56 protein-coding genes and 1 tRNA gene (2 of these 57 cut by a window edge) are annotated in these 56,924 nt (G+C 58.6%); 23 read left to right on the top strand and 34 right to left on the bottom strand.

The features are described from left to right. From AB5Y76_RS07230 to yqhD, 7 genes are all read right to left on the bottom strand, one after another. On the bottom strand, positions 1-390 hold the 5' end (the start) of the coding sequence (locus tag AB5Y76_RS07230) for an L-cystine transporter (RefSeq protein WP_263717795.1). The gene continues 1,011 nt to the left of window position 1, outside the view; 390 of the gene's 1,401 nt are visible here — the first part of the coding sequence; its start codon is at positions 388-390; its stop codon lies beyond the left edge, outside the window. A 133-nt stretch (positions 391-523) separates the two neighbouring features. Continuing rightward, positions 524-1,825 carry a serine dehydratase subunit alpha family protein gene (locus AB5Y76_RS07225; protein ID WP_263717797.1) on the bottom strand — a complete coding sequence of 434 codons (1,302 nt, stop codon included), beginning with the start codon at positions 1,823-1,825 and terminating at the stop codon, positions 524-526. 21 nt (positions 1,826-1,846) lie between these two features. Next, entirely contained in the window at positions 1,847-2,515 is a 669-nt protein-coding gene (locus AB5Y76_RS07220) for a transcriptional regulator (RefSeq protein ID WP_263717798.1), read from the bottom strand. Positions 2,516-2,662: 147 nt separating this feature from the next. Next, a complete protein-coding gene (locus tag AB5Y76_RS07215) occupies positions 2,663-3,442 on the bottom strand; it encodes an ABC transporter substrate-binding protein (protein ID WP_263717799.1) in 780 nt (259 codons plus the stop codon). 98 nt (positions 3,443-3,540) lie between these two features. Next, on the bottom strand, positions 3,541-5,025 hold the full coding sequence (gene pntB / locus AB5Y76_RS07210; RefSeq protein ID WP_005339759.1) for a Re/Si-specific NAD(P)(+) transhydrogenase subunit beta: 1,485 nt from the start codon (positions 5,023-5,025) through the stop codon (positions 3,541-3,543). Between the two features lie 11 nt (positions 5,026-5,036). After that, complete coding sequence (gene pntA, locus AB5Y76_RS07205; protein ID WP_019446577.1) at positions 5,037-6,563, bottom strand: Re/Si-specific NAD(P)(+) transhydrogenase subunit alpha; 1,527 nt, start codon at positions 6,561-6,563, stop codon at positions 5,037-5,039. Between the two features lie 507 nt (positions 6,564-7,070). Next, positions 7,071-8,234: an alcohol dehydrogenase gene (gene yqhD / locus AB5Y76_RS07200; RefSeq protein WP_005339752.1), complete on the bottom strand. Its 1,164-nt coding sequence runs from the start codon at positions 8,232-8,234 to the stop codon at positions 7,071-7,073. Between the two features lie 157 nt (positions 8,235-8,391). Here yqhD and AB5Y76_RS07195 point away from each other — a divergent pair, with 157 nt between their 5' ends. Both AB5Y76_RS07195 and AB5Y76_RS07190 read left to right on the top strand, forming a co-directional pair. Next, positions 8,392-9,294, top strand: coding sequence for an AraC family transcriptional regulator (locus AB5Y76_RS07195; protein WP_005339751.1), 903 nt, complete (start codon positions 8,392-8,394; stop codon positions 9,292-9,294). Between the two features lie 17 nt (positions 9,295-9,311). Next, positions 9,312-9,824, top strand: coding sequence for a lipocalin family protein (locus AB5Y76_RS07190; protein ID WP_263717829.1), 513 nt, complete (start codon positions 9,312-9,314; stop codon positions 9,822-9,824). Between the two features lie 65 nt (positions 9,825-9,889). Here AB5Y76_RS07190 and AB5Y76_RS07185 read toward each other — a convergent pair whose 3' ends face one another. Together AB5Y76_RS07185 and AB5Y76_RS07180 are read right to left on the bottom strand one after the other, a co-directional pair. Then, positions 9,890-11,782: a methyl-accepting chemotaxis protein gene (locus tag AB5Y76_RS07185; RefSeq protein WP_263717830.1), complete on the bottom strand. Its 1,893-nt coding sequence runs from the start codon at positions 11,780-11,782 to the stop codon at positions 9,890-9,892. 207 nt (positions 11,783-11,989) lie between these two features. Then, entirely contained in the window at positions 11,990-12,487 is a 498-nt protein-coding gene (locus AB5Y76_RS07180) for a lactoylglutathione lyase family protein (RefSeq protein ID WP_047440377.1), read from the bottom strand. A 100-nt stretch (positions 12,488-12,587) separates the two neighbouring features. Here AB5Y76_RS07180 and AB5Y76_RS07175 point away from each other — a divergent pair, with 100 nt between their 5' ends. Beyond that, positions 12,588-13,460 carry a LysR family transcriptional regulator gene (locus tag AB5Y76_RS07175; RefSeq protein WP_263717831.1) on the top strand — a complete coding sequence of 291 codons (873 nt, stop codon included), beginning with the start codon at positions 12,588-12,590 and terminating at the stop codon, positions 13,458-13,460. A gap of 157 nt (positions 13,461-13,617) precedes the next feature. On the opposite strand, the gene AB5Y76_RS07170 is transcribed toward AB5Y76_RS07175, so the two are convergent. Then, a tRNA-Trp gene (locus AB5Y76_RS07170) sits at positions 13,618-13,694 on the bottom strand. Between the two features lie 201 nt (positions 13,695-13,895). On the opposite strand from AB5Y76_RS07170, the gene AB5Y76_RS07165 reads away from it, so the two are divergent. The 5 genes from AB5Y76_RS07165 (at position 13,896) to AB5Y76_RS07145 (ending at position 16,805) form a co-directional block, all read left to right on the top strand. Next, positions 13,896-14,438, top strand: a complete 543-nt coding sequence (locus AB5Y76_RS07165) for a hypothetical protein (protein ID WP_263717832.1) — start codon at positions 13,896-13,898, stop codon at positions 14,436-14,438. A 99-nt stretch (positions 14,439-14,537) separates the two neighbouring features. After that, the gene (locus AB5Y76_RS07160; RefSeq protein ID WP_133249581.1) at positions 14,538-14,732 is read left to right on the top strand and encodes a hypothetical protein; all 195 of its coding nucleotides are present in this window, start codon (positions 14,538-14,540) and stop codon (positions 14,730-14,732) included. After that, entirely contained in the window at positions 14,713-15,633 is a 921-nt protein-coding gene (pyrB, locus tag AB5Y76_RS07155) for an aspartate carbamoyltransferase (protein WP_005339735.1), read from the top strand. Before AB5Y76_RS07160 ends, pyrB begins: the two co-directional genes overlap by 20 nt. Before the next feature lie 15 nt (positions 15,634-15,648). Next, a complete protein-coding gene (pyrI, locus tag AB5Y76_RS07150; RefSeq protein WP_005339730.1) occupies positions 15,649-16,113 on the top strand; it encodes an aspartate carbamoyltransferase regulatory subunit in 465 nt (154 codons plus the stop codon). 200 nt (positions 16,114-16,313) lie between these two features. Beyond that, positions 16,314-16,805, top strand: coding sequence for an arginine repressor (locus AB5Y76_RS07145; protein ID WP_263717834.1), 492 nt, complete (start codon positions 16,314-16,316; stop codon positions 16,803-16,805). A 131-nt stretch (positions 16,806-16,936) separates the two neighbouring features. Here the strand turns inward: AB5Y76_RS07145 and AB5Y76_RS07140 are convergent, their stop codons facing one another. The 4 genes from AB5Y76_RS07140 to arcA all read right to left on the bottom strand — a co-directional run bounded on the left by AB5Y76_RS07140 (position 16,937) and on the right by arcA (position 21,760). Next, positions 16,937-18,343, bottom strand: a complete 1,407-nt coding sequence (locus tag AB5Y76_RS07140) for a YfcC family protein (protein WP_005339725.1) — start codon at positions 18,341-18,343, stop codon at positions 16,937-16,939. A 123-nt stretch (positions 18,344-18,466) separates the two neighbouring features. After that, positions 18,467-19,471: an ornithine carbamoyltransferase gene (gene argF, locus AB5Y76_RS07135; RefSeq protein WP_005339721.1), complete on the bottom strand. Its 1,005-nt coding sequence runs from the start codon at positions 19,469-19,471 to the stop codon at positions 18,467-18,469. A 79-nt stretch (positions 19,472-19,550) separates the two neighbouring features. Next, on the bottom strand, positions 19,551-20,477 hold the full coding sequence (arcC, locus tag AB5Y76_RS07130; RefSeq protein WP_005339719.1) for a carbamate kinase: 927 nt from the start codon (positions 20,475-20,477) through the stop codon (positions 19,551-19,553). A gap of 62 nt (positions 20,478-20,539) precedes the next feature. After that, complete coding sequence (gene arcA / locus AB5Y76_RS07125) at positions 20,540-21,760, bottom strand: arginine deiminase (protein WP_005339718.1); 1,221 nt, start codon at positions 21,758-21,760, stop codon at positions 20,540-20,542. 747 nt (positions 21,761-22,507) lie between these two features. On the opposite strand from arcA, the gene AB5Y76_RS07120 reads away from it, so the two are divergent. The 3 genes from AB5Y76_RS07120 to AB5Y76_RS07110 all read left to right on the top strand — a co-directional run bounded on the left by AB5Y76_RS07120 (position 22,508) and on the right by AB5Y76_RS07110 (position 23,799). Continuing rightward, positions 22,508-22,684, top strand: a complete 177-nt coding sequence (locus tag AB5Y76_RS07120; RefSeq protein WP_263717835.1) for a hypothetical protein — start codon at positions 22,508-22,510, stop codon at positions 22,682-22,684. Between the two features lie 97 nt (positions 22,685-22,781). Continuing rightward, entirely contained in the window at positions 22,782-23,429 is a 648-nt protein-coding gene (locus AB5Y76_RS07115; RefSeq protein ID WP_005339716.1) for an AAA family ATPase, read from the top strand. A 1-nt stretch (position 23,430) separates the two neighbouring features. Further along, positions 23,431-23,799 (top strand): hypothetical protein, encoded by a 369-nt coding sequence (locus AB5Y76_RS07110; protein ID WP_005339715.1) that lies wholly within the window; start codon positions 23,431-23,433, stop codon positions 23,797-23,799. Between the two features lie 737 nt (positions 23,800-24,536). On the opposite strand, the gene hemN is transcribed toward AB5Y76_RS07110, so the two are convergent. The 4 genes from hemN to AB5Y76_RS07090 form a co-directional block, all read right to left on the bottom strand. Beyond that, the gene (gene hemN, locus AB5Y76_RS07105; protein WP_263717836.1) at positions 24,537-25,910 is read right to left on the bottom strand and encodes an oxygen-independent coproporphyrinogen III oxidase; all 1,374 of its coding nucleotides are present in this window, start codon (positions 25,908-25,910) and stop codon (positions 24,537-24,539) included. Positions 25,911-25,941: 31 nt separating this feature from the next. After that, positions 25,942-26,382: a DUF2489 domain-containing protein gene (locus tag AB5Y76_RS07100; protein ID WP_005339712.1), complete on the bottom strand. Its 441-nt coding sequence runs from the start codon at positions 26,380-26,382 to the stop codon at positions 25,942-25,944. A gap of 11 nt (positions 26,383-26,393) precedes the next feature. Continuing rightward, the gene (yihI, locus tag AB5Y76_RS07095; protein WP_263717838.1) at positions 26,394-26,981 is read right to left on the bottom strand and encodes a Der GTPase-activating protein YihI; all 588 of its coding nucleotides are present in this window, start codon (positions 26,979-26,981) and stop codon (positions 26,394-26,396) included. Positions 26,982-27,817: 836 nt separating this feature from the next. Next, a complete protein-coding gene (locus AB5Y76_RS07090) occupies positions 27,818-28,435 on the bottom strand; it encodes a cytochrome c (RefSeq protein ID WP_005339710.1) in 618 nt (205 codons plus the stop codon). Positions 28,436-28,577: 142 nt separating this feature from the next. On the opposite strand from AB5Y76_RS07090, the gene yihA reads away from it, so the two are divergent. Next, positions 28,578-29,234 (top strand): ribosome biogenesis GTP-binding protein YihA/YsxC, encoded by a 657-nt coding sequence (yihA, locus tag AB5Y76_RS07085; protein WP_042657324.1) that lies wholly within the window; start codon positions 28,578-28,580, stop codon positions 29,232-29,234. A gap of 776 nt (positions 29,235-30,010) precedes the next feature. On the opposite strand, the gene AB5Y76_RS07080 is transcribed toward yihA, so the two are convergent. The 9 genes from AB5Y76_RS07080 to AB5Y76_RS07040 all read right to left on the bottom strand — a co-directional run bounded on the left by AB5Y76_RS07080 (position 30,011) and on the right by AB5Y76_RS07040 (position 36,775). Then, positions 30,011-30,271, bottom strand: a complete 261-nt coding sequence (locus tag AB5Y76_RS07080) for a DUF1488 domain-containing protein (protein WP_019445781.1) — start codon at positions 30,269-30,271, stop codon at positions 30,011-30,013. Next, a complete protein-coding gene (gene aroE, locus AB5Y76_RS07075; protein WP_263717839.1) occupies positions 30,268-31,089 on the bottom strand; it encodes a shikimate dehydrogenase in 822 nt (273 codons plus the stop codon). The genes AB5Y76_RS07080 and aroE overlap by 4 nt, the downstream gene beginning before the upstream one ends. Positions 31,090-31,192: 103 nt before the next feature. After that, positions 31,193-32,101: an oxygen-dependent coproporphyrinogen oxidase gene (gene hemF, locus AB5Y76_RS07070; RefSeq protein WP_139444360.1), complete on the bottom strand. Its 909-nt coding sequence runs from the start codon at positions 32,099-32,101 to the stop codon at positions 31,193-31,195. A 112-nt stretch (positions 32,102-32,213) separates the two neighbouring features. Further along, positions 32,214-32,774 (bottom strand): Sua5/YciO/YrdC/YwlC family protein, encoded by a 561-nt coding sequence (locus AB5Y76_RS07065; RefSeq protein ID WP_263717840.1) that lies wholly within the window; start codon positions 32,772-32,774, stop codon positions 32,214-32,216. A 135-nt stretch (positions 32,775-32,909) separates the two neighbouring features. Further along, entirely contained in the window at positions 32,910-33,413 is a 504-nt protein-coding gene (gene purE / locus AB5Y76_RS07060; RefSeq protein WP_005339704.1) for a 5-(carboxyamino)imidazole ribonucleotide mutase, read from the bottom strand. 74 nt (positions 33,414-33,487) lie between these two features. Next, complete coding sequence (locus tag AB5Y76_RS07055; RefSeq protein ID WP_263717841.1) at positions 33,488-34,045, bottom strand: type I DNA topoisomerase; 558 nt, start codon at positions 34,043-34,045, stop codon at positions 33,488-33,490. A gap of 55 nt (positions 34,046-34,100) precedes the next feature. Beyond that, positions 34,101-34,574: a DUF494 family protein gene (locus tag AB5Y76_RS07050; protein WP_005339699.1), complete on the bottom strand. Its 474-nt coding sequence runs from the start codon at positions 34,572-34,574 to the stop codon at positions 34,101-34,103. Next, entirely contained in the window at positions 34,567-35,682 is a 1,116-nt protein-coding gene (dprA, locus tag AB5Y76_RS07045) for a DNA-processing protein DprA (protein WP_263717842.1), read from the bottom strand. The genes AB5Y76_RS07050 and dprA overlap by 8 nt, the downstream gene beginning before the upstream one ends. A gap of 1 nt (position 35,683) precedes the next feature. Next, a complete protein-coding gene (locus AB5Y76_RS07040) occupies positions 35,684-36,775 on the bottom strand; it encodes a LysM peptidoglycan-binding domain-containing protein (protein ID WP_263717843.1) in 1,092 nt (363 codons plus the stop codon). Between the two features lie 108 nt (positions 36,776-36,883). Between AB5Y76_RS07040 and def the strand changes: the two genes are divergently transcribed. From def to AB5Y76_RS07015, 5 genes are all read left to right on the top strand, one after another. Beyond that, positions 36,884-37,396, top strand: a complete 513-nt coding sequence (gene def, locus AB5Y76_RS07035) for a peptide deformylase (protein WP_005357510.1) — start codon at positions 36,884-36,886, stop codon at positions 37,394-37,396. A gap of 12 nt (positions 37,397-37,408) precedes the next feature. After that, positions 37,409-38,353, top strand: a complete 945-nt coding sequence (gene fmt / locus AB5Y76_RS07030) for a methionyl-tRNA formyltransferase (protein WP_263717844.1) — start codon at positions 37,409-37,411, stop codon at positions 38,351-38,353. Between the two features lie 60 nt (positions 38,354-38,413). Continuing rightward, complete coding sequence (gene rsmB / locus AB5Y76_RS07025) at positions 38,414-39,706, top strand: 16S rRNA (cytosine(967)-C(5))-methyltransferase RsmB (protein WP_263717846.1); 1,293 nt, start codon at positions 38,414-38,416, stop codon at positions 39,704-39,706. Positions 39,707-39,793: 87 nt separating this feature from the next. Beyond that, complete coding sequence (gene trkA / locus AB5Y76_RS07020) at positions 39,794-41,170, top strand: Trk system potassium transporter TrkA (protein ID WP_005339689.1); 1,377 nt, start codon at positions 39,794-39,796, stop codon at positions 41,168-41,170. Between the two features lie 96 nt (positions 41,171-41,266). Beyond that, positions 41,267-42,709, top strand: a complete 1,443-nt coding sequence (locus AB5Y76_RS07015; protein ID WP_005341967.1) for a TrkH family potassium uptake protein — start codon at positions 41,267-41,269, stop codon at positions 42,707-42,709. Positions 42,710-42,950: 241 nt separating this feature from the next. Here the strand turns inward: AB5Y76_RS07015 and typA are convergent, their stop codons facing one another. Beyond that, a complete protein-coding gene (gene typA / locus AB5Y76_RS07010) occupies positions 42,951-44,762 on the bottom strand; it encodes a translational GTPase TypA (RefSeq protein WP_005339679.1) in 1,812 nt (603 codons plus the stop codon). Between the two features lie 351 nt (positions 44,763-45,113). Between typA and glnA the strand changes: the two genes are divergently transcribed. The 5 genes from glnA to add all read left to right on the top strand — a co-directional run bounded on the left by glnA (position 45,114) and on the right by add (position 50,930). Beyond that, a complete protein-coding gene (glnA, locus tag AB5Y76_RS07005) occupies positions 45,114-46,523 on the top strand; it encodes a glutamate--ammonia ligase (protein WP_005339672.1) in 1,410 nt (469 codons plus the stop codon). 115 nt (positions 46,524-46,638) lie between these two features. Continuing rightward, positions 46,639-47,217, top strand: coding sequence for a DUF4124 domain-containing protein (locus AB5Y76_RS07000; RefSeq protein ID WP_069527009.1), 579 nt, complete (start codon positions 46,639-46,641; stop codon positions 47,215-47,217). An 86-nt stretch (positions 47,218-47,303) separates the two neighbouring features. Next, on the top strand, positions 47,304-48,359 hold the full coding sequence (gene glnL / locus AB5Y76_RS06995) for a nitrogen regulation protein NR(II) (RefSeq protein ID WP_005341973.1): 1,056 nt from the start codon (positions 47,304-47,306) through the stop codon (positions 48,357-48,359). Positions 48,360-48,368: 9 nt separating this feature from the next. Beyond that, the gene (glnG, locus tag AB5Y76_RS06990) at positions 48,369-49,787 is read left to right on the top strand and encodes a nitrogen regulation protein NR(I) (protein ID WP_005356200.1); all 1,419 of its coding nucleotides are present in this window, start codon (positions 48,369-48,371) and stop codon (positions 49,785-49,787) included. Positions 49,788-49,928: 141 nt separating this feature from the next. Beyond that, positions 49,929-50,930, top strand: coding sequence for an adenosine deaminase (add, locus tag AB5Y76_RS06985; RefSeq protein WP_263717847.1), 1,002 nt, complete (start codon positions 49,929-49,931; stop codon positions 50,928-50,930). Positions 50,931-51,069: 139 nt separating this feature from the next. On the opposite strand, the gene rmuC is transcribed toward add, so the two are convergent. Beyond that, positions 51,070-52,410 carry a DNA recombination protein RmuC gene (gene rmuC / locus AB5Y76_RS06980; protein ID WP_263717848.1) on the bottom strand — a complete coding sequence of 447 codons (1,341 nt, stop codon included), beginning with the start codon at positions 52,408-52,410 and terminating at the stop codon, positions 51,070-51,072. Continuing rightward, positions 52,407-52,622: a hypothetical protein gene (locus AB5Y76_RS06975; RefSeq protein WP_005339659.1), complete on the bottom strand. Its 216-nt coding sequence runs from the start codon at positions 52,620-52,622 to the stop codon at positions 52,407-52,409. The genes rmuC and AB5Y76_RS06975 overlap by 4 nt, the downstream gene beginning before the upstream one ends. 140 nt (positions 52,623-52,762) lie before the next feature. Between AB5Y76_RS06975 and AB5Y76_RS06970 the strand changes: the two genes are divergently transcribed. Further along, complete coding sequence (locus AB5Y76_RS06970) at positions 52,763-53,284, top strand: ferredoxin-type protein NapF (RefSeq protein ID WP_005339657.1); 522 nt, start codon at positions 52,763-52,765, stop codon at positions 53,282-53,284. 72 nt (positions 53,285-53,356) lie between these two features. On the opposite strand, the gene AB5Y76_RS06965 is transcribed toward AB5Y76_RS06970, so the two are convergent. The 4 genes from AB5Y76_RS06965 to AB5Y76_RS06950 all read right to left on the bottom strand — a co-directional run. Then, entirely contained in the window at positions 53,357-53,809 is a 453-nt protein-coding gene (locus AB5Y76_RS06965) for an Rrf2 family transcriptional regulator (protein ID WP_005339654.1), read from the bottom strand. A 345-nt stretch (positions 53,810-54,154) separates the two neighbouring features. After that, entirely contained in the window at positions 54,155-54,994 is an 840-nt protein-coding gene (locus AB5Y76_RS06960; protein ID WP_100647089.1) for a PfkB family carbohydrate kinase, read from the bottom strand. A gap of 106 nt (positions 54,995-55,100) precedes the next feature. Then, positions 55,101-56,072, bottom strand: coding sequence for a LysR substrate-binding domain-containing protein (locus tag AB5Y76_RS06955; protein WP_071913734.1), 972 nt, complete (start codon positions 56,070-56,072; stop codon positions 55,101-55,103). A 183-nt stretch (positions 56,073-56,255) separates the two neighbouring features. Next, positions 56,256-56,924 carry the 3' portion of a glutamine amidotransferase gene (locus tag AB5Y76_RS06950; RefSeq protein WP_005357481.1) on the bottom strand. 60 nt of this gene lie beyond the right edge of the window, so only the last 669 of its 729 coding nucleotides appear in the window; its start codon lies off the right edge, out of view — the gene reads right to left on this strand; its stop codon occupies positions 56,256-56,258.

The following is a 56,924-nucleotide window of genomic DNA, read 5'->3' as shown; positions in this document are numbered from 1 at the left end:
AAACAGGTTGGACATCAGGATGCCCGCCCCGGCGGCGATGGCGGTGGTGAAGATCAGCACGCCTATGGTCATGGCGCTGATCTTGCCCAGCGCAGTGCCGCCATTGAGCTTCAAGATAGCGCTGATGATGGAGACCATGATCAGCGGGATGATGATCATCTGCAGCAGCTTCACATAGCCGCTACCCACGATATCCAGATAGTCGATGGTCTGAACAATGACGGGCGAACCTGCACCGTAAAGCAGTTGCAACGCGGCGCCGAACAGAATACCGAGCCCCAGACCGGCAAATACCCGGCGGGTGAAGCTCACATGTTTTTCCTGTAACCGGTAGAGAAAGAACAGCAAGATGGCGGCGATGGCCAGATTGCCGATAACGCTAAATGTCATGGTATGACTCCCCAAAAAGCGGGCTTGCGCCCGAGAAACAAGAGCAAGCGCCATGCTTGCCCTGGCAACCGTGTCAGACGGTCTGCGCCGTCGTGACAAGAACAAGGGGGTCTATCGCCCCCTTGTCACAGATTCACTGCTTCTGCTGTTTCGCTCGCATGATATTGATGATTTCGATGTCGGTATCCAGCATCCCCTCTTTGGAGAGTCGTCCCAGATTGGCGATGGTCTGGTCCACATCATCGGAGACGATCCCCTCGCTCTGGGGGACATGCAGGTTGTTGATGGCCATCAGCGAAGACTTAACCGCCGCCGAGGTGGAGGTGGAGACCTTCATGGAGCAGGCACTGCCCGCGCCGTCGCAGATGATGCCGGAGACATCGCCAATCATGTTGTTGATGCAGTGGCTGATCTGCTGATACTGGCCGCCCAGCAGCCAGGTGATGGCGGCACCGGCCCCCATGGCGGCGGTACTGGCGGCGCAGAGGGCCGACAGCTTGTTCTGATAGGTCTTGATGTAGATGGCCACCAGATGGCTCATCACCAGTGCCCGGGTCAGCTGCTCGTCGTTCGCCTTGAGGAAGCGGGCAGCCGCGACCACCGGCATGGTGGCGGCAATGCCCTGATTGCCGGAACCGGAGTTGGACATGGCGGGCAGCATGGCACCATCCATCCGCGCATCGGAGGCAGCGGAGGAGAGGCGCATCGCCAGGGTCATCAGGTCATCGGAGAGCAGCTTGCGCTCCACCTGCTCGGTAAGGATCTTGCCGATCTTCAGGCCGTAACCCTGCAACCCTTCATCTGCCAGCGCCTGATTCATGGTGGCGGCCTCGCGGATAAAGTCGATCTCCGCCAGCGGCACTTCCAATGCAAAATCGACGATCTCCCGCAGGGTCATGGTCGGTTTGGCGGATTTGGCGGGCTGGATCTGCACGCCGGGGGCACTGGCCTGCTCCATCAGCACCTCGCCATCCTTCTCCATCAGGATGATGCGGGTGTGGTCGGTACAGATCACAACCCGGGCACTGTGCCCTTCAACTTCGGCCAGCACCTCGGCGTAGAGCACGTCCGGCACATCCTTCACGTCCACCTTGATGGCGGGCAGCAGCGCCTTGGCGGCTTCCACCTGTTCTGGTGTGAGGGTCTTGAGCACCTCCAGCCCGGCATTGGGATTGCCGCCGGTGATGCCGACCGCAGCAGCCACCGGCAGACCGATCATGCCGGTGCCCGGCACCCCGACGCCCATGCCGTTCTTGAACAGATTGCCACTGACCCAGACGCTGATGCGGGTCGGGGTCTCCCCCAGCAACTTGCGGCAGTTGGCCGCCGCCAGCGCCACCGACATCGGCTCGGTACAGCCCAGGGCCGGCACCACTTCACGCTTGAGCAGGGTAATAAAGTCGGTCCATTGTGCTTTCATCGCAGTGTTTCTCATGTTCAGGGTGCCCGCAGGCAGTTATTGCTTGTTCAGATCCGCCTTGTGGTTGCGGATATGCAGATAAACAGTATGACGGGAGATGCCGAGCATCCGGGCAACCAGCTGGGCCACCTCCTTGATCTCGAAGATCCCCATGTCGAAGAGCCGGGTCACTATCTCCTTGTTGCGCACCGTGCAGGAGAGCGAATCGTCCCGATCCACCTTCTCAATCACCTGAGTCACCAGATCATCCACCGAGCTGGCAAAGGTCTCGTTGTTGAGCGGCGCCGGTGCCGCTGGCAGCGCAAAGGTATCGAGCAGGCTGCCAAGGGAGGTATCCAGACTGAAGTTCACGCAGAGCATGCCGATGGGCTTGCCCTGCCGGTTGCTGATGGTGATGGAGGAGGACTTCATCAGCGTCCCGTCGCGGGTACGGCTGAAGTAGCTGCTCCACTGGCTGCCCGCCCCCCCCTGCAAGCGGTTGAGGGCAAAGTCGGTGACCGGCGCCCCCTCCCGGCGACCGGTGACATGGCCGTTGGCAATCTTGATGACCGATGCATCCAGCGTATCGAACGCATGCAACACCACTTCGCACCCTGCGCCAAACAGCGCGGCCAGCGCCTCGACCGCGGGCTCGAAACTGGCGATCAGATGACGTTCTTCATCCGTTAACGAATTGATCAGGTCAGTGGTGGCTGCTGTGGACATATATGAGTAACTTTGAGTAAACCGCAGTTGATTCTACTATCAACAAGATCAACTAATGTTGAGCGGCATCCCCTTTTTGTTCGCCATTATGCCCACCTTTTAACAAAGTGCGACAAATTGTGAAGCGGCGCACAGCAGGGCGGCAACTCAGAGGTGATAGCGGGCCAGCAGTTGCTTGTAGGCGGGAGTCTGTTTGAATGCCTTGAGGGCAGAGGAGAAGCGGATAGCCAGCTGGTCGTGGCCGGGCTTGTGGGTAAACGCGAGGAAGTTGCGGTTGTCGTCGGTCAGCAGGCGCGAGCCGTGGCTCACCTGATCCTGCAACCCCTGGGTATGCAGCAGATAACGACCGACCCGCTCATTGAGCACCACCCCGTCCAGCCGACCGGCCATCATCAAATGCAGCTGTTTGATGGCATTCCCCTCCCCCGTCATCGGCATCCGGATCACCCCGGGATCGGTCAGAAAATCGGGACTATAGGCATAATCTTCCTGAATACCTATCCGCAGACCCTTGAGGTCGGATAGCTGCCTGAAATCAACCGGACGAACCGTCGGATAGAAGAGCACTTCACCGCTGTAAGAGAGCGGCTCTTCGGGGTAGTGAAGCCAGTGCTGGCGAGAAGGTTCAAAGAAGACATCGAGCACCGCATCCCCCTGCCTGAGACGGGCCTGCTGCAGAACCCGCTTCCAGGGCAGCACCCTGATTTCGGTGCGATAACCCATCTGGCGCAACACGGTACAGGCCAGATCGAGATCGGCGCCAGCCAGCTCGCCATTGTCACCACGCATCACATAAGGGGGCCACAGCTCGGTCAGCAGCGTCAGAGTCGGCGGCTCGTCCGCCGCTACGGCCGAACCAGCACCAAACAGGGAGGCCAGCAGCCAGCCGTACAACCCGATCCTTCGCCAACCCTGACACCACATCATGGAGATCCCTCATGGTCCGTATGGATTGAGGATATACAAGGGATGAGCAATAAAAAAGGAGGCTGAAGCCTCCTTGATATTCACTCTCTGAATGGCACTTACAGTGCTTTCAGGATTGCCTCGACGCTGGCCTTGGCATCGCCAAACAGCATCTGGGTATTTTCCTTGAAGAACAGCGGGTTCTGGACACCGGCGTAGCCAGTGTTCATGGAACGCTTGAAGCCGATGACGTTCTGCGCTTTCCACACTTCCAGCACCGGCATACCGGCGATCGGGCTGCCCGGATCTTCCATCGCGGCCGGGTTTACGGTGTCGTTGGCACCGATCACCAGCACGGTATCGGTATCGGCGAAGTCGTCGTTGATCTCGTCCATTTCCAGCACGATGTCATACGGGACTTTCGCTTCCGCCAGCAGCACGTTCATGTGGCCAGGCAGACGACCGGCAACCGGGTGGATACCGAAGCGCACCTTGACGCCGCGGTCACGCAGCTTCTGGGTGATTTCAGCCACCGGATACTGGGCCTGCGCCACCGCCATGCCGTAGCCCGGGGTGATGATGACGGAGCTGGAGTTCTTCAGCAGGTCAGCCACTTCCTCGGCGCTGGTTTCGCGGTATTCGCCCATCTCCTGATCAGCCGTGGAGGCCACGCCATCGGAGCCGAAGCCACCGGCGATCACGGAGATGAAGGAGCGGTTCATCGCCTTACACATGATGTAAGAGAGGATCGCACCGGAGGAACCCACCAGGGCACCGGTGACGATCAGCAGGTCGTTGGAGAGCATAAAGCCCGCCGCCGCTGCCGCCCAACCGGAGTAGGAGTTCAGCATGGAGACTACCACCGGCATGTCTGCGCCACCGATGGAGGCAACCAGATGCCAGCCGAAGGCGAAGGCGATCAAGGTCATCACCAGCAGGGCGAAGGTAGAGCCGCCCGCGTTGACGAAGTAGACCATCAGCGCCAGAGAAGCGACCACGGCCAGCAGGTTCAGCTTGTGGCGGTGTGGCAGCATCAGCGGCTTGGAGGAGATGAGACCACGCAGTTTGCCGAAGGCAACCACGGAACCGGTAAAGGTTACGGCACCGATGAAGACGCCCAGGAAGATCTCGACCAGGTGGATGTTCAGCATGGCGCCGGTCAGGTGCTCGACCTGGGCGACGCTGTTGGCCTGCTCGAACGCCGCACGGGCGGCTGCCAGGGTGGCATCCAGGTTGGAACCGACGGAGACGACCACCTCAGCAGGGGCAGAGGGGTGCAGATCGATGAAGCTGTTGAAGCCCACCAGCACTGCCGCCATACCCACGAAGCTGTGCAGCACGGCCACCAGCTCGGGCATCTCGGTCATTTCGACCTTGAGCGCCAGACGCACGCCGATGGCACCGCCGATCACCATGGCCAGGATGATCCAGTGAACGCCACTGGTCTCCGGGTTGAATACGGTGGCGAGCAGGGCGATAGCCATACCCGCGATACCGAACAAGTTGCCATGCTTGGCCGTTTCTTGCTTCGACAGTCCCGCGAGACTGAGGATGAAGAGCACGGCGGCAACGATATAGGATGCTGTTACCAGTCCTTGAGACACGTTAAACCCCCTTAATCCTTACGGAACATCTTCAGCATGCGCTGAGTGACGGTGAAGCCGCCGAAGATGTTGATACTGGCAATCAGCACGGCGATGAAGGCCAATGCGGTAACCAGAGTCGACCCTTGCCCGATCTGCAGCAGGGCACCGACCACGATAATGCCGGAGATGGCATTGGTGACCGACATCAGCGGCGTGTGCAGGGCGTGCGATACGTTCCACACCACGTAGTAACCAACCACACAGGCCAGGATGAATACGGTGAAGTGGGAGAGGAAGGCTGCCGGGGCAACGGACGCAATCCAGCCGAAGGCGGCGATGCCGAGAGCACCGAACACGAACTTCTTGTTGGAGGGCTTGGCCTCTTCCTTCTTGGCTGCCGGTTTGGCGGCGGCCGGTTTCTGCGGGGCAGCAGAGACGGAGATGGCGGGCGGCGGGAAGGTCACTTCACCGGCCTGGATCACCGTCATGTTGCGCTGAACCACGTCTTCGAAGTCGATGGCAACGTTGCCGTCCTTCTCCTTGCACATCAGCTTCATCAGGTTGACCAGGTTGGTACCGTAGAGCTGGGAGGATTGGGCAGGCAGACGACCCGGCAGATCGGTGTAACCGATCACCTTGACGCCGTTGTCGGTGACATGCAGTTCGCCCGGCACTGTGTATTCACAGTTACCGCCAGCCTGAGCGGCCATGTCCACGATGACGGAGCCCGGCTTCATGCTGTCGACCATCTCTTTGGTGATCAGCTTGGGAGCCGGCTTGCCCGGGATCAGGGCGGTGGTGATGATGATGTCCACCTCTTTGGCCTGCTGGGCGAACAGCTCCATCTCGGCCTTGATGAACTCATCGGACATGACTTTGGCGTAACCATCGCTGGATGCACCGTCTTCGCCACCGAAGTCCAGCTTGAGGAATTCCCCACCCATGGATTCGATCTGCTCGGCCACTTCCAGACGGGTATCGAACGCACGCACGATGGCGCCAAGGGAACCGGCCGTACCGATGGCAGCCAGACCGGCTACGCCGGCACCGATCACCAGTACCTTGGCAGGCGGTACTTTACCGGCTGCGGTGATTTGACCGGTGAAGAAGCGACCGAACTGGTGCGCAGCTTCAACCACGGCGCGATAGCCACCGATGTTGGCCATGGAGGAGAGGGCATCGAGGGACTGGGCACGGGAGATCCGCGGCACCATATCCATCGCCATCACATTGATGTTGCGCTCGGACAGCTTCTTGACCAGCTCAGGGTTCTGGGCAGGCCAGATGAAGCTCACCAGAGTGGCGCCATCTTTAATTTGTGCGATCTCGGCATCGGTCGGCGCATTGACCTTGAAGATAAGGTCGGCTTGCCAGACATTCGGCACCACGCTGGCACCGGCAGCCTCGAAGGCGGCATCATCGAAGCTGGCCGACAGGCCTGCGCCGGTCTCGATGGCGACCTCGAAGCCGAGCTTTTTCAGCTGCTCGACGGTAGCCGGGGTCGCTGCGACCCGGGTCTCACCGGCGAGACTCTCTCTCGGTATTCCAATCTGCATGACTATTCCCTGATGGTTAATAAACAATCGCTGCCCAGTGTCTCACTTCTGACGAAACAAGACATGACCAAAGTGCAGGTCCAGGGCTCTTTGTTATGAAAATCAGTAGGCTTTACCTCAACCTCCTGTCATGGTCAGGCCCCCGCTTTTCAGGCGCGAAGGTGATTAGTATCAAATTTTGGAGTTTTATTACAACCGCAGTCCCGACGGCACTCGTACAGAATTCAGCCCATCCCTGGCTAAGATTAAAAAAAACAAACCAAATTAGAGGCTTATACCAGTAAAAACGGCTGAAAAAAGTGATCCAACCAGTCAAAAAAAATGTTTTACCGGCCCTCTATCTTAGCGTTTTTTGTTCTTACGAAATCCGCTTTCGTCTCACTTCTCGCAGCGAAACGCCGAAAAGTAACATTTTCCCAACAAAAGCGGGGCCGCTCAGCCGCCAGATGGCGGGAGAGGGCCCCGACAATTCAATCGTTTCGCCCGTTTGGCACCGATTGGCGGCCCTTACCAGGCCGCTTCATAAATATGCTGGCTCTGCACCAGATCGATATCGCCGTGCTCGCCGATGGCAGTCATACCGTGCTCCCCCAGCTTGCCGATCAGGGTGTCGATACCCAGATCTTTCAGACCGTAGTCGCGCAGTCGGGTCTTGACCCCCATCCGCTCGAAGAAGTCGCGGGTCGCGGCGATGGCATCATCGATGCGCTCCGCTTCGCTGCCGCTGTTCAGACCCCACACCCGCTCTGCGTATTGCAGCAGCTTGGCATGTTTCTGTTTGCGCTTGGCCTGCAGCAGGGCAGGCAGCACCACCGCCAGAGTCTGGGCGTGGTCGAGGCCGTGCAGGGCAGTCAGCTCGTGACCAAGCATGTGGGTGGCCCAATCCTGCGGCACACCGGCGCCGATCAGGCCGTTCAACGCCATGGTGGCGCTCCACATGATGTTGGCGCGCACCTCATAGTTGTGCGGTTCGGCCAGCGCCTTGGGGCCCTCTTCGATCAAGGTCAGCAGCAAGCCTTCAGCGAAGCGATCCTGCACCTTGGCATTGACCGGATAGGTGAGGTACTGCTCCACGATGTGGACGAAAGCATCCACTACCCCGTTCGCCACCTGACGCTCGGGCAGGGTGTAGGTGAGCACCGGATCGAGCACGGCGAAGCGCGGCATCACGAACGGCGAGAAGAAGTGCACCTTGTCGCCACTGCTGCGACGGGTGATGACGGCACCCATGTTCATTTCGGAACCGGTCGCCGGCAGGGTCAGCACGGAACCAAGCGGGATGGCGGAACGCACTTCGCTGCCGACGGTCTCGAGAATGTGCCAGGGATCCTTGGCCAGATCGTAGTGCGCGGCAGCGGCGATAAACTTGGTGCCATCGAGCACGGAACCACCGCCAACGGCGAGCAGGAAGTCGACCCGCTCGGCACGGGCCAGCTCCACGGCGCCCATCAGGGTCTCGTAGGCCGGGTTCGGTTCGATGCCGCCAAATTCAAACAGGGTCATGCCGGCCAGCTCGTTGCGGATCTGCTCCAGCAAGCCGCTGCGTACCACGCTGCCGCCGCCATAGGTGATCATGACGCGGGCATCGCTCGGGAGCTGCTCGCGCAACTGGGCGATCTGCCCTTGGCCGAACAGGATTTTGGTCGGGGTATGGAGAGTAAAGTTGTTCATCGACATTGCCTTCTTCTGATAGTCAGGGCGGCCTGGCCGCGAAATCGTGATTGCATTTTTCTCCAGAACCACCCTACCATCAAGACAACATCCTGCTTGATTCTTGCCTATTTCTACAAAGTAGCGAAAACCGGAACTGTCGAATCAAAGAGCCCCCATGCAAAACCGTTACAGCGACCTCGCAACCAGATTGACCCGCCACGTCACCGCCCCCGGCATCACCCCATCACCGGTGAAACAGGTCAACCTCATCTATACCACCGAGCACCATGGCCGCACCCCGGTGCTCTACCAACCGCGGATGATCGTTATCCTGCAGGGACACAAGGTGGGTTATCTGGCGGATCAAGTGTTTCGCTACGACCCCAACCACTATCTGCTGATGACCCTGCCGCTCCCCTGCGAGTGCGAGTGCTTCGCCTCCCCCGAGCAGCCGCTTATCGGGTTTACCATCGAGATCGATCTGGTCACCCTGCAAGAGCTGCTGCTGGAGCTTGGCGATGCCCTGCCCGCCCCCGCGCCACAAAAGAGCGGCGTCCACTCGGTCCCCCTGTCCGAAACCATGTTCTGCGCTGCCGAGCGACTGATCGAGCTGATGGACAACCCGTTGCACGCCAGGGTGCTGGGGCCGCAGACGGTGCGGGAAATGCTGTTCCACGCTCTCACCGAGGGGGGCGGCCCGGCGCTGCAGGCGCTCGCCAATCGCCACAACCATGTGGGCCAGATCGCCAGGGTGCTGCGTATGATAGAGTCCCGTTATGCCGACAACCTCACCATGGAGGAGCTGGCGCGGGAGGTGAACATGAGCGTCTCCGCCTTTCACCACCACTTCAAGGCGGTCACCGCTACCTCGCCGCTGCAGTACATCAAGTCGTTTCGCCTGCACAAGGCGCGGATGATGATGCTGCACGATGGCATCAAGGCGGGCACCGCGGCGGCCAGAGTCGGTTACGAGAGCAACTCCCAGTTCAGTCGGGAGTACAAGCGCTTCTTCGGCAGCACGCCGACGGATCAGGCCTCCCGCTTCCGGGATGGCCAGCTGCGCATCATCGAGGGATAACAAGAGAGGGATTACTTATGCGTTCACTGCTTTGCCTGTTCACCACCCTGCTACTGACGGCCTGTACCGGGATTGCCGACGGCATCCGCCCCGTCACCGGCTTTCAGCTCGATCGCTATCTCGGCACCTGGTACGAAATTGCCCGCCTCGACCACAGCTTCGAGCGGGGGCTGGAGCAGGTGAGCGCCACCTACAGCCTGCGCGATGACGGCGGCGTCAAGGTACTCAACCGCGGCAAGCAGAGCGATGGCAGCTGGCGCGAAGCCGAGGGCAAGGCCTACTTCGTCGATAGTCCTGACGAGGCGCGGCTCAAGGTGAGCTTCTTCGGCCCCTTCTACGGCGGCTACAACGTCATCGACCTCGACCCCGATTACCAGCTCTCGCTGGTGACCAGCTACAACCACGACTACCTCTGGATCCTCTCCCGCTCACCCAACCCGCCCAAGGCGAAGGTGGATGCGCTGGTCGCCAAGGCGAAGTCGCTGGGCTTTGCCACCGACCAGCTGATTTGGGTCAAGCAGAACCCTTAAGCCAGTCGTGAAATAACAAAGGGCAGCCCGCGGGCTGCCCTTTCTGTTGCTGGTGTGGCGGGATGTCAGAGCCGGAAGCGGCCGATCTCCTGCTCCAGCCGCTCGGTCAGCGACTTGAGTTCGGCCGCCTGCGCCGCCTCGCTGCCCGCCTGCTCGGCCAGCTCTTGCGAGACGTGGCGGATATTCTCGGTATTGCGGCTGATCTCGCCGGTCACCGAAGTCTGCTCCTCGGCCGCTGCGGCGATCTGGGTCGCCATGTCGCTGATGGAGCCGATCGCCTCGTTGATCCGGGCAAGGCTCTGGTTGGCCGCTTCCGCATCCTCGACGCTGGTACCCGCCAGCTGACGGCTGGTCTCCATGCCACCCACGGCGCGACGGGTGGTCTGCTGCAGGGTCTCGATCATCTGCTGGATCTCGTCGGTGGAGTCGTGGGTGCGGCGCGACAGCACCCTCACCTCGTCCGCGACTACCGCGAAACCGCGGCCCTGCTCACCGGCCCGGGCCGCCTCGATGGCGGCGTTGAGCGCCAGCAGGTTGGTCTGCTCGGCGATGCCGCTGATGGTCGCCAGAATGCCGCTGATCTTCTGGGCATGGCTGTCCAGCTCATTGATGATCTGGCTGGCATCGGCCACTTCGTCCGCCAGACCGGTAATGCTGCGCTGACTCTGGCCAACCTGGGATTGGCCGGCGACCGCCAGTGCGACCGCATCGGTGGCGGTGGTGGCGGCAAACTCGGCGTTGCCGGCGATCTCCTGGGTAGCGGAAGCCATCTCGGTCACCGCGGTCGCCACCATCACGATCTCGTCCTGCTGCTGGCGCACCCGCTGACTGCGAGCCTGCGCCCCGGCCGCCTGAACGCGAGACTGTGCCGCCAGCTCGACGGTCACATCCCGCAGCCGGCTGACGATACCGTGCAGCCGCGCCACAAACTGGTTGAAGTTCTGGGCCAGCTGACCCACCTCATCCTTGCTGTGAGTGTTGATGTGAACGGTGAGATCCCCCTCGCCGTGGGCAATGTCGTGCAGGGCGTGCGCGACCCGGCCGAGATCGGCGAACAGGTATTTGAAGGTAGCGGTGAGCAGGGCACTGAACACCAGCATCAGCACCAGGGTCAACCCCACCAGCTCCCACAGCAGACTGCTGAGCGGCGCCTCCAGCACATCGCGATACATCACCATGGCCAGCAGCCAGTCGGTGCCCGGTACCGGTTGTACCGCCAGCAGCACATCCCGCCCGTCGAGGGTGGCGGCGTGCAGCTCGCTGTTTTCGCGGCCCCACTGCTGGAAGGTGGCGGCAGAGAGTCCCGGCGCCAGCTCGGCGATGGGCTTGAGTGCCAGATCCTTCTGCGGATGGCCGACGATGAGGCCGCTGCTGTCGAGCAGCATGGCATAGCCTTCACCCTGCACCTTCATCGCCAGTACTTCGTCGATCAGCTTGTCGAGCGCCAGGTTGGCCCCCACGGCACCGACCAGCTCGCCCTGATGGCGCACCGGCTCGGAAAGAGTGACCACCAGCTTCTGCATGGTGACGCTGACATAGGGGGCAGTGACGATCAGCTGCCCCGCTTTCACCGCATCCTGATACCAGGGACGCTCGCGCGGGTCATAGTTGCCGGTGTTGAGGGAGGGATCCTGCCGGGTCATCACCCCCTGCGCGGAGCCAAAATAGGTGAGGCCGAACCCACCGGAGGTGTAGGCCTGCTTCAGGTGCGGCACCAGCTCGGCTTGGGGGTTATCGCTGATCAGGTTGACCAGCGCATGGACGGTGTTCTTGCGATCCGTCATCCAGTCGCCGATGGCGACCGAGTAGGCGTGGCCATAGTTGACCGCCTCGCTCTGGATGGCGCTCATGGTGCGGGATTTTAGGGTGTGAAAGGCAACGATGCCGAGCAGTGATGCCATCAGCAGCACCACACCAAGACTGGTGGCCAGCAGCTTGCCGCGCAGAGAGAGGGTCATGACGACGAATCCTTGTTGTTGTGTCAGGCAGGGAAAACCCTGATGTATCAAAGGCTATCGGCCGCAATATGAACAGACTTTAGTGAATCTGTATATTTTCCCATCTATCAACAACAGAACGCGCTATTCGTGTGAACCAGATCGCTATTCCATGCTACTGACTGTTGTAACAACAAAGCGACAGGCCGCCCGAAGGCGGCCTGTCACTTACCCCTGATATGCACCGGCGGAGTAGGTCAGCTCATAGCTGTGGCTGTAGATCTCGACGATATTGCCGAAGGGATCTTCCATGTAGACCATGCGGTAGGGTTTCTCGCCCGGGTAGTACTCGCGCACCGGCATCCGCTGCTTGCCGCCCGCCGCGACGATGCGCGCCGCCAGCCCCTCGACATCCGGATCCTGCACGCTGAAGTGGAACACCCCGCTCTTCCAGAATTCGAAGTTGTTCTCACGGCGCTCGCTGTTGGGGAACTCGAACAGCTCGATGCCGATCTTGTCGCCGGTGGAGAGATGAGCGATACGGAAGGAGCCCCAGCCCGGGCCAAACACGTCGTTGCACATCACGCCGATGGCGGAGTCATCCTCGGTGATGGTGGTCGCCGGCATGATGAGATACCAGCCCATCACCTTGGTATAGAACTCGACTGCCTTGTCGAGGTCAGTCACCGTGATGCCGATGTGGGAGAAGTTACGTGGATAGGTCATACGTCACCTTGAAATTGTGTGTGGGAAACAGGTGACATGATAGGAAGGGGCGACATAATGAAAAATAAGGTCAAACTAATGGAAGGCATAAATTAAATTTATGGTTAATCCACTCTGGCTCCACACCCTGGTGGTGGTGCATGAAACCGGCAGTTTTACCCGTGCCGCCGAGCGGCTGGATCTCACTCAGGCCGCCGTCAGTCAGCATATATCGCGCCTCGAGGCCGAATTTGGCCCCCTGCTGCTGCGCAAGCCCCGTCAGCTGGAGCTCACTCCGCGCGGGCTGATGCTGCTCGACTTCGCCCGCCAGCAGGCGCAGGCCGCCGAACAGCTGCGGGCACGCCTCTCTGACGATGACCCTCACCACGGCGCCATCACCCTGTCCACCCCGGGTAGCATCGGTCTGCTGCTCTATCCCCTGCTGCTCGACCAGCAACAGGAGCACCCCGGACTCACCATCCAGCACCGCTTTGCCCCCACCCCCGACATAGTGCAGGCGGTACTGGCAGGGCGCAGCGATCTGGGACTGGTGGATCAACCGCCTGAACACCCCAGCATCGCCGCCGAGCCCTTCGCCCGCGAGCCCCTCTGTCTGGTGGTGCCCAACGACGGCGAGGAGCAGAGCTGGCAGCACCTCTGTCAGCTCGGCTTTATCGACCACCCGGATGGCCGCAGCATGGCACAACGCCTGTTGGGACGACGCTACCCCGGCCAGCGCGTTGACGAGATCCCCCTGCGCGGCTTTACCAACCAGATCGGCCTGATCCTGGAGCCGGTCGCCCGTGGCCTTGGCTTTACCGTACTGCCCCGCTTCGCCGTCACCGCCTTTGCCCAGCAGGAGAAGATCCGGGTGATCCAGAGCAGCATTGAAGTGATCGACACCCTCTGGCTGATCTACCGCGCCGAGTGGCCGCTCCCCGCCCGCCACCAGAGGCTGGTCACCGTCCTGAAACAGCGGGTTGCTGCACATTGAACGCTCTTGCGGCAGACATCGAGATCAATGTGGCCACAGTCACCGGGGCTAGCGGCTAGAAGGAGAAGAGAGAAGAGAGAAGAGAAAGGAGAGAGGGATAAATTGGCGAACGCCGGAAATGCGAAAGGCCAGCTCAATGAGCTGGCCTTTCTGAAAATGGCAGGGGCGGCAGGACTCGAACCCGCAACCATCGGTTTTGGAGACCGCTGTTCTACCAATTGGAACTACGCCCCTGCAACAAACGAGGCGTAGTATACAAAGTGGAGATCAAAGGTAAAGGCTTTTTTTACGCTTTCGATGCGATTGCACAAATCCCGAACAAGTCGCGCTTGTTTGTGCAGCAAAGCGGGATAACTTGCTGTATTTGCAGCCCTGCCGGGGTAGGAATGGGACATAAATGGGGGTAGGGTGAAATCAGGTACCGGGAGGCCACTTATGCTCAATTACCGACTGCTCCAACAACTGGCGCCCCTCAACTTCAGGGATGAACGCAAGACAGAGTCCCTGCCCGCCTATCTTGAACGGGTCGCGCCGCTGGTGCCCTTTATTCCTGAAAATGTGCTTTCCCAGTGGATTTACCGCCATTGGCGCGGTTTTGAGTCCAACTGGAGCTTTATCGATCTCGCCAACCATCAGTTCACCTGTGAAAGCTGGCCCACCGTGCAACTGGTGGATCAGGTGGACTCCCGCCATATGGAGGTGATCGAGCGCTGGGGCGAGATGCTGCGCAGCAACCGCTATGTGCGTCGCTCCTGGCTCGGCGAGAAGATGCTGAGCGAAGGCACCTGGCCCGAACCTGTCATCGTGCTGGTGCCGGAAGAGGGTTCCAGCTACCCGAACGGTCATCCCCTGCCCCGCCCCTACTGCCTGCTGGAAGGGCACCACAGACTCGGTTATTTGCGCGCCATGGCCCGCGATGGGGAATCGCTGCAAGAGACGCACAAAGTGTGGATTTGTCGTCATGTTTCCGCCACTTAAACGTTTTTCATGCTGAAATTGGCATCGTAAATAAAATTTTGACAATTAAAAAAGCGGCCCTATAATCTGTCCGGTTTTGAAAAAGGTCGGGACGAAACGATGCAGTTTTTGATTCAGAAAACAGCCTTGCAGACGGGTGGTGCGCACCAGAGCGGCCCCGTTGTTTCCGGTTCCCACCCCAAAGATCCCCAGTTATTTTTAAAAAAAGCCCCTGTTTCAGGGGCTTTTTTTTGTGCCCGAAAAACCTCCAATGATGTCAAAGGGAATGCAGACGATGACCAATCCACTCTATAAGAAACATGTCATCTCCATTTCGGACCTGACCCGGTCAGAAATGGAACTGGTAGTCTCAACCGCACAACGGTTGAAGGCTGAACCTGACACCAGCCTGTTGAAAGACAAGCTGGTTGCCAGCTGCTTCTTCGAAGCCTCCACCCGCACCCGCCTCTCGTTCGAGACCGCGGTACAGCGCCTTGGCGGCAACATCATCGGCTTCGCCGACGGTGGCAACACCAGCGCCAAGAAAGGCGAGACGCTGGCTGACTCCATCAAGATCATCGGCTCCTACTCGGATGCGGTGGTGATGCGCCACCCGAAAGAGGGCGCGGCCCGTCTGGCCTCCGAGTTCTCCCGCGTGCCGGTCATCAACGGCGGCGACGGCTCCAACCAGCATCCGAGCCAGACCCTGCTCGACCTGTTCACCATCCATGAGACCCAGGGTCGTCTGGACAACCTCAACGTCGCCTTCGTCGGTGACCTGAAATATGGCCGCACCGTGCACTCGCTGGCCCAGGCCCTCAGCCTGTTCAACTGCCGCTTCTTCTTCATCTCCCCGGAAGCGCTGGCGATGCCGGACTACATCTGCGAAGAGCTGGAAGAGAAGGGTATCCAGTTCAGCGTCCACCAGACCATGGAAGAGGTGATGCCGGAGCTGGACATCCTCTACATGACCCGCGTCCAGAAAGAGCGCTTCGACGAGACTGAATACAAGCACATGGCTGCCAAGTTCATTCTGGAGCTGGCGACTCTGGAAGGGGCCAAGCCCACCATGAAGATCCTGCATCCCCTGCCCCGCGTCGACGAGATCGATGTAGCGGTCGACAAGACTCCCCACGCTTGCTACTTCCAGCAGGCGGAGAACGGGGTCTATGCACGCCAGGCGCTGCTGGCACTGGTACTGAACGAAACTGTCTGAGCTTAGGGGAATATCATGTCTGACAAGAACCAACTGCAAGTCGAAGCCATCCGTCACGGCTCCGTCATCGATCACATCCCCGCTGGCCAGGGCATCAAGATCCTCAAGCTGTTCCAGCTGGTCGAAACCCAGGAGCGGATCACCGTCGGCTTCAACCTGAAATCCGGCGCGCTGGGCAAGAAGGATCTCATCAAGATTGAGAACACCCGCCTGACCGAACAGCAAGCCAACCAGCTGGCGCTGTTCGCCCCGAAAGCGACCGTCAACATCATCGAAGACTTCAATGTGGTGAAGAAGCACCAGCTTGAGCTGCCGGAGTTCATCGCCGGGGTGTTCCACTGCCCCAACTCCAACTGCATCTCCCACAACGAGCCGGTGGACAGCTACTTCCGGGTGCGCGAAGTGAAAGGCGTGGTGCGGATGAAGTGCAAATACTGCGAGAAGTCCTTCACTCAGGACATCGTCAGCGAGCGTTACTGATATCTGATTGGGCCCTGCGGGGCCCATTTTTGAACCCTGTCACATCACCGAATTTCCAGTCAGCTATAATTTGCCATCGCAAGATGGTAATGCCCGCTCATTCCCTGCATATAGATGGATTATCAGTGTTTTTGCCTGATAACTGACTGCTATGGCAGATATCGCGCGTTTACCTCCGGTCATCATCAAAGGAATTCGCCGTGGTCAAAACCCTCAGTCGTCCCGTTGCCCAAGAGCCCGATCTGGCCCAGCTGGATGCCTGTCGCCAGATCATCGGTCAGCACTGCTACAGCACCCAGGAAGAGATCCGCCGTGAGCTGTCGGAGCGCGGCTTTGCCGACATCAGCCAATCCACCATCTCCCGTCTGTTGCGCCGCCTCGGCGTCGCCAAGGCCCAGAATGCCAGCGGCAAGAAGGTCTACACCCTGGTCGATGAGCAGCTGGAACCCGCCGGCAGTACCCGCTCGATCCACGACATGGTGCGCGAAGTGGTACACAACCAGCAGATGGTGCTGATCCACACCACTCCGGGGGCCGCCACCGTGGTGGCTCGCCTGCTGGATCGCAACGCCAATCCCGAGATCATGGGCGCCGTCGCGGGCAACGATGTAGTGCTGGTCGCGCCGCGCCATATCAGCCGTACCCGTCAGGCCCACGCCGCCGTGGTGCGCACCCTGGCGCAGGCCCGCTAACCCCTTTCATCGAATGCATCGAGGCGACCTTCGGGTCGCCTTTTTGTTGCCTGCGACTTTGTGTCCATCACTTCTTGCGCCCATAAAAAACGGGAGCCCGCAGGCTCCCGTTTCATCTTGTTTGTTATCCCTCAGGAGAGCACGGCGCCCAGGCTCAGGCAGACCACGATCAGCACGGTCAGGATACCGAGCAGCGGAGCCACCCACTTCAGCCAGCGCACATAAGGCACCTTGGCGATGGCCAGACCGCCCATGACCACGGCGGAAGTCGGGGTCACCAGGTTCACCAGACCGGAGGCTGACTGGTAAGCAGTCACCACCAGATCGCGGCCCACGTTGGCGAAGTCGGCCAGCGGCGCCATGATCGGCATGGTCAGTACAGCCAGACCGGAGGAGGACGGCACCAGGAAGGAGAGCACCACTTCCAGCACGAACATCACGTTGATAAAGACGATGGTGGAGAGGCCGGTCACGATCCCTTCTGCACTGTGCAAAATGGTGTGAGTGATCATGCCGTTATCCATCACTACCACGATACCGCGGGCGATACCGATGATCAGCGCCACACCCAGCAGGTCGCGAGCACCGTCGATAAAGTTGGAGGTCAGCTCCTCTTCGCTCATGCGGGAGATGAGACCAACGATGATGGCGGCAGCCAGGAACACGCCGGAGATCTGCGCCATCCACCAGCCCAGCACGGCCACACCGTAGATCATCACGGCGAAGGCGGCGACGAAGATACCCAGCACGATTTTACGGGTCAGGGTGAACTCCAGCATCTGGTCGCTCTTGTTGCCAAGGAAGTGGGCACGGTTCTCTTCCCACTTGTCAGCCACCAGGGATTTGCTCGGATCGCTGCGCACCATCTTGGCGTAACGCATGACGTAGGCAACACAGAGCAGCCAACCGGCGACCAGCATGGCAACGCGCAGCCAGATACCATCGGTGAAGGAGATACCGGCGGCGTTGGCGGCAATCACTGTCGCAAACGGGTTGATGGTGGAACCGAGAGTACCGATACCGGCGCCCAGCAATACGGTTGCCGCTGCCACCACAGGGTCGAAGCGGGCGGCCATCATCACCGGCACCAGCAGGGTGTAGAAAGGCAGCGACTCTTCGGCCATGCCGTAGATGGTGCCGCCTGCGGCGAACAGCGCCATCAGGATCGGGATCATCCACTCTTCACGGCCACGCAGACGGTCGGTCACACGTTCGATACCGGCATCGATGGCACCTGTCTTGGTCACAATGCCAAGAAAACCACCGATGATCAGGATAAAGAGGGAGACGTCGATGGCGCCTGCCTCATAGGTGTCGTGGTTGTAGAGGCCATCGATAGGTGCCAGCAGCACGTCGACGATCCCCTGGGGATTCCCCTCCACCAGTTTGTAGGTACCCGCCACCGGCACTTCTTTGCCGAGGGCTTCGTTCATGGTCATCTCGTATTTGCCGGCCGGCACTATCCAGCTCAGGGCGGCCACCAGGGCGATCAGCACAAACAGTATCGTGTAGGCTGACGGGAACTTGAATTTGGTCATGGTCCAGCTTCCTTCTGTGGGTGTGGTATCCATGCAGGCTGCGGGTTGTAGGGTTAGAGGTATTATGCCGCTGTCACATGGTCGAAAAGCCGGGGGTCGCCCCCCGGCACCACTACTGCGACCTTAGTCGCCCAGCGTAGCAACCATCACTGCCTTGATGGTGTGCATCCGGTTTTCGGCCTCGTCGAACACGATGCTGTGCTCGGATTCGAACACGTCCTCGGTCACTTCCAGGCCTTTCATGCCATATTTGTCAGCCACTTCCTTGCCCATGGTGGTCTCGTCGTTGTGGAACGCCGGCAGGCAGTGCATGAACTTCACATCCGGGTTCTTGGTGGCGTTGATGACATCCATGTTGACCTGATACGGAGTCATCAGTTTGACGCGCTGATCCCAGGCTTCTTTCGCTTCACCCATGGATACCCAGACGTCGGTGTAGAGGAAGTCAGCACCCAGCACACCCTCTTTCACATCTTCGGTCAGGGTGATGCGTGCGCCGGTCTCTTCGGCGATCAGGCGGCACTTGGCAACCAGCTCTTCTTCCGGCCAGAAGGCTTTCGGCGCGACCAGACGGATGTCCATGCCCATTTTGGCGGCGCCGACCATCAGGGAGTTACCCATGTTGTTGCGGGCATCACCCAGGTAGGCGAACTTGATTTGATCCAGACGCTTGCCCTTGCCGTGCTCCAGCATGGTCATGAAGTCGGCCAGGATCTGGGTCGGGTGGAATTCGTTGGTCAGGCCGTTCCAGACCGGGACACCGGCGTAGGCGCCCAGCTCTTCCACGATCTCCTGACCGTAGCCGCGGTATTCGATACCGTCATACATGCGACCCAGTACACGGGCGGTGTCCTTCATGGACTCCTTGTGACCGATTTGGGAACCGCTTGGGCCAAGGTAGGAGACTTGCGCGCCCTGGTCGAAGGCCGCAACTTCAAACGCACAACGAGTACGGGTGGAGGTCTTCTCGAAAATCAGGGCGATGTTCTTGCCGACCAGATGCTTGCGCTCGTAGCCACCGTATTTGGCTTTTTTCAGGTCGATGGCCAGGTCGATCATGTATTGGATTTCGCGCGGGGTGAAGTCCAGCAGTTTCAGGAAGTTACGGTTACGCAGATTAAAAGCCATGATGAGTTCTCTCTATATATGTTTCAGACCAGTTCGGGCAGTAGTGTTGACTACGCATTCTCAGTACAGATATCGGTAATTACGCATGTACGGTGCGGGTGGCGACGATATTGGTGCCGGCTTCACCCTTGAGGATGGCGAGGCCATCTTCCAGCGAGCCGATGCCGACCATGCCGCCGGTCGCTTTGACAAATTCACAGGAGGCTTCGACTTTCGGCCCCATGGAACCTGCGTCGAACTTGACCCCGGCCAGCTCGTCCGGGCTGGTGACTCGCAGCGGACGCTGGGTCGGTTTGCCCCAATCCAGATAGACGGCATCGGCGTCGGTCAGGATCAGCAGGGCGTCGGCCTTGATCTGCTTGGCCAGATAGGCGGCAGACATGTCCTTGTCGATGACGGCTTCGATACCGGTCAGGCTCTGGCCATCCCAAGTCACAGGGATACCGCCACCACCGGTACAGATGATGAGGTGGCCTTGGGCAATCAGGGTTTCGATGGCATCGCCTTCGACGATGCGCTGGGGCAGCGGGGACGGCACTACGCGGCGGAAGAACTTGCCGTCAGCCTTGACCACCCAGTGCTTCTCTTCTGCCAGGGTGCGGGCTTCAGCCTCTTCGTAGACGGGGCCGATAAATTTGGTCGGATTGGCAAACGCCGGATCCTTGGGATCGACCTGAACCTGAGTCAGCAGAGCGGTGACGTTGCGGCTCGGCATCAGGTTTTTCAGCTCCTGGATCAGCATGTAGCCGATCATGCCTTGGGACTCGGCACCCAGCACATCCAGCGGATAGGGGGATACCTTGGTGTAGGCGCTGTTCTGCAGGGCCAGCAGGCCGACTTGCGGGCCGTTGCCATGCACCAGCACCACGTTGTACTCCTGAGCGATCAGGGCGATGGTCTTGGCGGCAGTTGCGATGTTCTTGCGCTGGATATCCGCTTCCAGTGGCTCACCACGACGGAGCAGTGCATTGCCACCCAGAGCGACGACGACAGTTGGTTTTTTCATAGTGGTTAATCTCGAGTTTGGTTCTGTGTGGCGCCAGCTTCTGCCGGCGCCACGCCGTCTCATCAGATGCTGTCGCGTTCCATCGGGCAGCTCATGCAGCGGGCGCCGCCGCGGCCACGGCCCAGTTCATCACCCGGAATGGAGAGAACTGTGATACCGGCCTTGTCATATTTCTCATTGGTGTAGGTATTGCGCTCGTAACCCACCACCACGCCGGGACGTACGGTCAGTACGTTGTTGGCGTCGTTCCACTGCTCGCGTTCGGCTTCGAAGCTGTCACCGCCAGTGGTGATGATCTTCAGCTGATCGACGCCCAGTGCTTTCTCGATAGCGGTGACGAAGTAGCCCTCTTCCTTGATGTTCATGCCGGTAGCGCCGCCCGGAGTCAGACTCCAGCACTGCACGTCCTTGCGAATCACTTCCGGATAGACGGAGAAGGTGTCGATGTCCATGTGGGTCATAACAGTATCCAGGTGCATGCAGCTGCGGTGTTTCGGCAGCTCCATGGCGATGACCTGTTTGGCCTGACCGTGTTTGAACAGGCTGCGAGCCAGATGCTCGACACCTTGCGGGGTGGTGCGCTCGGACATACCAATCAGCACGGCGCCGCGGCCGATAACCAGTACGTCGCCACCCTCGATGGTGGAGTTGTCGTAGTCACGCTCCTCGTCACCGAAGTACTTGATGAAGTCCTGACCGGCAAACATCGGGTGCCAGCGGTAGATGGCCTTCACATGGTTGGTCTCGCGGCGACGAGCCGGCTTGGCCATCGGGTTGATGGAGACGCCGCCATAAACCCAGCAGGAGGTGTCACGGGTGAAGAGGTGGTTGGGCAGCGGCTCGATGATGAAATCGGTCGGAGCATGCATGCCCACTACCATGTTGACACCGCTGTAGGGCATCTCGGAGTAAGTCAGGCCGCCGGAGAGAATGCGGGCCAATTCGCGATGCGGCATGTCAGCCAGGAAGCAGCGCACGTCGTTGGCAAAAGAAGAGCCGAGGCGATAGTCGGAGACCTGATGTTGCAGCAGCCAGGTTTTGGCTTCCGGCACATCCAGGGTTTCGGCCAGCAGATTGGTCAGCAGGAAAACTTCGACATTCTGATCGCGCAGTACCTGAGCGAATTTGTCGTGCTCCTGACCGGCACGTTCAACAGACAGGACGTCATCGAACAGCAGATCCTGGCAGTTGGAAGGAGTCAGACGCTTCAGACTGAGGTTGGGGCGGTGCAACATGACACGGCGCAATTGGCCAACTTCAGAACCTACATAAAATTTGCTCATGATTATATTCCGTCTAGCAGTGGTCCCTGCGAGTGATTGAATAGATTCCTTCTATTCATGCTCGTGGCTAAGGCGGGATATTCTTTATGTAGGGTAATCGGCTTATGTTCTATCCTGCCCTTGCCTTTCGAGACCGAGGTTAGCCCTGCGAATCACGACAAACTTAGACATTGATCACATTCACTCATAACTGAATATATTCACCATCCAATCTATGACCCCGGTAGCAAATTGCGCATTTTCCAAACAAATCGCACCGAATAACCATGCAAAACCACCCCGCTATATTTCAAGTTGATTCATTTTTTATTCATGCCAACTCACTGGAGCGATTAAATTCAAATAATAAAAACCTTTAAAAATCATAATAATAAATGAAAGGATAAATAGAATTTGAATATTACTCCCTAGGTATTGAATACATCGCCGTGACGAGGGGAGCGCGGTAGAAATAAATACTCACCTCAACCACATTCACTGCATAAATCTTTTCTTGTTCCAGATCATGGCATTGATGCCAACCCCATCAGGCCAGGCCTCATCAGTCACCACCTATTTGTGCGGTTCAACTTAATATGCACAAAGTCCGCATCGAGGTGGGCAGCCATCCTCTTCGGTCACCACAACGCCTTTTGATACTTTTTTCATTAATTGAATTTATTCGTCTCACCTTGCACTGGCGCCAACCTCGACTTAACTCAGAAAGTGATCCAGATCACACAGGAATGGTACTACCAAGGAGTTGTTATGAAGATGAAACCCATGCTGCTGCTCGCGACTTTGTTGCTCTCTGCGCTCCCCACCCTCAGTCAGGCTGAAGGAACCCCTGCCATGCCCATGGTGGTATGCCATGTCGACAAGGCCCCCCAGATGCTGGTGCCTGACTATGTCTGCCGCTGGCAGGGAGGCAGCGTCCATTACTAGTCGAAACAACGAGAGGAGCATCACTCCTCTCGCCTTGTGATGAGACTGGCCCCTCCTATACTGAAATCAGCGGTTTTCTCATGGATAGGGGAACGTCATGATCTTGTTGGTCGGTGGAGAGAAGGGGGGGAGTGGCAAGAGCTGCCTGGCACAAAATCTGGCGGTCTACCTCAGATCCCAATTTCAGGGGGAGGTGTTACTGGTCGACTGCGACCCGCAGCGCACCACCTCTGACTGGATTCAGGAGCGCAATGACAACCCGGAGCTGCCACAAATCAACTGCGTACAGCTCTATGGCAATATTCGCAACGACCTGCTCAGCCTGAAAAACCGCTACGACTACGTCATCGTCGATTGCGGCGGGCAAGACAACCGGGCACTGCGCTCCACTATGGCTGTCGCCACCCACGCCCTGATCCCCTTGCGTCCGAAACGCCGCGACCTTAAGACCCTGCCCCACATGGAAGATCTCATCACCACCTGCAAGATGGTCAACCCGACCCTCAATGCAGCCGTAGTGCTGACCCAGTGCCCCGCCCTGCCCAATCAGGTAAAACGCATTCTGGAAGCGAAAGAGGTTTGCTCCTCGTTCGGTGTCGACGTCCTGAACGCCATCACCTACGGCCGCAATGTCTATGACGACAGCGAAGAGAAGGGACTGTCGGTGATGGAGATCGAACCGGATGGCAAATCCGCCGAAGAGATCCGGGCCATCGCCAAAGAGTTCCTGCAAGTGGGGGTGTGAGATGGGTCTGGCCGATCTGAAGAAAAAGCACCAGCTGCATCACCAGAAGAAGTTCACCGTCGACGAATTTATCGAAGATGCGGAGTTCTACGCCAAGGGCAAACCCAAGGTGGTCAGCCTCGAACTGGGCCTGCATCGTGACGAAGCCTTGTCGGCGCTGGCCTTTATCGAGAGTGGTGAGCACCTGAAGCCCAGCTACAAAAAAGCCACCTTCTCCATGAGCACGGTGGCCATCGACGAGCTGGGTAATCTGACCCAGCAAGACGGCATGAACAAGTCCCTGTTGCTGCGCCTCTTTACCCACTACTTCTCTTCGCTGACTCCTGAGGAGCGTCAGACCATCTATGAGCGACTCAACCAGCGCTCATAATTTCTCCATTCAACAGCTCTTTGTGTGCCTCACCAACTCACCCCGAATGACCATCATCAGACTGCAAAATCTGTTTCTGAAGCAACCAAAACGTGCTGTAAGAGATCTGCCATTCCATATGTAAGCCAACAGCCTAAAAGATCCCCGAGATAATCGGAAGATAAGATCTTAAAACATGAATACGAGAAACTTAACTAGCTGTTTATAAATGAATAAATCGAAACTCACCACTTTCGAAATAGCTAATGACAAAAACGTTTTCCAATCTGGCGTTGTAGCCGGTTAGAAAATCCTTATAGTTACTCATGCACGGACGCAATGAAGTCGGTCAGGAAGACTGGCTGCCAGGGTTGGGCAAATGGACTCACCACAGGATGTGGTAAAGGACACCTCCCAGGACGGAGAAAGTGCGACGGGACAGGATGACTCGTCAGGCCAAGATGGCTAAAGGACACCCCAAAGGATTGGGAAGGGGAAACCTAAAGGAAGAGGTAAACAGTCAGGGATTGCAGGGAGCAACTTCGTTCAAGGATCTGAGCGATACGACTACCGGGGGCGACGCAAGTCGCCCCCATCTTTTTATCTGCATTTCACCGTCCCCTTGCTTGGCTCTCAATTGCTTGCCTCAGCGCAGAGACTTCTTACCAGAACCTTCCCAACCCGCTGCTTAAGCAAAAATACATATGAAAGGGGCGCCACGATGGCGCCCTTTTCTGTTTTCTAATCGGCAAACAAGCTTATATCACGCGAGAGAACTGTTGCTGGCGCGCCTTGTTGCGCAAGTACACGTCGAAACACATGCAGATATTGCGGATCAGCAGCTGCCCGGTGGAGGAGACCTCCAGACCATCCTCCGTCATACGCACCAATCCATCGTTGATGAAGGTCTGCAGCAGCTTGAGATCGTCGGCAAAATACTCTCTGAAATTGAGCCCGTGCGCCTGTTCGACAGCGGCAAAGTTCAGACGGAAATCACAGATGAGCCGCTTGATCACCTCACGACGGATCAGGTCATCCTGATTGAGCGAGCAGCCTTTCCACTGGGCATGACCCAGCTCTGCAACCTGTGCGTAATAGGTCTTGAGCTCTTTCTGGTTCTGGGAGTAGGCATCACCGATCATGCTGATGGAGGAGACCCCCAGCCCCAGCAGATCGCAATCACCTTGAGTAGTATAGCCCTGGAAGTTGCGGTGCAGCTTGCCCTCGCGCTGCGCGACCGCCAGTTCGTCATCTGGTTTGGCAAAATGGTCCATGCCGATGAACTGGTAACCCTGACCGGTGAGGAAGGCGATGGTGTCCTGCAGCATGGCCAGTTTCTCCTGCGGCGCAGGCATATCCACCTCTTTCAACTTGCGCTGGGCGGCAAAGCGGCTCGGCAGATGGGCATAGTTGAAGATGGAGAGGCGCGCCGGATCCGTTTTGAGCACCTCTTCCAGCGTATGGTGGAAGCTGGCACGATCCTGATGCGGCAGGCCATAGATAAGGTCGAGGTTGGTCGAGCGGAAGCCAAGTTCACGGGCTCGTTCCAACATGGCTTTAATAAAGTCGTTGTCCTGCTCGCGGTTGACCGCGACCTGTACATTCTTGTTGAAGTCCTGCACCCCAAGGCTGATGCGATTGAAGCCGACATCTCGCAGCACATCCAGCATGGTAATGGCAATCTCGCGCGGATCGACCTCGATGCTGAACTCCCCCTCTTCGGCGAAATAGAAGTGCTCACGCAGCATGGCCATCAGACGGCGCGTTTGCGCTTCATCCAGATAGGTGGGTGTACCGCCACCCCAGTGCAGCTGGGTGACCAGACGGTGCTTGAAGAGCGGGGCTTGCGCCTTGATCTCCTGCTCCAGGTAGTCGAGATACTCGTCAGCCTTGTGCTGATGACGGGTAATGACCTTGTTGCAGCCGCAGTAGTAGCAGAGCTTGTGACAGAAAGGGATGTGCACGTAGAGCGACAGATTGCGCTCGGGATACTGGCCGGCAGCGCGGACAAAATCCGGATAGCCGAAGCTCTCGTTGAACTCCAGCGCAGTGGGATAAGAGGTGTATCGCGGGCCACTGTAGTTATATTTTTCGATCAGGGCCTGATCCCACACAATCTGTTCTGCTTGCACGCTCGCTTCCTCTCTTGTTGTTATTGTTGGCTCACCGACCTAACTGAAAATCCTTCAGCTGGGCCACATCCTTGAGGATCTGAGCCTCCAGCTCGGCCTCGTAGCCGCTGCGTTCGAGATCCATCTTCATCACTTCATTGCGCTTGAGGGCGCGTCTGGCCTCATGAGTCGGCATATCTTTCACCTTCTCATACAGCCCGTACAGACCCGGGAACTCGGCAACGAACGCTCGCCCCCCCTTGATCTGCAACGCATCCAGCAGATTGGTCAGCCGAATGGCGCCTTCGGAGTAATCGCACTGCCCCTCCTGCACCGCATGGGCAATGACCCGTACGCTCTCCAGAATTCGCTCATTGCGAGCGGTAATCGCCTGCCACTGCATCGCTTGCTGTCGTCTCAGCCTGGCCAGCAGCATGCCTGCATAGATGGCCAATCCTGACAAAATCAGGCCGCCCAACAGGGCGGCCAGCATCCATCCACTCATCACTTTTTCTTCGGCTCAGGCTTGGGTTCCGGCTTGAAATCGACCTGGTTGAAACGGTCCCACAACTCCTCTTCGGAGGCCGGTTTCTGCTCGTCGAACTCGGCGTCATCGCCATCATCAAACGGCAGCTCATCATCTTCATCATCGTCGTTGTCGATGATGCCCAGCTCATCCATCAGCTCCTGATAACGGTCGACACGCTGATCAACCCAGGCCTGCTCGGCCGCTTCCAGGGATTCACCGGCATCAAGACGATCCAGCAGATCATTCAAGCGGTCATCGTTTTCGATAGAAGCCAGCTCCTGCTCGGGCGTCATCACCAGCTTCTTCTCTTTCACCGCCTTGGGTACTGCCGGCTTCTTCTGTTTGTCATCCACCACCAGTACTACCGGCTTGCGGGAACCGATACGCGGATCTTTGGACTGGCTGTTGCCAGACTTGTTCTTCGGCTGTTCAACTTGCTGACGAGAACCAGCCTTCAGGCCCTTGCGCTTGGCAGCCCGTTTACGCTCACGGCCTTCCTGAGCACTGACATCAGATTCTTTGCGCTTGCCAGTAGGCTTGCGAGTGGGTTGTTTGGCAGACATGAATGGCTAACTCCGAAAATAACTGGTTTGACCCGTACCCGGGATGATCTCACCCGGTGGGATACGATGCGAGGAACAGTAAGGCTGGAACAAGAGCAGGATCCCGCACCAATCCGGCCCAATCAGGCCACTGAACACCGCAGGATCGGTATCCTCTGGGCATGTTGCTGGTATTTTGACACAGAATGGCTAATCGGGTTAATGACCCAAAAGAAAAAAGGCAGCCGAAGCTGCCTTGATATGTTCATGCGTGCGCCATCCTGAATGGCAAAACAATCTGTTTCGTCCTCTCCGTGACAACTTGTCGCCGCATCATATCGTTGTGTGGTCATCCTGACCTTATATTGGTCGTTCCTGAATGTGCGTGTGCCTGTTTGACCCGTCTCGACCGCATCCTGCCATCGTGCCGGGGAGTCTGCATCCCGCAACCCCATCCCGCTCCGGAGATGGTCACCATCCTGATCCTTCAATCCTTTGCCAGCTCATCCGAGCCCATGGCATCCCGCCACGCCAGCCATCCTCTGCTCACAACACCCTGTCGTGAAACCGCCACCCAATCCGTGGGTGAATCCATTAAGCCTACTGTACCAACTCTATAAAGCGGCTCAATCCACTCAAAACATTCTCAACATGTCGAAAAATATCAATACTCATATAATTTATTGATAAATAATGATTATTTAATATTTTATGCAATTTTATGAGCCTTGACCTGCCTTGAGAATGGGAGATCTCTTACAGAACGGGGGGATTAAACCGAGAATTATCTGAAAGCCATAAAAACAACGGGGAGCCCAAGCTCCCCGTTTCAACTCAAATCGACCGTATCGACTATATCAGTGCAGACCCGCCACATATTTGGAGAGGGCTTCGATATCCTGATCAGTCAGTTTCTTGGCAACATCCCGCATCATGCCATTCGGATCGTTGTCACGCGTCCCGGCACGGAATGCGGTGAGCTGAGCCTTGATATAGGCAGGATGCTGGCCGGACAGGTTGGGATACTTCGCCTGTTCGACACCAGAGCCACGGGGACCATGGCAAGCCGTACAAGCTGCCAGACCGCGACTCATGTCACCACCCATATAGAGTGCCTTGCCCGCTTCGACCACGTCGTCAGGGACAGCGATAGGGGTAACCTTCAGGCTGGAGAAATAAGCCGCCAGGTCATCCATGTCCTGTTCCGACAAAGGTAACGCCATCGGCCCCATCACTGGCGCAACCCGGCCAATTTGACCAGAAGCAGCAGCCTTCAGTTCAACTAACTGCTTTTTGATATATGATGCGTGCTGACCAGCAATTTTGGGGTACATATCAACCAGGCTGTTTCCGTCCGGTCCATGACAAGCCGCACAAACGGCAGCCTTGGTCTGTCCCGCAGCGGCATCGCCCTTGGCTTGTGCCATCCCCGTTACGCCAACCATCAGAGCAAGAGTAATGACTAGGTTCTTCATGGCGTTCCAACTTTTCGTTATTAGGCTTCCAGATCCCATGCCGCTGAAGGCATGTTAAAATAAACGCGTTTAAGCGACGCTATTTTACACCATTTTACAAAAAAGTAACTCTATAACCCTCTATCTCCATGGGGAATTTACGTTGGATACACAAACTCTGAATTTCAATAAGGTGCATTTTGTGACCAGCGCACCCGACATCCGTCACCTGCCAAATGATGGGGGTGTCGAGATCGCGTTTGCCGGCCGTTCCAACGCCGGTAAGTCATCTGCATTGAACACCTTAACCAAACACAAGAACCTGGCGCGCACCAGTAAGACACCCGGACGTACCCAGCTGATCAACCTGTTTGAGCTGGAACCGGGCAAGCGTCTGGTCGACTTGCCGGGTTATGGTTATGCGCAAGTTCCGCTGGAAATGAAGCTCAAGTGGCAAAAGTCACTGGCAGAGTATCTGCAGCGCCGTGAGTCATTGAAAGGTCTGGTGATCCTGATGGACATCCGCCACCCGCTCAAAGATACCGACATGAACATGCTGGAGTGGAGTTCACACCGTCAGTTGCCCGTCATGCTGTTGCTGACCAAGGCTGACAAACTGAGCCCGGGTCCGCGCAACAACCAGGTGATCAAGGTGCGCCAGGCTGTTGCCAACCTCGGTTCCCAGATCCAGGTTGAAGCGTTCTCCTCCCTCACCAACATCGGTGTGGAGAAGCTGGCGCAAACCCTAACCGAATGGTACGTCAGTGGTGACGATACCGACCTGCTGGACGCTGACGAACAACAACCTGTCGAGGAGTAATCCACTCCTCGCTCTCCTTGCAATTGGCGGAGCACTCCTCCGCTGATTGAAAGGGTTTCAGATTGCCGCTTTCACCTGCCTCACGACAAACACCCCGCATTCGCCTCCCCAGTTATATCCATTACCGCTTACAGTTCATATAGATAGATCGTTAATTCATGGTGGAAATTAACTTAAGGAGACGTTGATAACGTTTTCAAATCTGTTCTTTCACAACGAACCAGAATTACAAAAAGAGACCAAAATGAAATTTAATTACAAAATCTAACCGAGAGGGATAAAAATGAGGCCGGACGACAGTGATGCCATCCAGCCTGAAATAATAAGTTCAAAAAATTGGGAAGAAGCTGAATCTTGAGTACCAGACGACAGGTATTCCTCAAGAAGCAGCCTCATTCTATCAAATGCATCGCTAATTTAAAGCATTTACTCTAAATGCCGCGCATAAAAAAACACCCCGACGAGAACCTCATCGGGGCAGCTATTCAGCCACATTCAATTACGTGAAATAAAAGGTCTGAAAGATAGAACATCTTACCTCTGTACCCTACGCAGACAACTGTACAGCAAAGCAGCAGAAAGTGAAAGTAATTTATGTAATTTAGTTTCACAACTTACAGATTAAGAAAAAATCTTTTATTTTCATACAGATAAAAAAATCCCCAGTACGAATACCGGGGAGTTATAAAGGTGACTAGCTAGCACTTCCTCAACTATCTAGTTAGTCAGCGCCATTTCAAAGTAGTTCCGCTACAAAACAAAAAAACTTTGAAAAATCAGAGGTAGATAGCGCCATCTTCAGCAAACTCTTGTTCTTCAATGAGTTTTTCAGCCATATCTTCAATATCAAAACGTACACTTTCGAAGGCTCTGACGATGTCATCCTCCCTCGTCAGCGCCAGACCTGTCATTCTCTCCAGCCGCCGCTGACTGATGTAACAATCTATCAGCGCCCCCATCTGCTGGGCAGGAAAACGCACCCGCTGTTCGTCAGCCTGCCACTCCATCAGATCAGGAAACAGAATACCCTGGTTCATATCACCCCCAAGTTACGCTTCAACTCTCTCAATACCTGTTTAGTCCCGGGACGAATTCCGCGCCACACGGTAAACGCTTCGGCAGCCTGCTCCACCAGCATGCCGAGTCCATCCATGGTTTGACGGGCCCCATGCTGTTTGGCCCAACAGATAAACGCCGTATCCGAGGCGCCATACATCATGTCGTAGATGGCAATATCAGTGTGGATCAGGGCAGGGGCCAACGGTGGCAGCTCCCCTTGCAGACTGGCAGAAGTAGAATTGATGACGAGATCGAATGGCCCAGCCAACAGCTCATAGGTCTGGGCAGTCACAGGCCCCAGATCGTGGAATTCGGCAGCCAACTGTTGCGCTTTTGCGTGGGTGCGGTTAGCGATCACCAGCTCGCTCGGCAGCTCTGCCAGCAGCGGCGCCAATGCACCACGAGCCGCGCCGCCGGCACCCAGCAGCAGGATCCGGCTATCCGCCAACGTCACCCCATGGGACTTGAGATCGGCGACCAATCCAGCGCCATCGGTATTATCCCCCAGCAACACGCCATCATCGGTCAGCTTGATGGTATTGACCGCGCCCGCCCGCTTGGCCCTCGGGCTCAAGCAATCGACCAGAGTGAATGCCTGCTCCTTGAAGGGAACGGTGACATTGCATCCCTTTCCCCCTTGGTCAAAGAAGGTGCGCAGGGCTTGGGCAAACTCGTCGACGGCGGGTTCAGCCAGCCCATACTCCAGCTCTTGCTGGGTTTGTCTGGCAAACAGGGTGTGAATGAAGGGGGACTTGCTGTGGCGCACCGGGTGGCCAAAAACCAGATAACGATCCATCAAAGAGTTCCATCAGAGGGCAATATTCCGATTTAACGGGTTTTCGCACTCGGGAACAAGCCGAATAACGGCCAGTAAAAAGGGACCATCATGGTCCCTCGAGTCACAGCCACTCTCGTGGCGTGAGGTAATCCGTGTAGAGCAAGGCTTCAGGAGTGCCCGCCTCCGGCTGCCAGTCATACTCCCAACGTGCCAGCGGTGGCATCGACATCAGGATCGACTCGGTACGTCCGCCGGTCTGCAGCCCGAACAGGGTGCCACGGTCATACACCAGATTGAACTCCACATAACGACCGCGACGATAGAGCTGGAACTCCCGCTCCCGCTCGCCATAGGGCAGTGCCTTGCGTCGTTCAATGATCGGCAGGTAGGCATCGAGATAACCTCGACCTACCGCCTGCATAAAGGCAAAGCAGTCGGCAAAAGGCCAGCGATTAAGATCGTCGAAGAAGAGACCGCCCACCCCTCGCGTCTCGTTGCGGTGCTTGAGGAAGAAGTAGCGATCGCACCAGGATTTGAACTCGGGGTAGATCTCATCACCAAAGGGTTGGCAGAGATCACGGGAGACCTGATGCCAATGCTGGACATCCTCGGCAAACGGGTAGAAGGGCGTCAAATCGAAGCCACCGCCAAACCACCAAATAGGCTCTTCACCCTCTTTCTCGGCGATGAAGAAACGGACGTTGGCGTGGCTGGTCGGCACATAGGGGTTGTGCGGATGGATCACCAGCGACACGCCCATAGCCTCGAACTTGCGACCGGCCAACTCGGGCCGATGGGCTGTAGCAGAGGCAGGCATGGCATCGCCATAGACATGGGAGAAGTTGACGCCCCCCTGCTCGATCACCGCGCCGTGGCGCAGCACACGGGTGCGACCACCGCCACCGCCTTCACGGCTCCAAGCATCTTCCACAAAGAGTCCACTGCCGTCGGCCTGCTCCAGACCACGGCAGATCTCGTCCTGCAACTGCAACAGGAAGGCCTTGACCTGGGCCACATCCGGTTTGCTCATCTTGTCTCCAGTCAGGCAGGATCGTGAACGCCCTGTCCATTTTTATAGTTAAATCAATCCGGTGAGCTCACCACTCAGCAGATTGATAGCAAATCATGACGTATCCGCCAGCTCAGGAGGGGCGGATAATGGCGCCGGTTCGGGCGTCCTTGATCTCGGAGGGGTTAGCTTGACCACCCACTTCACCGGGCAGGATATAGGCCAACTTGCTTGCCAGCCGCTCACCAATATCGGCCACCCGACGGGCAGGCTCCTCACCGGTCAGGTTGGCGCTGGTAGAGACCAGCGGCTTGCCAAAGGCACGGCACAACGCCTGCACCTGAGGATGAGCCGTCACGCGCACCGCCAGGGTCTCGAACTGCCCGGTCAGCCAGGCCGGCGTCGTTGCACGGGCAGGCATGATCCAGGTAAAGGGGCCGGGCCAGCTTGCTTCAACCCGAGCCAGTTGTTCACCGCTAAGTTGGCTCAGATCGATGTAATCCTGCAATTGCTCTACGTCGGCAGCAATCAGGATCAACCCCTTCTCAACCGGACGCTGTTTGATGGCCAGCAGTCGCTGCACCGCCACTTCGGAGTCGGGATCACAACCCAGACCAAACACGGCCTCAGTCGCATAGGCAATCACCCCTTCCTGCTGGAGGGCGGCAACTGCCTCTTCAAATTCATTTGGCATAGGAAAAATGCGGCAGCCTGGCTGCCGCCTCGTCACTTAGTAGCAAGTTGAATCCATACGGCGGCGACCACAACAAAGTGACGTTTTGCTGTAGCACAGGAAAAATACGACACATCCGGATCGCCCCCCATTCACTTACTTGAGTTGAGCCTGCAGGGCGGCATCCTTGGCCATCACCTCTTCGGCATTCTTCTGGCGTTCGGCCCGAACCTTGGCCGCCAGTTCATCATCGGCTACTGCCAGCATCTGGGCTGCCAGATAACCTGCGTTCTTGGCACCGGCTTTGCCGATCGCCACGGTCGCTACCGGTACACCACCCGGCATCTGCACGGTGGAGAGTAGCGCATCCAGCCCCTTGAGCGGGCCACCATCGATGGGCACCCCGATCACGGGACGAGTCGTGATGCCGGCTACGGCACCCGCCAGATGCGCCGCCAGACCGGCAGCACAGATAAAGACCTTGCAGCCACGGGCCTCGGCATCGGTCACATACTGATGGGTCGCAGCCGGCGTGCGGTGCGCGGAGGTGACTTTGACTTCCACTGCAATATCAAATGACTTGAGCACCTCGAGGGTGGTTTGCATCACGGGGAAATCAGAATCAGAGCCCATCAATACGGCAACAAAGGGTTTATTCATGGTGGGAATTTCCTTACTCCAAGTGGGGGGTTGAAGTTCACCGAAAACGTTTCAATCCGGTTGCGGCGGCGGGATTATACCTGCTCATTTTGGTGGCCGCATTTCTTTTGCGGACAGACCCAACGCAGCGTTCCCCTCACTTTTTTCTCTACCATGATGCCCCAGCCACACGTGGGACAAGGCATGGGGATCGGCTTGTCGTTCACCACATATTTGCAGTGTGGATAGCCATCACAAGAGTAAAACTGCTTGCCGTAGCGGGAGGTGCGGCTCACCAGATGCCCCTTGCCGCACTCGGGGCAGAGGATCTGGGTATCATCGCTCTCCTGCAGGGATTCGATGTGCTGACAGGCCGGATACTGGGTACAACCGACAAACAGACCGTAACGCCCCTTCTTGATCGCCAGCGGCTCTCCGCAATCGGGACAGGCAGAGCCTTCGAGCACCTTTTCGATGTCGCGGCCGGATGGCGTCAGGGAGCGTATGTAATCACAGGCAGGATAGGCAGAACAGCCGAGAAAGGGGCCATGTTTGCCCTGGCGGATCACCAGCTCGGCCCCGCACTGCGGGCACGGCTCGCGCTCGAAGGCATGTTCGTGGGCTGAAAAGAGGTGATGATCGATTTTTGACATGGGCCGCGCCTTGAAATCCAGATGGCCTGAATTCTACCAGCGCGGCACCGGACTGTCAGTGAATGACGCCGTCTGACTCATCAAACACCAGCTCTTCCATCTGCTGGTAGGCATTTTCACTGCCCGGTACGTTGAACAGCACCATCATGACGACCCACTTCAGGTCATCCAGCTCGATATCCGGCTTGTCCAGCTCGAGCAGGCGCTCGATACAGATCTCGCGGGTTTCGGCATTCAGCACCTGGGCCTGTTCCAGAAAGAGCAGGAAGCCGCGGCACTCGGTGCTGAGGCGTGCCAGCTCTTGCGGAGCATAGATACGCATCGAGCCTTGCGCACTGGCGGTGACATAGACCTCCCGCTCGCTATCGTGCAGATTGGCCAGTCGCTCCAGCCAGTCGAGCGCCTTATCGATCTCTTCTTTATCGAAACCGGCCCGGCTCAACTCATCGGTGAGCTCATCCTGCTCGACCATCACATCTGCATCGCTGTGGATGTAGGTCTCGAAAAGGTACATCAATACATCAAACATGATTCGCCCTCCTCGCTCTGACGTATCCACCGGCTACCGCCATCACTGCACCGGCCAGCTCCAGCTCTACCAACCTGCCCAATACCACTTCGACAGGAAGCTGGGCCCGCTCGGCAACGGTATCCACGCTCGTGGTCTCATAATCTACGTTATCCAACAAATCGGCATAAGGCAATTCGCTATTATGCGGTTGCTCAGATGGTATGACCGACGAATGTGGCCGTGCGACCCACTCTGGCAGCTCTTCCACTATATCGGCAGCACTCAGCACAAGTTTGGCACCCTGCTGAATTAATCTGTTGCACCCTATCGCCTGAGCATTTTGTGCGGCGCCGGGCACTGCAAACACTTCGCGCCCCTGTTCAAGCGCATAGCGGGCGGTGATCAGCGAACCGCTCTGCTCGGTCGCCTCCACCACCAGAGTTCCCAGCGACAGACCACTGATAATACGGTTGCGACGAGGAAAATGTTCAGCCAGCGGCCCTTTATCCGGCGCCAGCTCGGAGATAAGCAAGCCACCTTTCTCCAGAATCTGGCCTGCCAGCACCTGATGGCGTTTGGGGTAGAGGCAATCCAGCCCGGAGCCCAACACAGCAAGGGTGATACCGCCACCAGCCAGCGCTTGCTGATGGCAGACACCATCGATACCAAGAGCAAGGCCCGAGGTGATGGCTAACCCGCATCCAACCAGCTCGCTACAGAGGCGGGAGGCATTATCTTTGCCTGCATAGGTAGGATGGCGTGTCCCCACCATTGCCAGCTGGGGTAGCGACAGCGCAGCAAGATCTCCACGACAGTAGAGCAACAGGGGGGCCGCGGGAATCTCCCGCAACAAGGGTGGATAAATCGGGTGATCTTGCGGAATAAGGATATTGTCAGGCAACGCGGCCCAAGCCAAGCTCTGCTCAACCACCGGCGAGGGCCAGCGCAGTTGTTTGATCTGTTCTGACGACAGCCCCATACCATGCAGTTGCGCTTCATCGCTCTGAAACAGGGCCTCAATACTTCCCCCGGCCCGCTCCAAAAGACGTGCAGCGGTCACCGGACCGATACCGGTGACCGCATCGAGAGTTAGCCAGAGCGCCAGACGCGCGTCGGGGTAATTCACGTCAGAAGTGAGTGACCTGATAACCCGCACTCACCATGTCGTTACTCTGCATGATGAGACCGTAACTCAGCTTGTCATACACCTTGAACAACATGACACGGGCAATCGCTTCAGAGGGCAGTGGTGCCTTCTTGTTGCTGCTGTAAAACACCCGGTTAAAAACCGACGAGAGCTCCTTGTACTGTACATCGCCATTCTTGGTAACCAGAGCAGCACCGGGTCGTCTGACATCCAGTACATCCCCGGCGACTAGCTGATCGCGGCCACCCCGGTTGATCAGCACCACATCAAACTTGCCACCGCCCCGGGTCTTGTTCGGCAAATCGATGATATAGCCCGGCGTGATGGCAGGTGCCGCTTTCGGTGTGAAGACGGCGGGCATGTTCTCTTGAGCCGGCAGCGGCATCACCTTGTCGCCCTGCAGCACTTCGCGCTGGTTATGAGTGAGGGTAACTTCAGTCCGATCGCCATCAATACGCGCCACGGCCCGCACCACACCGGCAAAGATCGCCTCCTGGCCCAGCAGTTCACCGGTTTCGCGATCCTTGTAGACCACTCCGGGATGATAGATGCCATAGACCTGCCCGGGCGTCAGGGAGCCCTGCACATAGAGGGTGTCCCCCTCCAGCATCCCGATATGTTTCTGATCCGACCCCAGCAGATAGGGCAAGGTTTTCTGCTGCTGGTTGTCAGCCAGAATATGGTCGGTTTGCAGGAATGGGCCGATCTCGCTGATAGGCAGAGTCGGAATGGGGTTGGCTTTGTTTTCGTAACGGGTTTTCGGGCCGAGACGGATAACTTGCTTGCCACCCTGCATCGCCTTGCCGAGCCGGGGTTCACCATTGACCCAGCTCAGATGCAGTACATCACCGGGGTAGATCCAGTGAGGATTGGCAATCTGCGGATTGATGTTCCAGAGACGGGGCCAGAGCCAGGGTTCGGAAAGATACTTGCCGGAGATATCCCACAGGGTGTCGCCTTTTTGCACTACATAGCTTTCGGGGTAACCCGCTTTCAGCCTCAGCTGATCGGCCACTGCTGCCTGACTCACGGTCACCAGCAGGCAGGCGAGGATGGTTTGCTTCAGATACATAACACTCCCTGTTACTTCTGTACGCAAAGTGTTGCTGTTTTTTGTCGGCGTAAATGACTAGAATTACGCCAATATTGACTGCATTTATACGAAACTAAAGAAAAAACTATGGCCATTCTAGATGTATTGCGTTTTCCCGATGAGCGCCTGCGCACCGTTGCAGCCCCTGTCGAGACCTTTACACCCGAGTTACAACAGATTGTAGATGATATGTTCGAAACCATGTACGCGGAGGAAGGCATTGGCCTGGCCGCGACTCAGGTCGACATTCACCAGCGCATCATAGTGATCGATGTCTCTGAAAACCGTGAAGATCCTCTGGTATTGATCAATCCGGAGGTCATCGAGCAGTGCGGCAGCACCGGCATTGAAGAGGGTTGCCTCTCCGTGCCCGGCAGCCGTGCTCTGGTGCCTCGCGCCGAACAGATCAAGATCCGCGCCTTGGATCGCAACGGCAAGCCGTTCGAGCTGGAAGCCGACGATCTGCTCGCCATCTGCATCCAGCATGAGATGGATCATCTGGTCGGCAAGCTATTTGTGGATTACTTGTCCCCGCTCAAGCGCCAGCGCATTCGCCAGAAGCTGGAAAAGATGGCCCGTGAAGATCGCAAAGTCCTCTGAGGATCTGCCCCATTGAATAAGCTGAAACTGATTTTTGCCGGTACTCCCGACTTCGCCGCCCGTCACCTGGCGGCGTTGTTGTCTTCCGACCACGAGGTCGTTGCCGTTTATACCCAGCCTGACAAGCCCGCTGGCCGTGGCCAGAAGCTCACCGCCAGCCCGGTCAAAGAGCTGGCACTGGCCCACAACCTGCCGGTTTACCAACCTGCCTCTCTGCGCAAGGAAGAGGCGCAAGCCGAGCTGGCGGCCCTTGGCGCCGATCTGATGGTCGTCGTGGCCTATGGCCTGATCCTGCCCAAGGTGGTACTCGATACCCCGCGGCTGGGCTGCATCAACGTCCATGGCTCCCTGCTGCCCCGCTGGCGCGGTGCCGCACCGATCCAGCGCTCTATCTGGGCGGGCGATGCCGAAACCGGCGTCACCATCATGCAGATGGATGTGGGACTGGATACCGGCGCCATGATCCGCAAGGTTAGCTGCCCCATCGCCGCCGACGAGACCTCCGCCAGCCTCTATGACAAGCTGGCCGAGCTGGGCCCGCAAGCACTGGTCGACACCATCAATGCCATGGCCGCCGGTGAAACCGCTGCCGAGGTGCAAGATGATGCGCTGGCCAACTACGCCGAGAAGCTCTCCAAGGAAGAGGCCCGTATCGACTGGTCGATGGAGGCTGTTGCCATCGAACGCTGCATCCGCTCGTTCAACCCCTGGCCCATCAGCTGGTTTGAAGTGGCTGACCAGACCGTCAAGGTATGGCAAGCCGCCGTCATTGACAGCGACCACAGCCAACCCGCCGGCACCCTGCTCAAGGCCGACAAGCAGGGGATCGATATCGCTACCGGCAAAGGGGTACTGCGCCTGCTGACCCTGCAACCGCCCGGCAAGAAGGCGATGTCCGTTTCGGATCTGCTCAACTCTCGCCGCGACTGGTTTGAACCCGGCACGCAATTGAATTGAACTGGATTGAATTGACACAAGCGGGGCCCAGGCCCCGACTTGCGCATCTAAGGTAACTCTATGAAAACACGTGCACAGGCCGCTCTCGTTATTCAACAGGTGCTGGATCAGGGTCAATCCCTCTCCGCTGTTCTGCCTGCTGCCCAGGAGAAGGTTGCGCCCCGTGATCGCGCTCTCCTGCAAGAACTCTGCTACGGTACCCTGCGCTGGCTGCCCCGCCTCGATGCGGCAGTCAACGAGATGATGGACAAACCGCTCAAGAACAAGAGCCGCATTTTCCACTACCTCATCCTGGTCGGTCTCTATCAGCTCATCTACACCCGCATTCCGGCTCACGCCGCGGTGGCCGAGACCGTCAACGCCGTCAAACTGCTCAAGGGCACCTCCCTGCGTGGCCTCATCAACGGCGTGCTGCGCAACTTCCAGCGCAGCGCAGAAGTCATTCTGCTGCGTATCGACCGCGTTCCCAGCATTCGCCTCGGTCATCCGGAGTGGCTCACCAAGCGCCTGCGTCAGGCCTATCACGATGAGTGGGAATTCATCATGGAGGCGAACAACCAGCGCCCCCCCATGTGGATCCGCAACAACAGCCAGCGCCAGAGCCGCGATGCCATGCTGGCTCGCATGACCGAAGCCGGCATCAATGCCGTGGCCGGTGAAGAGGGTGAGGATTGCATCCTGCTGGAGCGTCCTTGTGATGTGACCAAGCTGCCCGGCTTCGAGGTCGGTGACTGCTCAGTACAGGATGGTGCAGCACAGCAGGCCGCGGCACTGCTCGACCCGCAACCGGGCGAGTGGGTGCTGGATGCCTGCGCGGCCCCCGGCGGCAAGACTGCCCACCTGCTGGAGCGTCAGCCCAAGCTGGCTGGCGTGGTTGCCGTCGATGCCGACGAAAACCGCCTCAAGCGGGTGCAGGAGAACCTGGACCGTATCGGCCTCACCGCCAAGGTGATCCATGGCGATGCGGCGGCGCCGGAACAGTGGTGGCCGGAGGGCCAGTTCGACCGCATCCTGCTGGATGCACCCTGCTCCGCCACCGGCGTCATCCGCCGCCACCCAGACATCAAGTGGCTGCGCCGTGATCAGGACATTCGCGAGCTGGCCGAGCTGCAGCGCCGCATTCTCAATGCCCTCTGGGGCAAGCTGAAAAGCGGCGGCACCCTGCTCTACGCTACCTGCTCCGTCCTGCCGGAAGAGAACCGCGAACAGATCCGCGCCTTCCTTGCCGCGACCAAAGATGCCAAATTGGTACCGTTGCACGAACAGGACACCCCGGACTGCCCGGGTCGCCAGTTCCTGCCGGGTGAAGCCGAAATGGATGGCTTCTACTACACCAAACTGGTCAAGCTCTGAGCCGGGCATGACAAACCTCATTCGGGAGAGCCGCCAGCTCCGTTCTGGCGCTCCCCTTTACAGCCTCAACGTGAGTAGACGTTCCCTATGAAAATCATCATTTTGGGAGCCGGCCAGGTCGGCGGCACTCTGGCCGAGAACCTGGCCGGGGAGAACAACGACATCACCATCGTCGACACCGACAGCGAACGCCTGCGCGAACTGCAGGACAAGTTTGACCTGCGGGTGGTCAACGGTCACGGCGCTCACCCCAAGGTGCTGCGCGAAGCGGGGGCTCAGGATGCCGACATGCTGGTCGCCGTCACCAACAGTGACGAGACCAATATGATCGCCTGTCAGGTTGCCTACTCCCTGTTCAACACCCCGAACAAAGTGGCACGGATCCGCTCGCCAGCCTATCTGACCGAGCGGGATCGCCTGTTCCTGCCGGAATCGGTGCCGGTGGATCACCTGATCGCGCCGGAGCAGCTGGTGACCGACTATGTGCGCCGCCTGATCGAATATCCGGGTGCCCTGCAAGTGGTTGATTTTGCAGGTGGCCGTGTCGGTCTGGTAGCCGTCAAGGCCTACTACGGCGGCCCGCTGGTGGGCAACGCCCTCTCCACCCTGCGCGAGCACATGCCCAACATCGAGACCCGGGTAGCGGCCATCTTCCGTCAGGGCCGCCCGATCCGTCCGCAAGGCACCACCATCATCGAAGCGGATGACGAGGTCTTCTTCGTCGCCGCCGCGGGCCATATCCGTGCCGTGATGTCGGAGCTGCAGCGCCTAGAGAGCCCCTACCGCCGCATCATGATCGTCGGTGGCGGCAACATCGGCGCTGGTCTCGCCCGCCAGCTGGAAAAGCGCTACAGCGTCAAGCTCATCGAGCGCAACCAGAAGCGGGCGGAGCAGCTCTCCGAACTGCTGGAGAACACCATCGTCTTCTGCGGCGATGCGGCGGATCAGGAGCTGCTGGCCGAGGAGCACATCGACCAGATCGACGTCTTCATCGCCGTGACCAACGAGGATGAGGCCAACATCATGTCGGCGCTGCTCGCCAAGAAGATGGGCGCCAAGAAGACCATGGTGCTGATCCAGCGCGGCGCCTACGTGGATCTGGTGCAGGGTGGCTCTATCGATATCGCCATCTCGCCCCAGCAAGCCACCATCTCGGCCCTGTTGACCCATGTGCGCCGAGCCGATATCGCCAACGTATACAGTCTGCGCCGCGGCGCGGCCGAGGCGATCGAGGCGATTGCCCACGGTGACGAGAACACCTCCAAGGTGGTCGGCAAGACGGTGGGCGAGCTCAAGCTGCCGCCGGGTACCACTATCGGTGCCGTAGTGCGCGGGGATGAGGTACTGATCGCACACGATCGCACCAAAATCCAGCAGGATGACCACGTGGTCATGTTCCTGGTGGACAAGAAGTACATCCCGGAAGTGGAGCGGCTGTTCCAGCCAAGCCCCTTCTTCCTGTAACGTCTTCATGCGCACAGGCTGTCAAACCAGACCCGGCTCAGCTCCCCCAAGGGGATGGTCCGGGTCTTTTGTTAATCAACGACCAGGTTATCGAACATGATCAAGCTGCGTCCCATTATCTTCACCCTCGGGCTGGTGCTCTCCAAGCTGGCGCTCTTCATGTGGCTGCCCACCTTGCTGGCACTGCTCACCGGGTCAGAGGGATTTGTCGAGTTTCTCAAGTCCGTGCTCATCACCCACGGCGCCGCCCTGCTATGCCTCCACTACGGCCGCAAAGCGGAGTTTCATCTGGGGGTGCGGGAGATGTTCCTGCTCACCACCTCGGTCTGGGTGGTGGCCTGCGCCTTCGGCGCCCTGCCCTTTGTCTTTATCACCCACATCAACTTCACCGATGCCTATTTCGAGACCATGTCGGGGGTGACCACCACGGGCTCCACCGTGCTCTCCGGCCTCGACAACATGGCCCACAGCATCCTGTTGTGGCGTTCCATCCTGCAGTGGTTGGGTGGAGTAGGCTTTATCGTGATGGCGGTAGCCGTGCTGCCCTACCTCAACGTCGGCGGCATGAAGCTGTTCCAGACCGAGAGCTCGGACTGGTCGGACAAAAGCGCCCCGCGTGCCAAGACAGTCGCCAACAACATCGTCGTGGTCTATCTGGTGCTCTCCATGCTCTGCTTCATGGCCTACTGGGCCAGCGGCATGAACATGTTCGAAGCGATCAACCACGCCATGACCACTCTCAGTACCGGCGGCTACTCCACCTCCGATCAATCCATGTCCCACTTCTCCAACTCGGCACACTGGATTGGCACCCTGTTCATGTTCCTCGGTGGCCTGCCCTTCCTGCTCTATGTGCAGAGCCTCAACCACAGGGACAACAGCCTGTTCAAGGATGCCCAGGTGCGCGGCTTCTTCTGGCTGGTGGTCTGGGTCACCGTCATCATGACCTTCTATCTGTGGGAGAGAGACCTGTTCGGCTTCTGGGATGCCCTGCGCATCAGCTGCTTCAACATCGTCTCGGTGCTCACCACCACCGGCTACGGCCTTGGTGACTTTGGCACCTGGGGGCCGCTCGCCAGCATCGTCTTCATCGTGCTGCTGGCTCTTGGGGCCTGTTCAGGCTCCACTGCGGGTGGTCTCAAGATCTTCCGGGTACAGGTGGCATTCGCCCTGTTCAGAAAGCAGATGCGCCAGCTGATGCACCCCTCTGCCGTATTCCCGCAGAAGTACAACGGCCGGACGGTCAATGACGCCATCATCCGCTCGATGATCTCCTTCGTACTGGCCTACTTCGCCATCATTCTGGTGATAGCTGCACTGTTGGGCGCCATCGGGCTTGACCCCCTGACGGCTATCTCCAGCTCCATCACGGCGGTCGCCAACGTCGGCCCGGGCATGGGCCCGGTGGTCGGCCCCAGCACCAACTTTGCCAGCCTGCCGGAATCGGCCAAATGGCTTTTGTCATTCGGCATGCTGCTGGGACGACTGGAGATCCTGACGGTCGCCGTGCTCTTCTTCCCCTCCTTCTGGCGCCAGTAACCCCTTACTGCAAGCCAGCAAAAAGCCGCAGCGTTCATCCGCTGCGGCTTTTTTATCTCACCCACCCCCACGACCTTCGCTCAACGCTCATCAGCCCCATTACCGGATGGCCTGAACGAGCTCATCAGGATGGCCAGAGCGGATCACAAGCATAAAAAAACGGACCCAAACCAAAGGTTTGGGTCCGTTTATCAGTGAACCGTCAGCGGCCACGAAGGCTGCCGAGGCTCAGCACATGGCATTAACCACGGCCAGAGCGCTTGCGATCCAGCTCGGTCAGCAATTTCTTGCGGATACGGATGTTCTTCGGAGTCACTTCTACCAGTTCGTCGTTATCGATGAACTCGAGAGCCTGTTCCAGAGTCATGCGGATCGGCGGAGTCAGCACTTGAGCTTCGTCGGTACCGGAGGCACGCATGTTGGTCAGCTGCTTGCCTTTCAGGCAGTTAACAGTCAGGTCGTTGGAACGGGAGTGAATACCGATCACCTGGCCTTCGTACACTTCGGTCGCGTGACCGATGAACAGACGACCACGGTCTTGCAGACCGAACAGGGCGTAAGTCAGTGCTTTACCGGTAGCGTTGGAGATCAGCACGCCATTCTGACGCTCGCCGATGCTGCCACCCTTGTGCGGACCGTAGTGGTCGAAGGTGTGGTACAGCAGACCGGTACCTGAGGTCATGGTCATGAATTCGGTCTGGAAACCGATCAGGCCACGGCTCGGGATCATGAAGTCCAGACGGACACGACCCTTGCCATCCGGGGTCATGTTGGTCATTTCGCCTTTACGCAGACCCAGTTGCTCCATCACGGAACCCTGGTGCGCTTCTTCAACGTCCACAGTTACGGTTTCGAACGGTTCTTGCAGAACGCCATCAACGGTACGCAGGATTACTTCCGGACGGGACACAGCCAGTTCGTAACCTTCGCGACGCATGTTTTCGATCAGGATGGAGAGGTGCAGCTCACCACGACCGGATACACGGAACTTGTCCGGATCATCGGTCTCTTCCACGCGCAGGGCCACGTTGTGGACCAGCTCCTGGTTCAGACGCTCCAGAATGTTACGGGAGGTCACGAACTTGCCCTCTTTACCGGCGAACGGTGAGGTGTTGACCTGGAAGGTCATGTTCACGGTCGGCTCGTCAACGGAGAGCGGCGGCAGGGCTTCAACGGCACCGTTGTCACAGATGGTGTCGGAGATTTTCAGCTCGCCCAGACCGGTGATAGCGATGATGTCACCCGCTTGCGCGTCGGTAACTTCAGTACGGGACAGACCCAGATAACCCAGCACCTGACCGACTTTACCGTTACGGGTCTTGCCGTCAGCACCAACGATGGTGACTTGCTGGTTGGTCTTGACGCGACCACGGGTGATACGGCCGATACCGATAACGCCCACGTAGGAGTTGTAGTCCAGCTGGGAGATCTGCATCTGGAAACCACCTTCGGCATCAGCCTTCGGCGCTTCAACGTTGTCAACGATGGCCTGGAACAGCGGCTCCATGTTCTCGGACTCGACGTCCTGATCCATGGTGGCCCAACCGTTCAGTGCAGAGGCGTAAACAACTTTGAAATCCAGCTGTTCGTCAGTCGCGCCCAGGTTGTCGAACAGGTCGAATACCTGATCCATTACCCAGTCAGGACGAGCACCCGGACGGTCAACCTTGTTGATGACCACGATCGGCTTCAGACCCTGAGCGAACGCTTTCTGAGTCACGAAACGGGTTTGCGGCATCGGGCCGTCTACGGCGTCAACCAGCAGCAGCACGGAGTCAACCATGGACAGTACGCGCTCTACTTCACCACCGAAGTCGGCGTGACCCGGGGTATCAACGATGTTGATGCGGTAGTCATTCCAGCGGATCGCAGTGTTCTTGGCGAGAATGGTGATGCCACGTTCCCGTTCCAGATCATTGGAGTCCATGATCCGTTCCTGGCCTTCCGTGGAGCGGTCCAGGGTGCCGGACTGCTGCAGCAGCTTATCAACCAGAGTCGTTTTGCCGTGGTCAACGTGCGCAATAATCGCAATATTGCGTAAATTCTCTAACATTCTCGCCTCAATCACCGGGTAAAATTGGGCGCTAATTGTACTCTTGCCTTTGTGATCTGCCTAGCAGAATTGCAGTACATTCGCGCATAACAACAGATCTGGATCATAGACCTCTCTGACAAACCCTGCTTAGATGGGCGGTGACCGTATTTCGCGCACCATTACAGTGCACCAAAACGATCCACCATCGCACTAAATTGATGCAACGCGAGTCGAGATCGCCTGATTTTGGGGAGCCTCTTCAGCGAGATTGCCCTGAAATCAAGCTGTCACAAACTTGGCACGATACTGGCTTATGTGAATACGACGACGCATTCACCCAGAGAGTTTTAACACCGGAGGTTACTTAGCATGTCAGCCCAGAACGTTTTGGCCCTGATCCAGGAACACGAAGTCAAGTTTGTTGATCTGCGCTTTACCGACACCAAGGGTAAAGAGCAGCATGTATCCATCCCTGCTCACCAGGTTGATGAAGATTTCTTCGAAGACGGCAAGATGTTCGATGGTTCCTCCATCGGCGGCTGGAAGGGCATCAACGAATCCGACATGGTACTGATGCCGGACGCAGCCTCCGCCAAGCTGGACCCGTTCACCGAAGAGACCACCCTGAACATCGTTTGTGACGTACTGGAGCCTGCCACCATGCAGGGCTACGACCGCGATCCGCGCTCCATCGCCAAGCGTGCAGAAGATTTCCTGAAGTCCAGCGGCATCGCTGACACCGTGCTGTTCGGGCCGGAGCCGGAATTCTTCATGTTCGACAACATTACTTTCTCCAACACCATGGGCCACAGCTTCGTGAAAATCGAATCTGAAGAAGCTGCATGGAACTCCGGCACTGCCTATGAGCATGGCAACAAGGGTCACCGTCCGTTCGTGAAAGGCGGTTACTTCCCGGTTGCACCGGTCGACTCTTCCCAGGATATCCGCGCCGCCATGTGTCTGGTGCTGGAAGAGATGGGCCAGGTCGTTGAAGCTCACCACCACGAAGTGGCCACTGCCGGTCAGAACGAGATCGCTACCCGCTTCAACACTCTTACGCTGAAAGCTGATGAAGTACAGGTACTGAAGTACGTGATCCACAACGTGGCCCACGCCTACAACAAGACCGTTACCTTCATGCCGAAACCCATGTTCGGTGACAACGGCTCCGGCATGCACTGCCACCAGTCCCTGGCCAAGAACGGCGTCAACCTGTTCGCTGGCGACCTGTATGGCGGTCTGTCCGAGATGGCGCTGCACTACATCGGCGGTATCATCAAGCACGCCAAGGCCATCAACGCCTTCGCCAACCCGACCACCAACTCCTACAAGCGTCTGGTTCCGGGTTATGAAGCACCGGTCATGCTGGCTTACTCTGCCCGCAACCGCTCTGCCTCCATCCGTATCCCGGTGGTACCGAGCCCGAAAGCCCGTCGTATCGAAGTGCGCTTCCCGGATCCGGCTGCCAACCCGTACCTGGCCTTCGCTGCCCAGCTGATGGCCGGTCTGGACGGTATCATCAACAAGATCCATCCGGGCGATGCCATGGACAAGAACTTGTATGACCTGCCGCCAGAAGAAGCCGCAGAAGTGCCGACCGTTGCCGGTTCTCTGGACGAAGCACTGGCCGCTCTGGATGCTGACCGCGAGTTCCTGACCCGTGGCGGCGTGTTCAGCGATGACTTCATCAACTCCTATCTGGAACTGAAACAGCAGGATGTTGACCGTGTGCGCATGACCCCGCACCCGCTGGAGTTCGAACTGTACTACTCCGTCTAAGTCTCAGCAGACTGGCCGTTTAAATCTGGTCAGCTTGCTTAATCGTGACAAAACCCGCCATCTGGCGGGTTTTTTCTCTGATAGGATTAAGCAAAATACCGTCAAGGAGAGATGGATGAACAACAAGCATGGCATAGGGGTGCTCGGCCTCCTGTTGCTGACCTCGTTCGGTGCGGACGCGGCCAAGGTCTACTCCTGGGTCGATGGCAATGGCATCACCCACTACTCGGATGCGCCACCACCCGGCAAAAACGCCAAAGAGGTCGATCTGCGGGTCGCCCCGCTGCTGGGCAGCAGCGCGCCCAGATCGGTGCAGGTGGATAACTTCAACAGCCTGACTGGCGCCGATGCCAAGAAAGAGAAAGAGGCGGCCAAGCTGACCATCGAACTGCTCTCCCCGGAACAGGGCAGCACCCTGCGCGACAACACAGGCAACATCGTCTTTCAGGGCACCATCAGCCCCAAACCTCCGACCCAGTATGATGTGCGCCTGACCCTGGATGGCAAAGCCGCCCCCATCGTCAGCAACAGCCTCTCTGTCCGCGTCGAAAACGTCGATCGCGGCGCCCACGAGGCTCAGCTCGAGCTGCTCGCCAAAGACGGTACGATCCTTGCTAAATCCAGTGCAGTCACCTTTTACCTGCATAGAGCGAGCGTGACGCCGGCTCCCAAACCCACCCCCAAAGCCGACTAGGGGTGATATAGCGCACCGATGCGGGTAAACTCTATGCACCATATCGGTGCATGACAGGTGTGTAGCACCGTTTTAGGGAGAAACCTGTGCCAACCCGCTCGGACAACGCCAAAACACTCTTGGATAATTTGCTGACCGCCGTGATCCTGATGGATGAGCGGCTCTGCATCCAGTTCGTCAACCCGGCGGCTGAACAGCTGCTCTCTCTCAGTGAACGCCGGCTGATCGGCATCGAACTGCCCCATCTACTGGAACATATCTCCCTCGATTTGCAGCGGCTCAAGCAGTGCCTCGTGTCAGGGCAAGGCTTTACCGATAGCGAAGTGACTCTGGTGGTAGAGGGAGAACCGCGACTGGTGGAGCTGAGCGCCACCCCGATGGCCGACCACGAACAACGTCTGCTGGTGGTGGAGCTGCGCAAGATCGACCAGCAGAAGAAGATCAGTCAGGAACAGCAGCAACATGCCCAGCAGCTGGCGGCCAAGGAGCTGGTGCGCGGGCTGGCCCACGAAATCAAGAATCCCCTCGGCGGCCTGCGCGGCGCGGCCCAGTTGCTGCAAAAAGAGCTGCCGGATCCGGCGCTGCGCGAATATACCGGCATCATCATCGAACAGGCCGATCGGCTGCGGGTACTGGTCGATCGGCTGCTCGGCCCCCAGCGCCCCGGCCGTCACCAGATGCACAATGTCCATTCGGTGCTGGAGCAGGTACGCCGACTGGTGGAGCTGGAGCTACCACCGACGGTGCGCATCGAACGGGATTACGACCCCAGCATCCCCGAATTCGAGATGGAGCCGGATCAGCTGCAGCAGGCGTTTCTCAACATAGTGCGCAATGCCGCCGAAGCACTCGGCGATCAGACTGGGCTTATCCGTATCAAGACCCGCACCGCGTTCCAGATCACCATCCACGGCCAGCGTTACCGGCTGGCAGCGGAGATCAAGATCATCGACAACGGCCCCGGCATTCCCGACGCCATTCGCGACACCCTGTTCTACCCGATGATCACCGGCAAAGAGGGGGGAACCGGGCTCGGCCTTTCCATCGCCCAGAACCTGATCGACCAGCACAAGGGGCGGATTGACTGCATCAGCTGGCCGGGTCACACCGAATTCACCATTTTTCTACCGCTTCGCAAGTAAGGGAACCCCATGACCGCCAAAGTGTGGATCGTCGATGACGACAGTTCTATCCGCTGGGTGCTGGAGCGCACTCTCGGCAGCGAAGGCTTCAACTGCGAGAGCTTTGCCGATGGCGAAGCCCTGCTGCACGCCCTTGAGCTGCGCTCGCCCGATGTGATCCTCTCCGATATCCGGATGCCCGGCATCGATGGTTTGAGCCTGCTGGAGCAGATCCACCGCCGTCAGGCCGATCTGCCCATCATCATCATGACCGCCCACTCGGATCTCGACAGCGCGGTCAACGCCTACCAGCGCGGCGCCTTCGAGTACCTGCCCAAACCGTTCGACATCGACGAAGCCGTGACCTTGGTACGCCGCGCCGAGAATCATCTCAAGGAGCAGCGCACCAAGCGCAAGTCTCGCCAGCAAGAAGCCACCGCCACTCCCGAGATCATCGGTGAAGCACCGGCGATGCAGGAGGTGTTCCGCGCCATCGGCCGTCTCTCGCGTTCCAGCATATCTGTGTTGATCAACGGTCAGAGCGGTACCGGCAAGGAGCTGGTCGCCCATGCGCTGCACAAGCACAGCCCGCGCGCCCACAAGAACTTTATCGCCCTCAACATGGCTGCCATTCCGAAAGATCTCATCGAATCGGAACTGTTCGGTCACGAGAAGGGGGCCTTCACCGGCGCCAACAACATCCGCCATGGCCGCTTCGAGCAGGCCGACGGCGGCACCCTGTTTCTCGACGAGATCGGCGACATGCCGCTGGATGTGCAGACCCGGCTGCTACGGGTCTTGGCCGATGGCCAGTTCTATCGAGTCGGCGGCCACCAGCCGGTGCAGGTGGATGTACGGATCATCGCCGCCACCCACCAGAATCTGGAGAAACGGGTCGCCGATGGCGAGTTTCGCGAGGATCTGTTCCACCGCCTCAACGTCATCCGCATCCACATCCCCGCTCTCAAGGAGCGCCGTGAGGATATTCCCCAGCTGGCCCGTCACTTCCTGTTGCGCGCAGCCAAAGAGCTGAACGTCGAGGCCAAGAGCCTGCACCCCGATACCCAGGCCTATATCAGCCGCCTGCCCTGGCCGGGCAACGTGCGCCAGCTGGAGAACGTCTGCCGCTGGCTTACCGTGATGGCTTCGGGGCAAGAAGTGCTGGTCGGCGACCTGCCTGCCGAGCTGCTCACCCCCATCACCCACAACGCCGAACCGGGCCAACCGGCGATGCCAGGTTGCTGGCAGCAGCAGTTGCAGGAGTGGGTGGCCAGCAAGTTGGCGCTGGGAGAGACAGACATCCTGGCCGATGCCATGCCCCAGTTCGAGCGGATCATGCTGGAAACGGCACTAGAACACACCCATGGCCACAAGCAGGAGGCGGCGCGCCTGCTTGGCTGGGGTCGCAACACCCTGACCCGCAAGCTGAAGGAACTCGATCTCTCCTGAGTCCCTGGGAAAAACGATTCCCATCACGCCCTGACAAATCACCGTCCGCCAGAACCCCGTTTAACCATAAACGGGGTATCTTTTTTGAAAGCCCCGCCTAGAATGGCAGGCTTTCAAACCTGACTCGACGAGGGCGCCCCCATGATTGACAGATCTATCCCCCTGACCGACCTGCACCGCCATCTGGACGGCAACATCCGCCCGCAAACCATCCTCGAGCTGGGTCGCCAACACAATATCCAGCTGCCCGCCTTCGAGCTGGAAGCCCTGCGTCCCCACGTGCAGATCGTCGAGAACGAGCCGAGTCTGGTTGCCTTTTTGAAGAAGCTGGATTGGGGCGTGGCCGTGCTGGCTGACTATGACGCCTGCCGCCGGGTCGCCTACGAGAACGTGGAAGATCTGCTGCGCGCCGGTATCGACTATGCCGAGCTGCGCTTCAGCCCGGCCTATATGGCCATGACCCACAAGCTGCACCCGCAGGGCGTGGTGGAAGCCATCATCGACGGCGTGGCCGCGGGCAGCCGCGATTTCGGTATCAAGACCAACCTGATCGGCATCATGAGCCGCACCTTCGGCACCGAGCAGTGCAATCAGGAGCTGGCCGCCTGTCTGGCTCACCGCGACAAGCTGGTCGCCATCGATCTGGCCGGTGACGAGCTGGGTTTCCCAGGCGAACTCTTTGTCGACCACTTCCGCAAGGTGCGCGATGCAGGCATGCGCGTCACCGTACACGCCGGTGAAGCCGCTGGCCCCGAGAGCATGTGGCAGGCCATTCGCGAGCTGGGCGCCGAGCGTATCGGCCACGGCGTCAAAGCGATTCAGGACCCGGCCCTGATGGCCTATCTGGCCGAGCACCGCATCGGCATCGAGTCCTGCCTCACCTCCAACGTCCAGACCACCACGGTGGCGAGCCTGACCGAACACCCGATCCGCCAGTTCCTGGCTGCCGGCGTGCTGGCCTGCCTCAACACCGACGACCCGGCGGTGGAAGGCATCGATCTGCCCCACGAATATGAAGTGGCCGCCCCGGCCGCGGGCATGACCGCGAGCGAGATCCGCACCGCCCAGCAGAATGGCCTGACCCTGGCCTTCCTGAGCGATAGCGAGAAAGCCGAACTGAGCGCCCGCGTCGCCAGCCGCTGATTAACATCGGTATTGCAAATAAAAACGGCCCACTTCGGTGGGCCGTTTGCGGTTCAGCTTTCTGATGATGGGCAAACGGTAGATAGTAAAAGGCCCAAACCGGGTTTGGGCCTTTTGCTGACAAGCCGGATCAGGCTAACTACTCCCGCTCCTTGTCGCGCTCCAGCGCCCGCTCCACCAGCGGCTCGGGCAGACTCTTGGTCACCTCCACCCCCAGCTCGCGGAAACGCTCGACCTGGGCAATCAGGTTGCCACGGCCGTTGACCAGCCGTCCCATCGCCTTGTCGTAGCTCTCCTGCGCCTTGTGCAGGCTGCCGCCCATCTGCTGCATCTCCTCGACAAACAGCCGCAGCTTTTCGTAGAGGCGACCGGCCCGTTCGGCAATCTGGCGAGCATTCTGGTTCTGCCGCTCGTAGCGCCACAGGTTCTCGATGGTGCGCAGCGCCACCATCAGGTTGGTGGGGCTCACCAGCAGGATGTTGTTGTCGAGACCGTAACGTACCAGCGAAGGATCGGCCTCCATCGCGGTGAGGAAGGCGGGCTCCACCGCCACGAACATCAGCACATAGTCGAGGGTACGCACCCCGGGCAGCTGCTGGTAATCCTTGCGACCCAGCTCGCGGATATGGTTGCGCACCGAGGCGACGTGCTCCTTGAGCGCCACCGCCTTCTCCAGCTCGTCATCGGCGTTGTACCAGCGTTCGTAGGCGGTCAGCGACACCTTGGCGTCGATGATGATGTCCTTCTCCTGCGGCAGGTGGACAATCACGTCGGGCTGGTAGCGCTTGCCCTTCTCTACCTCGATATTGACCTGGGTGTGGTACTCGTGGCCCTCGCGCAAGCCGCATTCGCTGAGGATGCGCGCCAGCACCACCTCGCCCCAGTTGCCCTGCTGCTTGCTGTCACCCTTGAGGGCGCGGGTCAGTGCCGCCGCCTCTTCGGTCATGCGGGCGTTGAGCTCGGCGAGACGCTCCAGCTCGAACTTGAGGCTGTGGCGCTGGGCCGTCTCCTGCGCGTGAGTCTCGCCTACCTGACGGCGAAAACCCTCGAGCTGCTCCTTGAGTGGCGTGAGCAGCAGATCGAGGCTGTTCTGGTTCAATTCGCGGAAGTTGCCGGAGTTTTGCTCGAAGATCCGGTTGGCGAGATTCTCGAACTGCTGGCTGAGGCGCTGCTCCGCCTCCTGTTGCAGCTGCAGCTTCTCGGCGGCGGCAAGCCGCTCGCTGCGCAGGGTCGCTTCCGCATCCTTGAGGCGGGCGGTGAGCTTGATCAGCAGGGTCTGCTGCTGATCCAGCTTCTGCTGACCCTGTATCCGCTCATCCTGCAACTCGTCGAAGCGATCCTGTAGCGCCTGATGGCGCTCCTGCACCAGCATCAGCTCCTGAGCCTGCGCCGTGGCGGCCCGTCGCCCGATCAGCCAGCCAAGCCCGAGGGCCAGCACAGCGGTGGGCAACAAGATCCCCCAGAGCCCGGGGTCGATCATTTGCGGCTCCGCTGACGCAGGAAGAGTTCGAGATAGCGGTTAACCAGGATCCAGAGCACCACGTAGATAAGGTAGGCGGCCAGCACCACCCACTTGTGGGTGTTGACGCCGGTATCAAGCTCGGCGAACTCGATATCCTTGATGCGGCAGTAGGCCCACATCAGCAGGGGAAAGACATAGAGCAGGGACGCACGCCAGAGAAATAGCCACATATGTTTTCATTCAACCACGTAATAAGACCCGCCTAGCTTACACAAGGGCAACTGTGCTTGCGATCCTGACAGCCGCTATTCTCTGGCCTGCTTCCCGAAACTTCGATAAAATTAACCCCTAATAGGTATCAGGGGCGAGCATGACTCACTATTTCCTCCGTTGGCTGACACAAGGTTGGCAAGCTTCCCGCAAGCCCGCCGTGGTTTGCCATGAAGCGCGCCCGCCGTGGGCCATCGAGGAGTCCCAGTACCTCTCCCTCTGCACCCGCTGTGGCGAGTGTTTCAAGGCCTGCCCGCGTGGTCTGCTCAAACCGGCCACCCAGGAGGAGTACGAGGGGAGCCCCATCGCCGGTACCCCGGTGCTCGATCTCGCCTGCGGCCAGTGCAGCTACTGCGGCAGCTGCGCCAGAGCCTGTCCCACCGGCGCCCTCGACCTGCAACTGGGTCGGCAGGTGCAGACCCGGGTGCAGATTGAAGAGAGCTGTCAGGCACGGCAGGGCTTCTACTGCCTGCTCTGTGAAGATGCCTGCCCACAACAGGCGATCAAGGCCACGGCCGACGGCATCAACGTCAATATGGATGCCTGCAATGGCTGCGGTGCCTGCGGCCTCGCCTGCCTGCACGGCGCCATCACCCTGATCCGCCAGCCAGGCAGTCGCTAAAAACCACCTGCGTACAAAAGCAAAAGGGGCCATCAGGCCCCTTTCACATCTTGTTCAATATTCCGCGCCCCGTCAGGCCATGGTCACAATAGTCTCTTGCTCGATACCCAGCAGGTGGCAGAGACGGTTAGGATCGCGCACCGCATCAGCCAGAGTGTACTCACCCAGCACTTCGAGGAAGGCGTTCATGGCGCGGCGCAGAATGCCCTGAATGCGGCAGCCGCCGGAGAGACGGCAGTTCTCGCGCTTGCAATCGACCGGACAGAGCACATGCTCCATGTCCATCACCACATCCCGCAAATTGATGGAGACCGCAGAGCGACCGAGGCGAATACCACCGTGCTTGCCACGTACCGTCTCGATGTACCCCTTGATGCCAAGCTGGTGCACAATTTTGACCACGTGGTTGCGAGAGATGCCGAAGGTATCGGCCACTTCGGTAATGGTCGACAGACGATCCCCCGGCTGAACCGCCAGGAAGGTCAGGGTACGCAGGGCGTAGTCGGTAAATCGTGTCAGTTGCATGGTCGCACTTGCCTCTTACTACAAGCCAGAAATCAGGACGACAACATTGAGCTAAGAGGCAGGAGACAACCGGTTTGCCTCTGTTTGCCCATTGGTTTGCCAGAGGGGGGCCTGTCTCTTAATCTGAGTTGCGGAGTGACAGGTTAAGAGCAGCACAACCGGGTGTCGATGAAGATGCACATAAATCGACACTTTCTTTGATTGATCGCAAACTTGCCGGGTTAGCCCGGCGTTTGCCCGCTTTATGGCGGGTAAATCTACCGAATAGTCCCCCTCGCCAAGCCCCTTCGACCAGCAGCCATATGGCCCGCAAACCGCCCCTCAATCGACCGTCAAAGAGGTGGTTCAGTGGGGTTGTTTCAACCAGTTTTTCAGGGCGACCGAGGGAATGGAGCTCTCGGAGGCGACGGCAAACGCCCCCCAGTCCACCGCACACTGCAACGCATCCTTGATGGCCATGCCCCGCGCCAGACCGTGGATCAATCCGCCGGCGAAAGCATCTCCCGCCCCCGTTGTATCGACCACCGAGACCGGCCGGGCAGCGACCCGGATCTGCTCATCGCCGTGGATGGCCACGGCGCCCGCCTTCCCTTCGGTCAGCACCAGCCATTCGAGCTGCTCCCCCGCCAGCTGACGGGCATGTTGCCAGGGGTCGCTCACCTCACCGAGATCGGAGCGGGAGGCCACCAGCACATGACAGGGGCGGCGCGCTTGGCCGCCCTTGGGATACTGAGCTACCACGAAGCTCTTGCCGAGCATCTGGCGCATGTAGCTGATGATGGCGGTGCCGGGATAGTTCACATAGAGGCAATCCACCCCATCCAGCGGCAGATCGCCGGGCAGGTCGGGACGCCGCGGGCGGCGCAGTATGGTGCGCTCGCCGGTGGAGTCCACCAGAATGAGCAGCTCGCCGGTCTCGCCGCCAAAGCGCTCCACATGGCTGCAATCCAGCCCGTAACCGGCCGCCTGCTCCAGCAGCCAGTCGCCGGTCTCGTCCAGCCCGATACGGGAGGCGATGGTCACCTCGTGACCCGCCCACACCAGCCCGATGCCGGTGTTGGCCGCGCCACCGCCCAGCCTGCGCCCCTGATCCACATATTGCAGCCGGGCCCCCGCCACCAGCGGTTCGGAGAGGGAGAGCACATGATCACAGTTGAGATTGGCAAGCAGCAGAATGCGGGACATAGAGACCTCAGACGATGGAGATAGCCCAAAAGAGACAGGCTGAACCCCGAGTAGAGCCCAGCCTGACAGAAGAGACAACCGGCAGCGATCGGGAATCCGATCGGGATCAATAGATGGGCAGCTCCACCCCGGCCAGCAGCTCGTCGATGCGCGCCTGGGTCGGCTGCTGCATCACGCTCTGGATCACCTCCTTGGTGAGGTGGGGCGAGAAGGAGCTGATGAAGTCATACATATAGTTCTGCAGCAGGATGCTCTTGCTGAAACAGATCTGCGCCGGACAGGGCTTGAACAGGTGCTCCAGATTGATGGAGACCAGCCCGGGGCTGTCGGTGTCGTTGGCCACCAGCGAGGAGATGATGCCGATGCCAAAGCCCAGCTCCACGTAGCGCTTGATCACCCCGGCGTCCATCACCGTCATGTAGTAGCTCGGGGTGAGACCGGCGGCATGGAATACCTCGTCCTGCACCTGACGGCCAGTGGCGCCACTCTCGTAACTGAGGATGGGGTAGTGACAGAGCTGCTCCAGGGTCGGCTTCTTCACCTTGGCCAGCGGGTGATCCTGCGGCACCACCAGCGAGAGAGTCCAGAGGTAGGCGGGCAGCGCAATCAGCTCCTTGTCGAAGCCAATCTCGTGGGCAACGATGGAAAAATCGGAGTAGCCCTTGCTGATCTGTTCCTTGCTCGCCGACATCACCGGATGAAGGTGGAACGAGATCTTGGGGTACTTCTTGGTGAAGTAGGTAACCGATTTGGGCAGCAGATAGCGGGCTATGGTGTGGGTGGTGTGAATATTGAGGGTGCCCACGGTCGGGTCCAGATACTCGCGGGAGATCGCCTTAATCTTGCTCTCGATATTGAGCATCGCCTCGGCACACTTGATGATCTCTTCCCCCACCGGCGTAATGCGGTGCAGGTGCTTGCCACGGCGCTCGAAAATCCGCACTCCCAGCTCGCTCTCCAGCAGGCCAATCTGTTTGCTGACCCCCGGCTGACTGGTGAAGAGCGCATCGGAAGCCACGGACACATTGAGGTTGTGGTCCCGGATCGCGATCAAATACTTCAATTGCTGTAGTTTCAAGGCGTCACACTCTCACACTGGTTTGGCTCAGACGGGTTTGGCTCAGGCCGGGACGGCAATCAAGCCAGACAAACAGGCCGCCACATGGGCGGCCAGTGTACCATCCGATCCCGACATCTCAGCGCTTGATCCTTCATTTTGCTACAAAATCTAGCATCCGAAGGGGTGGCTGACAAACCGGGTTCAGGCCGCGCCAGCCCGCAGCGGCAGGATCCCCAGAAACTGCAGCAGCCACTGCATCATGGTCGCCGAATCCACCTCCCCCTCCAGCGAGGAAAGGCTGCTCTGGTAGCGCTCGTCGGGCAACAGGCCACGGCGCCGCTCGATCAGCGCCCGGTTGTACTCCACCGAGAACTCCGGATGTCCCTGAATGGCGACGATGTGATCACCCTGCAAAAACATGAAGTTGGGACAAAAATCGTTGCCCGCCAGTCGGGTCGCCCCCGGCGGCAGCAGGGCCACCTGATCCTGATGACTGGCCAGAATGCGGATCTGATCCCGCGCTGGCGCCATCCAGGGCTCATCTGCCAGCATGGGATGCACAGACACTCCCAGCCCCCATCCCTTGGTGGACTTCACCACCTCGCCACCGAGCGCTTGGGCGATCACCTGATGACCGAAGCAGACACCGGCCAGCTTGACGTCGGCATCGTGCGCCTGACGGATCCACGCCCGCAGTGCCTGAATCCAGGGGATATCGCTGTAAGCATCGTGGCGCGAACCTGTGATAAGCCAGGCATCGCACTCATGCAGATCCTCCGGCAGCTCCCCATCGAGAGCCGACCAGACCCGAAATTCCAGTTCGGGGGCTAGGGCCGCAAAGCCCCTGATAAACATCTCGGAGTAAACGGG

Origin of the sequence: Aeromonas sp. R1-2 (assembly GCF_040908505.1) — a bacterium.
In the GTDB taxonomy this organism is placed as follows: Bacteria; Pseudomonadota; Gammaproteobacteria; order Enterobacterales; family Aeromonadaceae; genus Aeromonas; species Aeromonas veronii.
This window is presented reverse-complemented; position numbering and strand designations above follow the sequence as displayed.

Bases quoted from the DNA above. Each gene is read 5' to 3' on its own strand.
- AB5Y76_RS07225 (WP_263717797.1), bottom strand. From the start codon at position 1,825: ATGAGAAACACTGCGATGAAAGCACAATGGACCGACTTTATTACCCTG.
- AB5Y76_RS07220 (WP_263717798.1), bottom strand. From the start codon at position 2,515: ATGTCCACAGCAGCCACCACTGACCTGATCAATTCGTTAACGGATGAA.
- AB5Y76_RS07215 (WP_263717799.1), bottom strand. From the start codon at position 3,442: ATGATGTGGTGTCAGGGTTGGCGAAGGATCGGGTTGTACGGCTGGCTG.
- pntA (WP_019446577.1), bottom strand. From the start codon at position 6,563: ATGCAGATTGGAATACCGAGAGAGAGTCTCGCCGGTGAGACCCGGGTC.
- yqhD (WP_005339752.1), bottom strand. From the start codon at position 8,234: ATGAACAACTTTACTCTCCATACCCCGACCAAAATCCTGTTCGGCCAA.
- AB5Y76_RS07195 (WP_005339751.1), top strand. From the start codon at position 8,392: ATGCAAAACCGTTACAGCGACCTCGCAACCAGATTGACCCGCCACGTC.
- AB5Y76_RS07190 (WP_263717829.1), top strand. From the start codon at position 9,312: ATGCGTTCACTGCTTTGCCTGTTCACCACCCTGCTACTGACGGCCTGT.
- AB5Y76_RS07185 (WP_263717830.1), bottom strand. From the start codon at position 11,782: ATGACCCTCTCTCTGCGCGGCAAGCTGCTGGCCACCAGTCTTGGTGTG.
- AB5Y76_RS07180 (WP_047440377.1), bottom strand. From the start codon at position 12,487: ATGACCTATCCACGTAACTTCTCCCACATCGGCATCACGGTGACTGAC.
- AB5Y76_RS07175 (WP_263717831.1), top strand. From the start codon at position 12,588: ATGGTTAATCCACTCTGGCTCCACACCCTGGTGGTGGTGCATGAAACC.
- AB5Y76_RS07165 (WP_263717832.1), top strand. From the start codon at position 13,896: ATGCTCAATTACCGACTGCTCCAACAACTGGCGCCCCTCAACTTCAGG.
- AB5Y76_RS07160 (WP_133249581.1), top strand. From the start codon at position 14,538: ATGCAGTTTTTGATTCAGAAAACAGCCTTGCAGACGGGTGGTGCGCAC.
- pyrB (WP_005339735.1), top strand. From the start codon at position 14,713: ATGACCAATCCACTCTATAAGAAACATGTCATCTCCATTTCGGACCTG.
- pyrI (WP_005339730.1), top strand. From the start codon at position 15,649: ATGTCTGACAAGAACCAACTGCAAGTCGAAGCCATCCGTCACGGCTCC.
- AB5Y76_RS07140 (WP_005339725.1), bottom strand. From the start codon at position 18,343: ATGACCAAATTCAAGTTCCCGTCAGCCTACACGATACTGTTTGTGCTG.
- argF (WP_005339721.1), bottom strand. From the start codon at position 19,471: ATGGCTTTTAATCTGCGTAACCGTAACTTCCTGAAACTGCTGGACTTC.
- arcC (WP_005339719.1), bottom strand. From the start codon at position 20,477: ATGAAAAAACCAACTGTCGTCGTCGCTCTGGGTGGCAATGCACTGCTC.
- arcA (WP_005339718.1), bottom strand. From the start codon at position 21,760: ATGAGCAAATTTTATGTAGGTTCTGAAGTTGGCCAATTGCGCCGTGTC.
- AB5Y76_RS07120 (WP_263717835.1), top strand. From the start codon at position 22,508: ATGAAGATGAAACCCATGCTGCTGCTCGCGACTTTGTTGCTCTCTGCG.
- AB5Y76_RS07115 (WP_005339716.1), top strand. From the start codon at position 22,782: ATGATCTTGTTGGTCGGTGGAGAGAAGGGGGGGAGTGGCAAGAGCTGC.
- AB5Y76_RS07110 (WP_005339715.1), top strand. From the start codon at position 23,431: ATGGGTCTGGCCGATCTGAAGAAAAAGCACCAGCTGCATCACCAGAAG.
- AB5Y76_RS07100 (WP_005339712.1), bottom strand. From the start codon at position 26,382: ATGCTGGCCGCCCTGTTGGGCGGCCTGATTTTGTCAGGATTGGCCATC.
- yihI (WP_263717838.1), bottom strand. From the start codon at position 26,981: ATGTCTGCCAAACAACCCACTCGCAAGCCTACTGGCAAGCGCAAAGAA.
- AB5Y76_RS07090 (WP_005339710.1), bottom strand. From the start codon at position 28,435: ATGAAGAACCTAGTCATTACTCTTGCTCTGATGGTTGGCGTAACGGGG.
- AB5Y76_RS07080 (WP_019445781.1), bottom strand. From the start codon at position 30,271: ATGAACCAGGGTATTCTGTTTCCTGATCTGATGGAGTGGCAGGCTGAC.
- aroE (WP_263717839.1), bottom strand. From the start codon at position 31,089: ATGGATCGTTATCTGGTTTTTGGCCACCCGGTGCGCCACAGCAAGTCC.
- hemF (WP_139444360.1), bottom strand. From the start codon at position 32,101: ATGAGCAAACCGGATGTGGCCCAGGTCAAGGCCTTCCTGTTGCAGTTG.
- AB5Y76_RS07065 (WP_263717840.1), bottom strand. From the start codon at position 32,774: ATGCCAAATGAATTTGAAGAGGCAGTTGCCGCCCTCCAGCAGGAAGGG.
- purE (WP_005339704.1), bottom strand. From the start codon at position 33,413: ATGAATAAACCCTTTGTTGCCGTATTGATGGGCTCTGATTCTGATTTC.
- AB5Y76_RS07055 (WP_263717841.1), bottom strand. From the start codon at position 34,045: ATGTCAAAAATCGATCATCACCTCTTTTCAGCCCACGAACATGCCTTC.
- AB5Y76_RS07050 (WP_005339699.1), bottom strand. From the start codon at position 34,574: ATGTTTGATGTATTGATGTACCTTTTCGAGACCTACATCCACAGCGAT.
- AB5Y76_RS07040 (WP_263717843.1), bottom strand. From the start codon at position 36,775: ATGTATCTGAAGCAAACCATCCTCGCCTGCCTGCTGGTGACCGTGAGT.
- def (WP_005357510.1), top strand. From the start codon at position 36,884: ATGGCCATTCTAGATGTATTGCGTTTTCCCGATGAGCGCCTGCGCACC.
- rsmB (WP_263717846.1), top strand. From the start codon at position 38,414: ATGAAAACACGTGCACAGGCCGCTCTCGTTATTCAACAGGTGCTGGAT.
- trkA (WP_005339689.1), top strand. From the start codon at position 39,794: ATGAAAATCATCATTTTGGGAGCCGGCCAGGTCGGCGGCACTCTGGCC.
- AB5Y76_RS07015 (WP_005341967.1), top strand. From the start codon at position 41,267: ATGATCAAGCTGCGTCCCATTATCTTCACCCTCGGGCTGGTGCTCTCC.
- typA (WP_005339679.1), bottom strand. From the start codon at position 44,762: ATGTTAGAGAATTTACGCAATATTGCGATTATTGCGCACGTTGACCAC.
- glnA (WP_005339672.1), top strand. From the start codon at position 45,114: ATGTCAGCCCAGAACGTTTTGGCCCTGATCCAGGAACACGAAGTCAAG.
- AB5Y76_RS07000 (WP_069527009.1), top strand. From the start codon at position 46,639: ATGAACAACAAGCATGGCATAGGGGTGCTCGGCCTCCTGTTGCTGACC.
- glnG (WP_005356200.1), top strand. From the start codon at position 48,369: ATGACCGCCAAAGTGTGGATCGTCGATGACGACAGTTCTATCCGCTGG.
- add (WP_263717847.1), top strand. From the start codon at position 49,929: ATGATTGACAGATCTATCCCCCTGACCGACCTGCACCGCCATCTGGAC.
- rmuC (WP_263717848.1), bottom strand. From the start codon at position 52,410: ATGATCGACCCCGGGCTCTGGGGGATCTTGTTGCCCACCGCTGTGCTG.
- AB5Y76_RS06975 (WP_005339659.1), bottom strand. From the start codon at position 52,622: ATGTGGCTATTTCTCTGGCGTGCGTCCCTGCTCTATGTCTTTCCCCTG.
- AB5Y76_RS06970 (WP_005339657.1), top strand. From the start codon at position 52,763: ATGACTCACTATTTCCTCCGTTGGCTGACACAAGGTTGGCAAGCTTCC.
- AB5Y76_RS06965 (WP_005339654.1), bottom strand. From the start codon at position 53,809: ATGCAACTGACACGATTTACCGACTACGCCCTGCGTACCCTGACCTTC.
- AB5Y76_RS06960 (WP_100647089.1), bottom strand. From the start codon at position 54,994: ATGTCCCGCATTCTGCTGCTTGCCAATCTCAACTGTGATCATGTGCTC.